General features: G+C 59.5%; 47 protein-coding genes and 1 tRNA gene (1 of these 48 running past the window's edge). 18 read left to right on the top strand and 30 right to left on the bottom strand.

Annotation, left to right across the window (positions count from 1 at the left end; genetic code table 11):
• The coding region (locus tag PMI32_RS28530; RefSeq protein ID WP_008023905.1) for a LysR family transcriptional regulator at window positions 1-700 on the bottom strand (700 nt) is incomplete at its 3' end.
• Between the two features lie 115 nt (window positions 701-815).
• On the opposite strand from PMI32_RS28530, the gene PMI32_RS28525 reads away from it, so the two are divergent.
• From PMI32_RS28525 to PMI32_RS28500, 6 genes are all read left to right on the top strand, one after another.
• A complete protein-coding gene (locus PMI32_RS28525; protein ID WP_008023906.1) occupies window positions 816-2,084 on the top strand; it encodes a serine hydrolase domain-containing protein in 1,269 nt (422 codons plus the stop codon).
• Between the two features lie 75 nt (window positions 2,085-2,159).
• Window positions 2,160-3,176 (top strand): zinc-dependent alcohol dehydrogenase family protein, encoded by a 1,017-nt coding sequence (locus tag PMI32_RS28520; protein ID WP_008023908.1) that lies wholly within the window; start codon window positions 2,160-2,162, stop codon window positions 3,174-3,176.
• Between the two features lie 91 nt (window positions 3,177-3,267).
• Window positions 3,268-4,716 (top strand): aldehyde dehydrogenase family protein, encoded by a 1,449-nt coding sequence (locus PMI32_RS28515; RefSeq protein WP_008023910.1) that lies wholly within the window; start codon window positions 3,268-3,270, stop codon window positions 4,714-4,716.
• Window positions 4,717-4,824: 108 nt separating this feature from the next.
• Window positions 4,825-6,486, top strand: coding sequence for a phytoene desaturase family protein (locus PMI32_RS28510; protein ID WP_162130725.1), 1,662 nt, complete (start codon window positions 4,825-4,827; stop codon window positions 6,484-6,486).
• Window positions 6,487-6,810: 324 nt separating this feature from the next.
• Window positions 6,811-7,260, top strand: a complete 450-nt coding sequence (locus PMI32_RS28505; protein WP_008023916.1) for a cyclic nucleotide-binding domain-containing protein — start codon at window positions 6,811-6,813, stop codon at window positions 7,258-7,260.
• Between the two features lie 17 nt (window positions 7,261-7,277).
• Window positions 7,278-7,910 (top strand): Rossmann-fold NAD(P)-binding domain-containing protein, encoded by a 633-nt coding sequence (locus PMI32_RS28500; RefSeq protein WP_008023917.1) that lies wholly within the window; start codon window positions 7,278-7,280, stop codon window positions 7,908-7,910.
• A gap of 34 nt (window positions 7,911-7,944) precedes the next feature.
• Here PMI32_RS28500 and PMI32_RS28495 read toward each other — a convergent pair whose 3' ends face one another.
• The 4 genes from PMI32_RS28495 to PMI32_RS28480 form a co-directional block, all read right to left on the bottom strand.
• Window positions 7,945-10,641: a helix-turn-helix transcriptional regulator gene (locus tag PMI32_RS28495; RefSeq protein WP_008023919.1), complete on the bottom strand. Its 2,697-nt coding sequence runs from the start codon at window positions 10,639-10,641 to the stop codon at window positions 7,945-7,947.
• Window positions 10,642-10,743: 102 nt separating this feature from the next.
• Window positions 10,744-11,664 carry a hypothetical protein gene (locus PMI32_RS28490; protein ID WP_008023921.1) on the bottom strand — a complete coding sequence of 307 codons (921 nt, stop codon included), beginning with the start codon at window positions 11,662-11,664 and terminating at the stop codon, window positions 10,744-10,746.
• A 134-nt stretch (window positions 11,665-11,798) separates the two neighbouring features.
• A complete protein-coding gene (locus PMI32_RS28485) occupies window positions 11,799-12,911 on the bottom strand; it encodes an S-methyl thiohydantoin desulfurase family protein (protein ID WP_008023923.1) in 1,113 nt (370 codons plus the stop codon).
• 35 nt (window positions 12,912-12,946) lie between these two features.
• The gene (locus tag PMI32_RS28480; protein ID WP_008023926.1) at window positions 12,947-14,485 is read right to left on the bottom strand and encodes a hydantoinase/oxoprolinase N-terminal domain-containing protein; all 1,539 of its coding nucleotides are present in this window, start codon (window positions 14,483-14,485) and stop codon (window positions 12,947-12,949) included.
• 660 nt (window positions 14,486-15,145) lie between these two features.
• Here PMI32_RS28480 and PMI32_RS28475 point away from each other — a divergent pair.
• Both PMI32_RS28475 and PMI32_RS28470 read left to right on the top strand, forming a co-directional pair.
• A complete protein-coding gene (locus PMI32_RS28475; protein WP_008023929.1) occupies window positions 15,146-16,450 on the top strand; it encodes a cytosine permease in 1,305 nt (434 codons plus the stop codon).
• 72 nt (window positions 16,451-16,522) lie between these two features.
• A complete protein-coding gene (locus tag PMI32_RS28470) occupies window positions 16,523-17,146 on the top strand; it encodes a YitT family protein (RefSeq protein WP_008023930.1) in 624 nt (207 codons plus the stop codon).
• Between the two features lie 71 nt (window positions 17,147-17,217).
• On the opposite strand, the gene PMI32_RS28465 is transcribed toward PMI32_RS28470, so the two are convergent.
• The 6 genes from PMI32_RS28465 to rpiB form a co-directional block, all read right to left on the bottom strand.
• Window positions 17,218-18,807 carry a methyl-accepting chemotaxis protein gene (locus PMI32_RS28465; protein ID WP_443216488.1) on the bottom strand — a complete coding sequence of 530 codons (1,590 nt, stop codon included), beginning with the start codon at window positions 18,805-18,807 and terminating at the stop codon, window positions 17,218-17,220.
• Window positions 18,731-18,910, bottom strand: coding sequence for a hypothetical protein (locus PMI32_RS30500; RefSeq protein ID WP_238541009.1), 180 nt, complete (start codon window positions 18,908-18,910; stop codon window positions 18,731-18,733). Before PMI32_RS30500 ends, PMI32_RS28465 begins: the two co-directional genes overlap by 77 nt.
• A 29-nt stretch (window positions 18,911-18,939) precedes the next feature.
• Window positions 18,940-20,700 (bottom strand): glucose-6-phosphate isomerase, encoded by a 1,761-nt coding sequence (gene pgi / locus PMI32_RS28460; protein ID WP_008023934.1) that lies wholly within the window; start codon window positions 20,698-20,700, stop codon window positions 18,940-18,942.
• Between the two features lie 2 nt (window positions 20,701-20,702).
• Window positions 20,703-22,721 (bottom strand): transketolase, encoded by a 2,019-nt coding sequence (gene tkt, locus PMI32_RS28455; protein WP_032828533.1) that lies wholly within the window; start codon window positions 22,719-22,721, stop codon window positions 20,703-20,705.
• 14 nt (window positions 22,722-22,735) lie between these two features.
• Entirely contained in the window at window positions 22,736-23,707 is a 972-nt protein-coding gene (gene tal, locus PMI32_RS28450) for a transaldolase (protein ID WP_008023939.1), read from the bottom strand.
• A gap of 77 nt (window positions 23,708-23,784) precedes the next feature.
• Window positions 23,785-24,264, bottom strand: coding sequence for a ribose 5-phosphate isomerase B (rpiB, locus tag PMI32_RS28445; protein ID WP_008023941.1), 480 nt, complete (start codon window positions 24,262-24,264; stop codon window positions 23,785-23,787).
• 271 nt (window positions 24,265-24,535) lie between these two features.
• Here rpiB and PMI32_RS28440 point away from each other — a divergent pair, with 271 nt between their 5' ends.
• From PMI32_RS28440 to dhaL, 6 genes are read left to right on the top strand one after another with little or no spacing between them, the layout of a single operon-like run.
• Window positions 24,536-26,023 (top strand): sugar ABC transporter ATP-binding protein, encoded by a 1,488-nt coding sequence (locus PMI32_RS28440; RefSeq protein WP_008023942.1) that lies wholly within the window; start codon window positions 24,536-24,538, stop codon window positions 26,021-26,023.
• Window positions 26,020-27,015, top strand: a complete 996-nt coding sequence (locus PMI32_RS28435) for an ABC transporter permease (protein WP_008023944.1) — start codon at window positions 26,020-26,022, stop codon at window positions 27,013-27,015. The genes PMI32_RS28440 and PMI32_RS28435 overlap by 4 nt, the downstream gene beginning before the upstream one ends.
• Window positions 27,016-27,060: 45 nt before the next feature.
• The gene (locus PMI32_RS28430; protein ID WP_008023945.1) at window positions 27,061-28,083 is read left to right on the top strand and encodes a substrate-binding domain-containing protein; all 1,023 of its coding nucleotides are present in this window, start codon (window positions 27,061-27,063) and stop codon (window positions 28,081-28,083) included.
• 57 nt (window positions 28,084-28,140) lie between these two features.
• Complete coding sequence (locus tag PMI32_RS28425) at window positions 28,141-28,899, top strand: SDR family oxidoreductase (RefSeq protein ID WP_008023947.1); 759 nt, start codon at window positions 28,141-28,143, stop codon at window positions 28,897-28,899.
• A gap of 35 nt (window positions 28,900-28,934) precedes the next feature.
• Window positions 28,935-29,936, top strand: coding sequence for a dihydroxyacetone kinase subunit DhaK (locus tag PMI32_RS28420; protein WP_008023949.1), 1,002 nt, complete (start codon window positions 28,935-28,937; stop codon window positions 29,934-29,936).
• Between the two features lie 3 nt (window positions 29,937-29,939).
• On the top strand, window positions 29,940-30,587 hold the full coding sequence (gene dhaL, locus PMI32_RS28415) for a dihydroxyacetone kinase subunit DhaL (protein WP_008023951.1): 648 nt from the start codon (window positions 29,940-29,942) through the stop codon (window positions 30,585-30,587).
• Window positions 30,588-30,641: 54 nt separating this feature from the next.
• On the opposite strand, the gene PMI32_RS28410 is transcribed toward dhaL, so the two are convergent.
• Together PMI32_RS28410 and PMI32_RS28405 are read right to left on the bottom strand one after the other, a co-directional pair.
• Window positions 30,642-31,619 (bottom strand): sugar-binding transcriptional regulator, encoded by a 978-nt coding sequence (locus tag PMI32_RS28410; protein ID WP_008023952.1) that lies wholly within the window; start codon window positions 31,617-31,619, stop codon window positions 30,642-30,644.
• Between the two features lie 75 nt (window positions 31,620-31,694).
• Window positions 31,695-32,624 (bottom strand): LysR family transcriptional regulator, encoded by a 930-nt coding sequence (locus tag PMI32_RS28405; RefSeq protein ID WP_008023954.1) that lies wholly within the window; start codon window positions 32,622-32,624, stop codon window positions 31,695-31,697.
• A 162-nt stretch (window positions 32,625-32,786) separates the two neighbouring features.
• Between PMI32_RS28405 and PMI32_RS28400 the strand changes: the two genes are divergently transcribed.
• On the top strand, window positions 32,787-34,028 hold the full coding sequence (locus tag PMI32_RS28400; RefSeq protein ID WP_008023956.1) for a cation:dicarboxylate symporter family transporter: 1,242 nt from the start codon (window positions 32,787-32,789) through the stop codon (window positions 34,026-34,028).
• 8 nt (window positions 34,029-34,036) lie between these two features.
• On the opposite strand, the gene PMI32_RS28395 is transcribed toward PMI32_RS28400, so the two are convergent.
• From PMI32_RS28395 to thrS, 14 genes are all read right to left on the bottom strand, one after another.
• The gene (locus PMI32_RS28395) at window positions 34,037-35,878 is read right to left on the bottom strand and encodes a hypothetical protein (RefSeq protein WP_008023958.1); all 1,842 of its coding nucleotides are present in this window, start codon (window positions 35,876-35,878) and stop codon (window positions 34,037-34,039) included.
• Window positions 35,879-35,949: 71 nt separating this feature from the next.
• Complete coding sequence (locus PMI32_RS28390; RefSeq protein ID WP_008023960.1) at window positions 35,950-37,470, bottom strand: argininosuccinate lyase; 1,521 nt, start codon at window positions 37,468-37,470, stop codon at window positions 35,950-35,952.
• Window positions 37,471-37,478: 8 nt separating this feature from the next.
• Window positions 37,479-42,617 carry a beta strand repeat-containing protein gene (locus PMI32_RS29340; protein ID WP_008023962.1) on the bottom strand — a complete coding sequence of 1,713 codons (5,139 nt, stop codon included), beginning with the start codon at window positions 42,615-42,617 and terminating at the stop codon, window positions 37,479-37,481.
• Between the two features lie 10 nt (window positions 42,618-42,627).
• Complete coding sequence (locus PMI32_RS28385) at window positions 42,628-45,666, bottom strand: porin (protein ID WP_008023964.1); 3,039 nt, start codon at window positions 45,664-45,666, stop codon at window positions 42,628-42,630.
• Window positions 45,667-45,754: 88 nt separating this feature from the next.
• On the bottom strand, window positions 45,755-46,837 hold the full coding sequence (locus tag PMI32_RS28380) for an alpha/beta fold hydrolase (protein ID WP_008023966.1): 1,083 nt from the start codon (window positions 46,835-46,837) through the stop codon (window positions 45,755-45,757).
• Between the two features lie 629 nt (window positions 46,838-47,466).
• Window positions 47,467-47,543, bottom strand: a tRNA-Pro gene (locus PMI32_RS28375).
• An 89-nt stretch (window positions 47,544-47,632) separates the two neighbouring features.
• Window positions 47,633-47,989: a MerR family transcriptional regulator gene (locus PMI32_RS28370; RefSeq protein WP_003179985.1), complete on the bottom strand. Its 357-nt coding sequence runs from the start codon at window positions 47,987-47,989 to the stop codon at window positions 47,633-47,635.
• The gene (gene ihfA / locus PMI32_RS28365) at window positions 47,970-48,272 is read right to left on the bottom strand and encodes an integration host factor subunit alpha (RefSeq protein ID WP_002553164.1); all 303 of its coding nucleotides are present in this window, start codon (window positions 48,270-48,272) and stop codon (window positions 47,970-47,972) included. Before ihfA ends, PMI32_RS28370 begins: the two co-directional genes overlap by 20 nt.
• A 3-nt stretch (window positions 48,273-48,275) precedes the next feature.
• A complete protein-coding gene (gene pheT / locus PMI32_RS28360) occupies window positions 48,276-50,657 on the bottom strand; it encodes a phenylalanine--tRNA ligase subunit beta (protein WP_008023968.1) in 2,382 nt (793 codons plus the stop codon).
• Window positions 50,658-50,683: 26 nt separating this feature from the next.
• Complete coding sequence (pheS, locus tag PMI32_RS28355; RefSeq protein WP_007905876.1) at window positions 50,684-51,700, bottom strand: phenylalanine--tRNA ligase subunit alpha; 1,017 nt, start codon at window positions 51,698-51,700, stop codon at window positions 50,684-50,686.
• 109 nt (window positions 51,701-51,809) lie between these two features.
• Window positions 51,810-52,166: a 50S ribosomal protein L20 gene (gene rplT / locus PMI32_RS28350; protein WP_007905879.1), complete on the bottom strand. Its 357-nt coding sequence runs from the start codon at window positions 52,164-52,166 to the stop codon at window positions 51,810-51,812.
• 28 nt (window positions 52,167-52,194) lie between these two features.
• Window positions 52,195-52,389: a 50S ribosomal protein L35 gene (rpmI, locus tag PMI32_RS28345; protein WP_002553160.1), complete on the bottom strand. Its 195-nt coding sequence runs from the start codon at window positions 52,387-52,389 to the stop codon at window positions 52,195-52,197.
• A 60-nt stretch (window positions 52,390-52,449) separates the two neighbouring features.
• Window positions 52,450-53,001, bottom strand: a complete 552-nt coding sequence (gene infC, locus PMI32_RS0128540; RefSeq protein WP_172435341.1) for a translation initiation factor IF-3 — start codon at window positions 52,999-53,001, stop codon at window positions 52,450-52,452.
• Window positions 53,001-54,923, bottom strand: coding sequence for a threonine--tRNA ligase (gene thrS, locus PMI32_RS28340; RefSeq protein WP_008023971.1), 1,923 nt, complete (start codon window positions 54,921-54,923; stop codon window positions 53,001-53,003). Before thrS ends, infC begins: the two co-directional genes overlap by 1 nt.
• Before the next feature lie 373 nt (window positions 54,924-55,296).
• Here thrS and PMI32_RS28335 point away from each other — a divergent pair, with 373 nt between their 5' ends.
• Together PMI32_RS28335 and PMI32_RS28330 are read left to right on the top strand one after the other, a co-directional pair.
• Window positions 55,297-55,599 carry a hypothetical protein gene (locus PMI32_RS28335; RefSeq protein WP_008023973.1) on the top strand — a complete coding sequence of 101 codons (303 nt, stop codon included), beginning with the start codon at window positions 55,297-55,299 and terminating at the stop codon, window positions 55,597-55,599.
• Window positions 55,600-55,891: 292 nt separating this feature from the next.
• Window positions 55,892-56,104, top strand: a complete 213-nt coding sequence (locus tag PMI32_RS28330; protein WP_003179963.1) for a cold-shock protein — start codon at window positions 55,892-55,894, stop codon at window positions 56,102-56,104.
• 72 nt (window positions 56,105-56,176) lie between these two features.
• On the opposite strand, the gene PMI32_RS28325 is transcribed toward PMI32_RS28330, so the two are convergent.
• Together PMI32_RS28325 and PMI32_RS28320 are read right to left on the bottom strand one after the other, a co-directional pair.
• A complete protein-coding gene (locus tag PMI32_RS28325) occupies window positions 56,177-56,497 on the bottom strand; it encodes an I78 family peptidase inhibitor (protein ID WP_008023975.1) in 321 nt (106 codons plus the stop codon).
• A gap of 165 nt (window positions 56,498-56,662) precedes the next feature.
• Window positions 56,663-56,968 carry a hypothetical protein gene (locus PMI32_RS28320; protein WP_008023976.1) on the bottom strand — a complete coding sequence of 102 codons (306 nt, stop codon included), beginning with the start codon at window positions 56,966-56,968 and terminating at the stop codon, window positions 56,663-56,665.
• Between the two features lie 131 nt (window positions 56,969-57,099).
• Between PMI32_RS28320 and PMI32_RS28315 the strand changes: the two genes are divergently transcribed.
• Complete coding sequence (locus PMI32_RS28315; RefSeq protein WP_008023978.1) at window positions 57,100-57,312, top strand: hypothetical protein; 213 nt, start codon at window positions 57,100-57,102, stop codon at window positions 57,310-57,312.
• A 31-nt stretch (window positions 57,313-57,343) separates the two neighbouring features.
• On the opposite strand, the gene PMI32_RS28310 is transcribed toward PMI32_RS28315, so the two are convergent.
• Window positions 57,344-57,671: the 3' portion of a nucleoside hydrolase gene (locus PMI32_RS28310; RefSeq protein ID WP_008023980.1), read on the bottom strand. Its footprint extends 701 nt past the window's final position; only the last 328 of its 1,029 coding nucleotides appear in the window; the start codon falls outside the window, past its right edge; its stop codon occupies window positions 57,344-57,346.

A 57,671-nucleotide genomic window follows, 5' to 3' on the forward strand; every position in this document is an offset into this window, starting at 1 on the left:
CGGCGGCCGCCGCTACCAGCGCATCGCCGTTGTTGGTGCGCAAGCTGCCTTTTACCGCCACACGCTTGTCGGCGTCTTTGCCGAATCGCCACTCGTCAGGACGCGACAGGCTCGACAAGGAAAAACTCAGGCAATTATGCGTGTGCAAATCAGCCCAGCGGTCGGGACGTCCATGCCGATTCCAGTAGTCCGGCGCGGCACAGACGACCATCGCGCTGTCGGCCAGTTTGCGCGATACCAGACGACTGTCTTTCAACGGTCCCACCCGAATCGTCAGGTCCCATCCCTCCTCCATCAGATCCACCACGCGATCATTCAACCCCAGATCAACGGTGACGCCCGGGTGCTTGCGATTGAATGCCGGCAGTAACGGCGCGACGAAGCGCACACCGAAAGACAGCGGTGTATTGAGCCGAAGCAACCCGCTCGCCTCCACACGCTGTGAGGCGATCATGGCTTCCACATCCTCCAGGTCCGGCAGTAACCGGCTGCACGCGTCCAGGTATTGCTGACCCGCTTCCGTCAGCGTGAGCTTGCGCGTGCTTCGATGAAACAGGCGCACCCCCAATCGCACCTCCAGTGCATCCACATGTTTTGTCGCCATCGCTGGCGACACCCCCATCTGCCGAGCGCTGGCCGAGAGGCTGCCCAGATGGGCGGCATGCGAAAAAATCTGCATTCCGGTAATGCGATCAAGCATTTTTATTTCTCACTCTCATTAAAAACTGAATCACCAGTTCGCTGGATTATCACCCCTGGAGTGAAGATATAGAGTGTGGCCCAAGTCGTCACCATGCTTGAGACAGGAATCAGTGATGGAGTCCACAACGCTTCAAAACGCGGCAGACACCAAAGAATTTTCCCGGCGCCAACTGCTCGTCACCGCATCGGTAGGCGGGCTGGGCGTAGCGCTCGCCGGTCCCCTCTCCAATGCCTTGGCGGCAGCCCCGACATGGAGTCGGGCCAAGGCGCTGGACGAGGTGATCTTCAACGCAGTGAACAGCGGCCAGATTGTCGGCGCGACCGTCATTGCCGCGAAAAACGGCGACATCGTCTACCAGCGTGCAGCGGGTTTTGCCGATCGGGAAAGCCGACGTCCCATGAACGAAGACGAAGTCTGTCGTTTGGCCTCGATGACCAAACCCATCGTGGGCGTGACGGCGCTGGCGCTGATCGACCGGGGCCAACTCGGTCTGGAAGATCCGCTGACCCGCTGGCTCCCGGACTTTCGTCCGAAGCTCGCGGACGGCCGCGAACCGGTCATCACCGTGCGCCATCTGCTGACCCATACGGCGGGTCTGTCCTACGGTTTTCTTGAGGCGCCTGATGGTGCTTACCATCGGCTCGGCGTCTCCGATGGGCTGGATGCGTCCGGCCTGACCCTGGATGAGAATCTGCGACGCATCGCCTCGGCACCGCTGCTTTTCGAGCCGGGCACCGGTTGGCACTACTCGGTGGCCATCGATGTGCTCGGCGCGGTCATCGCGCGGGTGACCGGCCTGACATTGCCCGAGGCGGTACGCACCCTCGTGACCGACCCTCTGGGCCTTTCCAGCCTCACATTCGTCGCTGAACCCAACACCGTTCTGGCCACGCCTTACGGCGATGCATCGCCTCACCCTGGACGCATGACCGATCCCTTTTCACTGCCCTTCGGCCCGAGCGCGATTGTTTATTCGCCCGCCCGCGCCTTCGACAGCAGCGCCTTCCCCTCGGGCGGCGTCGGCATGGTCGGTACCGCCAGGGATTATCTGCGATTCGTCGAAGCGATCCGCACGGGCGGTGCCGGGATCATTCACCCCGACACGGTGGCGGCCATAACCCGCAACGCCATCGGTGATCTGCCGGTCGCCGCAGCAGGCCCGGGGTTTGGCTGGGGGCTCGGAGTGGCGGTACTCAAAGATCCGCTGGCGGCGAAATTGCCACTGCGGGCCGGTAGTTGGAACTGGGCCGGGGTCTATGGCACGAACTTCTGGGTCGATCCCGCTGAAGGCCTGAGCGTCGTCGCGCTGACGAACACCGCGGTCGCCGGAATGAGCGGGGATTTTCCGACCGCGCTGCGCCGGGCCGCCTACGCAGACTGACCCGTAGCAATGGTTCGTGCTCCGCAAACCCCGGTTCTTTGAATCGATCACGTTACCTACGTCAAGGAAGTAAACATGAAGGCTTATCAAATCCTGGCCGGTACCGGCATCGCCGGACTCGAACCTGTCGAGCGTCCCAATCGAACGCCCGACGCCCACGAAATCAAAGTGCGCATCGATGCGACCTCACTCAACCACCGCGATCTAAGCTTCGCACGGGGGCAGTTTTATAACCCGCCGGGCTATCCGATCATCCCGCTGGTCGATGGCTGCGGGGAAATCATTGCGGTGGGCCGCGCGGTCAGCCGCTTCAAAGTCGGTGATCGGGTCATCACCAGTTATTACCCGCGCTGGGTGGATGGCGCGCTGTCGCTGGACAAAACCGCGGTTTCGTTCGGCGCTCAATTCGACGGCACCCTCGCCGAGGAAATCGTGGCGAGCGAGGAGTTTTTCGCGCGGGCTCCCGCCAGCCTGACAGCGGCTCAGGCTTCGACCTTGTCCTGTGCCGGGGTCACGGCCTGGAACGCGTTGTTCGTCGCCGGCGCGGTCAAGCCGGGTTCCAGCGTCCTCATTCTGGGCACCGGTGGCGTATCGCTGTGGGCACTGCAACTGGCCAAGGCGGCGGGTCTCTTTGTGATCGTGACCTCGTCGCAGGACGAAAAACTCGAACGGGTAAAAGCCCTCGGTGCCGATGCGACGATCAACTATCGCACCACGCCGCAATGGCAGGATGAAGTCCTGCGGCTGACCGCCGGTGCCGGCGTCGATCTGGTCGTCGAAGTCGGTGGCGAAGGCACGTTGGCCCGCTCACTCAAAGCCTCCGGTCCCGGTGCAACCGTCGTGGTCATTGGCCGGGTCAGTGGTGGCGGCGGCGTCTCGATCGAGCCCGGCATGCTCATCGGCGGTGCCAAACGGCTGGTTGGGGTCACCGCCGGTAGCCGGGCCATGCTCGAAGACCTCGTGCGCTTCGTCGACGTCAACCGGATTGTGCCGACTATCGACAAGGTCTTCCCGTTCGATGAAGCCGTCGCCGCTTACGAATATCTGCAATCGGGTCAGCATTTCGGCAAGATCGTGATCAAAACCCCATAAATACACAAATCCCACAATATTAGATTTGTGTTGAATAAACCCGTTGATATCAGCATTCTTTACCCCCCCTTATCACTTCAAAGGTCTTCACATGGGTCAGCTAGCAAAGCACTGGATCAATGGCGAGTGGATGGACAGCGGGCAACTGCGCGACAGCATCAACCCGGCCACCGGAGAGGCTTTCGCCTCGTTCTATGACGGGGGCGTGGCTGAGGCGAAAAAGGCTGTGGCCGCCGCCAGGCAAGTCTTTCTCGACAGCGACTGGAAAGTCGACGCGATGCGTCGGGCGACCGCACTCAGCCACCTCGCGGATGCCTACGAACAACGCTCGCAAGAAGTGATCGATTGCCTGACCACCGAGAACGGCAAGTTGAAAATCGAAGCCGGTTTCGAGGTCATGCAAATCGTCCGCGCCTTGCGCTTTGCCTCCGGCCTGGCGCTGCACACCTTCGGTCGCGTGGCCGAACCGCGCCCTGGCACACAATCCATGGCACTGCGTCAGGCCGTCGGTGTAGCGGGTCTGATCGTGCCGTGGAACTCACCCGCGTTTCTGCTGATTCGCGCACTGGCACCAGCGCTTGCCGCCGGGTGTACCGCGGTCATCAAGCTACCGGCACAAGCCGCTCAGGCAGCCCGGTTGTCCGCGCAGATACTGGCCAGCGTTCCGGAGCTCCCCAAGGGCGCGGTCAACATTTTTATCGAGAGCGGCGCCGACGGCGCTAAGTTCCTGGTCGACTCCCCCGACGTACCGGTGATCAGCTTTACCGGCAGCACCGCGACAGGCCGCATGATCGCCGTTGCTGGCGCTGCGCAGTTCAAGCGTATTGGCCTGGAACTGGGCGGCAAGACACCACATCTGGTCTTTGACGATGCCGACCTCGAGGCGGCAGTGCCCGCCATCGTTGCGTCATCGACAGTATTTGCAGGCCAGTTCTGTGTGACCGGCAGCCGAATTCTGGTGCAGCGTGGCATCGCGGAAAAACTGAAGGGGCTGCTCGGACAACGACTGTCGTCCGTGCAACCCGGGCCTGCGGCAGACCCCGCCAGCCAAATGGGCCCGCTGATCGACCGCCAGGCGGCCGAGCGTGTCGACCAGATGGTGAAAACAGCGCTCGACGATGGCGCGACAGCGATCGTCCGTGGCGGTCTGATCAGCGAAGGGCCACTGGCCGGTGGCGCGTTCTACCGCCCCGCGCTGCTGGAGGTTCCGGCCTCGGGGCTGGCGATTTCGCGTGAGGAGGTGTTTGGCCCGGTCCAGACGTTACAAGTGTTCGACACCGAGGATGAAGCGATCGCCATGGCGAACGACAGCGAATATGGGCTGAGTGCCTGTATCTGGAGTCGCGATGTCAACCGGCCGATCCGCGTCGCCCGGCAACTCGATGCCGGTCACATCTGCATCAATGACTGGGCGAGCATGCAGGTCGAGTTCGAAGAAGGCGGCTTCAAGAACAGCGGACAGGGTCGGCTCGGTGGCCTGGCCTGCCTGGATGACTTCCTGGAGTACAAACAGATTCTTCAGGTTTTCCGTCAAGGGTAAAGGCAGGTCGGCAATGGGCGGCGCACAAACAAGCCGCCGCCCATTCAACGCCAATGCTCACGAAGTTCCCCGTCACATCAGTGAAGACAGGAGCAGAAGATGCCGCCTATGGATCGTCGCGATTTTCTCAAAGCAGCGGCCGTTATTCCGGTCGCACTGTCAGGTCTTGCAGGCATGGTCCCTGCCGATGCCGCCGATACCGGACAGGCATTCGTAAAACGAGCTCAACCGCTGTCTGAGCATTTCGACTATGTGATTGCGGGCGCTGGCCATAACGGCCTGGTCTGCGCCGCTTATCTTGCCAAGGCGGGTTACCGGGTACTAGTACTTGAAGGTGATTCCGTCATCGGCGGTGGCTGCAAGACGACCGAGCCGCTGCTGCCAGGCTTCAAGGAGGATCTGTGTTCCAGCGCCCACGGCGCGATTCTCGCTAACCCGCTGATACGTGACCATGAACTGGACCTGGCGCAGTACGGCTATGAGCTCCTGTATCCAGACGTGGTGTTGCACTATCCATTCCTCGACGGCGCGTCGTTCACCGTCTTTCGCAATGATGTCGAGCGCACCGCCGCGACCATCGAACAGGTATCAAAAAAGGATGCACAGACTTTCAGGCGCATGGCAGCGGCGCGTGCAAACCTGTCCTTAATGACGCCCGAAACAGCGGCCACCACCCGTGACGGCCTCTACCTGCGACGACTGGGCGAGATGACGGGTTTCACGGCGGCCCAAGCGGTTTGGGAAAGCCCGCAAATGCGCGCGGCCGCCCTTTCCGGCGGACGGTTTTTTGGCCCACTGGGCAGCGACTATGGCACGGGGAAACAGGCGTTCTCGATGCTCGACCACCTGAAAGGCCGGCCCATTCCCAAGGGCGGTTCCGGGATGTTGAGTGTGGCGCTTGGGCGCTTTATCGAAGCGCACGACGGGGTGATTCTCACCCGCAAGCCGATTGTCCAACTGATCATCGAAAGTGGCGCGTGCAAGGGTGTCGAGTGCGCCGATGGCACGCAATACCGGGCCGACAAGGGCGTGATATCAAGCATCCACGTCAAGCACCTGATCGACATGGCGCCTCGCGAGCTGTTTGGTGATGCCGTTCTCGATGGGGTCAGCCTCATGCAACCGGAACTGGCCATGTTCCAGTTCCATTTTGCATTTACGCAAGAGCCCGAGTACCCGTTGGCCTCAGGCGCAAACCTTGCCAGCTGCGAAGCCTCGCTGATGGAAGACCCCGCGAGTATTTTCACGCTGGCCCCGGACGACGTGCGCGGCGAGCTGAACATTGCGGACTACCCGCTTCAGGTCTGTCACCCGTCGGTGTTCGACAAGTCCCGCGTGCCGGCAGGCCAGGGCCTGCTGAAAATCGAAGGGTGCATGCCCTACAACCTCAAGGGCGGGCCGCAACACTGGGATGCCATCAAGGCTCAGGTCGCCGACGCTGTTTTAACGCGTTACATGGGTTACACGACCAACCTGACCAAAGACAAGCTGCTCGCCAGCTACCTGTTAAGCCCTCTGGATATTGAACGGATGAACCCTTCGATGTGGCGAGGCAGCGCGCACCACTTCGACAATCGCGGCGGCAACTTCGCCCCCTGCCGCATGGGCATTCCCGGCCTCTATCAAACGGGCGCCTGCACGGCACCGGGCGGGTCAATCAGCGGTCTGCCGGGACGTAATACGGCACAAGCCGTGTTGCAGGATCAAGGACGCACCCTGAAAGAAGTGGTTGCTTCAAACGGACTCGGTCGTCGAGCCACGACAGCGTAGCGATTGCTGTTTCCGTGCTTTCTCCTGAGCCGGAACATTGCTGGACGTCGCCCGCGATTGTTGAGGTAAATGGAATTGTATAGTCAATTTTTGCGTCATTATCTTCGCCGAAAAACAGTCCATCATTCCTCGTTCTCTGCCCCACACCCAGGCGCGAGGCATGTCCGACCGCCCTCTTGCAGGACTGTGATGAATTTCAATTTGAGTAACAGCGCGGCACCGCTACGCAGGTGTCTGCAGATTGCAACCCTGGCGCTATTCACAACGATGGGGCTTGTGGCGTGTGGTGCTCAGCGTACGCCCGATGCCAGGCAGGAAATGACCATGAAACCTTCGATCACGTATTTGCATTTGCTGCGGCACACACCATTTTTCACATCGCTGTCGACAGAGCAATTGCGCTGGGTCATCGACCATTCCCGGGAATGGGAAACCGAGGCGGGTTCGGTCATCGCCAAGGTCGATCAGACCGGCGCATCGGCGACGGATTACTGGATCTTGCTGGACGGCGAATGGCGGGTTCACTACGACGGCAGCACCTTTCCCAGCAGACACGCAGCCCCGGGCAAGTGGTTCAACATTCGCGAAGCCCAAGGTGCGAACTGCGCGCTGATCACGACCGAACACAGCTATGTGATGCGCATTACCGAGGCCGACATGAACACCATGCTGGAGAAAGGCTTTGCGTTTGGCCACCACCTGGATGATGGCCGCCTTTATTACGGCTCGATGTTCCACAGCAATTCCCAGCCATTGGGGCCTTCGGGCCATTGAAGGAAGAGACAACGACAATGAAGGTATTGATTCTCGGCGCGACGGGACAGGTTGGGCGCAACGTACTTCAGCAAGCACTGAAAGATGAGCGTATCGGACAGGTTATCGCGCCCACCCGCCGTGCCCTCCCCGCACACCCCAAACTCAGTAATCCGGTGTCAGAGGATCTACGGCATGCCCTTCCGGATGTCGCCAAGCTGTCAATAGACGCCATGATCTGCGCGATGGGAACAACGATCGCGAAGGCGGGTTCAAAGCAAGCGTTCCGAGAGGTCGATTACGTGTTGCCGATCAAGTTTGCAGAACTGGCTTTGTCGCTGGGAGCCAAGGCTTGCGCAGTGATCTCTTCGCCCGGGGCCTCTTTATCCATACCGCTTTACTATTGCCGGATCAAAGGTGAGCTCGAGCGGGATATTCAGCGCATCGGGTTCCCCTCGATGACGATTATCCGACCAGGCATGATCGGTGGCAGTCGTGAGGAGTTTCGTCCTGCCGAGCGTTTGATACTTCCCTTGGCCGCCCTGCTTCGGCCGATATTGCCGCGAGGCCTGTGGATCAATCCCCCAGCCAATATTGCCAGGGTGATGATCGATGCGGTGCTGTCCAGGGCAGATGGCATTCACATGCTCACCTCCAGAGACCTTGTGTGAATACCCGGTCAACCTGACGAACAGCCCGCAGGATTTACCTGTCACTCACCGGGATGACATTGCCGATGACTGCGGCCGTCGCGGCACCTCGACTGCCGACGCCCAGCTTTGTGAAAATCGTCTTCAGATGCTGCTTGACCGTTTCCGGTGAAACGCCCAGTTCACGGCTGATCCGTTTGGTCGCCAGCCCCTGCACCAGCCAGTACATGACATCGCGTTCCCGGACGGTCAGTTGCACATTGCGCTCGATCCTTCGACGTATCGCGGCCAGTCGGCCATCACGAATCCGATGCTTCAATCCGATGATCGCCGTCGGCTCGTCGCCCCCCCGGGCTTCGAGCCAGGCGATGTCCACCAGCTCATCCACGAACGGTTGAGAGATGCAGCCCTCAGCGGCGATGGCAAGTGCCGATTGCCACATCCCCCGTGCCCCGCACTCATCACCGATGGCGATCAGAACACGCATGTACAACAACCTGGCGCCGATCACCGCAGGACGCTCCTCCATCTGCTCTGCCAGTATCTGGAGTCGATCGGCATAAAGGCTGGCGTACTTCAAATCACCGCGCGCCAACGCAAACCGGATGGCAGCACGCCCGACGGCTTCTACGTCGGCCCACGGCAACTTGCGGATACCGCGAGCGTCCTTCCATAGACCTTTGAGATTGATCTGCATCGCCAACACTTCCATTTCGTCGTTGCGCCCCTCGTCGGCCAGCCAGACCAGCCTGGTGCAGGCGGCCAACACGCCAAGATGCGGCAACGTTTCGGCGTCGGCGAGCCGTTGTGCAGCGTCCAGTTGAACCATCGCGGCCACCGTATCGCCAAGGGCGTACAAACAACGGGCGCGCTCGATGTAGACCGCGGCGGTCACCTCGAACAGAAGTCCGGCAGAATGCGCTTCGATTCCCCCAAGAATGGCCAGGGCTTTTTCCAGTTCGCCGCTCAGGTTCGCAACGCGCGCGCGCAAAGCGGCCACCATGTTGCGGAACGACGTTTGCTCGAAGCGGATGACCGCATGACTTGAATCGATCGCCTTGAGCAGAATGTCTTCGGCCTGATCCAGGTGTCCGGACCCCACACATTCGCGTGCCCGATTAAAACGCACCCACTGGATGTTGTAATCGCTGTTTTCGGAGCGGTACATCAATTCGATCCGGGCGATGTAGCGAGCCGCCCCCGACAAGGGGCCATAGCGGTGCAAAAAGAGTATTTGCAGGGGCAACAACAGACCGAGTATTCGCCAGTCATCGCAGAACTGGACCATCGCCAGGCGCGTGACCCGATCGAGTTGTGCCCAAGGTGAAATGATGAGTTCGTGCTCGGCCCGATTCAGCAGGACCAGGCAATCGACCAACGAGACTTCGAGCTGGAAATTTTCATCGGCAGCCAGCCGCGCGAATGGGCTGCCAGGCTCCGCCAGCTGCAGTTCGCGCTGCAATCGCTCCATGTCCCAGCACGCTTCGCGGGCGTTGTTTTCAGTCAGCAGATGCGCGATGTACAACAGGCGCAGCCTGGGATGGGCCTGCCTGACCGCCGATGGCAGGCGTGAAAGCAGGACCTGGGTTCTGCCGATGCCGGCATCGGCTATCAACCGTACGGCACCGTTGTGCTCGACAATTCGGGCCGCTGTTTCCGGCTCCCCGGCCTGTATGGCCTGGTCCACCGCCCGGATCAAATCCTGATGGGCCGCGTAGGCATTCGCCGCTCGCAAGTGCCGACGCGCAATTACGTCATCCCCGCTAAGGCGAGCGTGCCAGATCAGGGATTCGCGCAGCCAGGGGTTCACATGAATCGACGTCGCATCAGTCCGATGTTTGAGCAACGGAGCCAGCCCCGCGAACCAAGCGATATGATTTGCACTGTCAGAGCGTTCAAGCACTGCATTGGCAATGTCGACTGTCACCTCATCCAGTATCGATGTGTCCAGCAGGAAGCGGCGCTCCTCGTCGGGCAATGGCGCCAGGATCTGCGAAGCAACGTAATCATGGGACTCCACCAGTGCGGCGGCCATCGGATTGGAATTGACGAATGATACCTCCCTGTCCCCCGGTGATCTGAAGGCATGATGGTGCGCCATCAACTGCATCGCCGCGGGCCAGCCTTCACTGCGAGTCCAGGCCTGCGTCAATGCCTCGGTCGGCACACCGTCGGTGAACAGGCTCGCGGCCTCTTCGAACGTAAAGGCAAGATGCTCCGGACCGATCAGGCGGACGTAGCCTCCCAGTAGATACTGACTTAACCTCGCCTCTTGTCGACGCCGGCCGGCCAGGTAGCAACTCACGCCATCCGGCAGTTCTCTGGCCAATTCGATCAGTTGGGCATCTGCTTCCGTATCCAGCCATTCATCGTTATCAATGAATAATGCAAAGCGCCCGACACGCTCACTGACCTGGGCAAGCAGCTCGGTGATTCGCACGCAGGGTCGGAATCCGCAAAGCCCCGAATGATGCAGCGCCTCAGACAACACATCAGACAGGGATGACATCCGGTCCTGAGATTGAGCATTCATCCATATCGTTGTAATGCCCGACGCCTTTAATTGCCGCGAATACTGTGCGTAGAGCGTGGTTTTTCCAAAGCCGGCAGGCGCTCGAAGGATGGTCATTGACGCGCTGGCAACAGAGGTTCCATCCAGTTGCAGTAACAGTCGCTCACGCACTAACGCGGCATCGATTCGCACGTCCGGCATGAAGCGGGAAACGGCTTTGGATCGGACATTGGGTTCCACGCACTCTCTCCAATCAGAGGGGTTTGACGCCACCTTCCATGGCGGCAAAGCCAGCCCCGATTGACACGCTCAGGCCTGCCCGATTTTTACGCCTCGGCGGCCTCAGAAGGACTTTACCAACAAGAAATTCAAAGAAGTGGTACGCGGTACGCCTTGATGGTGGTAATCGAAATCAAGCGTTCCTCCCAAGTAGAAATTATCCTTGGCGAATCCTAGATAAGTGAAGGTCGGTCCAATCATCCCCTCCGAGGCGCGAGCATAATCCGAATCGCCAATGTTGTAGATATTGTAAGCATGGTGCAGCCCGACAATCAGGTCGTCCTTGACCTGATAACCCGCGGCGACATCCGCCAGGCTGACACTCAACGCGCCACGCATTTTCACGCTTTGCCCATCCCCCAGATCGGTCGAGTTACGGTTTTTAAACAGATACACCAGCGACACCGGCGCAAAGGTCGCGTGCCAGCGGCCATAAGCAACGTAGTTATTCACCGTGGTAGCAATCGACCATTGGTTACCACCCGCGCCAAACCCCGTGGTCTTGTCACTGCCATTCGGACCGTTGAACATCAGCTCGGGACTGACCCACCAGCTCCTGTACTCATCGCTGCCAAACGCTGCGCTGCCTGGCTGGACGACCTGATAGTAATACTCGAGCCCCAGTTCCGGCATCGTGACACCCCAACTCGAATCCCTGGAGCCTTCGGGTGTGTCCTGGTACCCGCCATAAAATCCCAGCCATGCCTCGAATTGGTCACGGGTGGTGCCGGTGAACCCCGTCTCGCTGTAGTAGGCCAGTTCCGAAAACATTTTCCCCGTGTTGGTATCAGGTTGTGAATGGGAAACCGAAGGCATCAGCAAGACACCGAAGGTGCCAGGTACACCCGGTTGAGCGAGGCCGATAAAGTTGCCCGCGCTGGACGTCGTCGCCCAGAGCAATGCGATGACAAAGACGGCAAACGAGCAAGCCACAGACTGGATAAACGCTCCAGGGCGAGCGACGGCCAAACGTGAATTTTTCATATCAATGTCCCATTAATTATTGTGGGTAGCTTGTAGGGGCAGAAATTGAGCAAAAGCCTGGAAAACCCCTTCTTTCGAAGGGGCGAAAAGTTCGTTCTTGTTTTGGGTTGCCGTGGGGAACCGACGCCGGCCAATCAGAGCGTTACGGTCGATCGAGTCCTTGTATGTGCAGCAGCCAGTTCTTCGAGCGATATGTAATTGCTGTCAAAACCAAAGTGGCGCGGCCCGGCGAGTTCCAGGCCTGCCGGTGTACGCCAGGCTGTGTGGCTGGGCAGGCCCATGAGGGTGACACGCAGCCCGTATCGCATGGCCTCACTGGTGATCGGCTCGCCGGACTGGGAGTCCAGGCAACAGATAAGGTCGGGGGTCATCGCGATCACCTGGTCGTCGACACTCGCGTAGAGAAATTCGTTCTGCAGATCGAGCCTTGCTGTGCTGTCGGCAAAGTCATCGAGGCCCTGGAGAGTGACGACACCCCGCTGCCATCCACCTTCCAGACGCCGGTCGACACCGACGACCTTGCCTTGGAACAACCTGAAACCACCCAACGCTTCGAGCAGACTTTGGACTGCGTCAGCGCCGCTGCGGCGGGCATCGAGCACCACCTGGCCAGCCCGTTGCAAGGCGCGAATCGATCCGCGAATCACGGCTTTTTTCGCTTGTGCACCAGTCATCGGGTACAAGGCACAGGCACACGAGCCGCCCATTTCCATCAGCGTACTGCGGGTGATTCGTTCGGCGAAGCTGTTGCCTCCCGACTGAATCATCAGCACGTTGAGACGATCATCAACCACCGCCATCGGCGTCGCCGTGATGTTGTTGAGGGTACAGGTGGTCATCTGCAACTCCGGAAATGCACGCCCCATGGTGTCCCCGTCAATCAGCGGAATGCCGAGACGGCTGGCGATCGAGAACGGGATAGTCGAGTTGTATCCTCCGGCCTCCAGACAGAGGGTGGCGTCAGCCTTTCTACCGAGGTGTTTTTCCAGCGCCTGCAACGCGACGATAAGGGGCTCTACGCTCGGCAACTTTTCCGTGAGAACCACGGGCGCTCCCGCGCCGGCAACAGGAATGACAAGGGCATCGTCGGATAGTGACAATACGTCGATCAGATTGACCGGGCCGGACTCTCGCAAGATGCGTTGGGCCAGCAGCTTGCCCAGATAGGGATCGCCACCACCACCGGTGCCATAGATGGCGCTACCCAAGGCAATCGCTTCCATTTGCTCGGCATCGATGTACGACATGTCATGTTCTCCGGAGGTTGTGCAAGGTGAGCCGTTCATAGCTGGAGGTCTCCAACCATCTTCACGCGGATGCGCGTGGCCTTTCCCGGCAAATAAGCCAAGGGGGTGTCTTCGATGTCGATGGTTTCAACCGTATCGGCCACGCCGCCTTCGTCGATGACCTTCTGCCGACAACGCGCAGTGGCATCGGCAATGGCCTCATCGCGACTGATGTCCGAAAAGCGGTAGACGTGGTCGATCTCTGCGCCAATCTGGGCGATGGCCGCACCGACCGCGTTGGCGACCTCGAACGAAGGTGGTCGAACAGTGGGCAAGCGATCGATGTCGCCAGAGAGCAGGACACTCCCGCCACCCACCACCAGCACCGGTATCGGCGCATCGGACACGCGCATGCGATCGACAGCGGTCGCCACCATGTCTTGCATGCGAGAAACTGCCCGGCGAACCGCCGAAGCATCCAGATGGGCAACGAGCGCTGCCTCACCGAACCCGGCGATGCCGGCGGCCACTGCAATATCACTGGCGGTCAGGACATCGCCCCCAAAGACCAGTGCTTTCTCGTAGAGCCGATAGCCGACACTGCGCGGGCCGAACGTGCCGGCATTGAGGTCGACGTGCGAGCCGCCACCCAAACCGATGCAATGCACATCAGGCATCCGGAAGTTAGTGCGCACACCGCCGACCTCGACCGTCACCCCCGACATTCTCGGGAAGCCCTTCTGCAACAACCCCACATCTGAGGTGGTGCCGCCGATATCCACGACGATCGCATCCTGGGTGCCAGACAGGAAAGCCGCGCCACGCATGGAGTTCGTAGGGCCGGAGGCGACCGTCAGGATCGGAAAGTCCGCGACCCGTTCTGCCGCAATCAAGGTGCCGTCGTTCTGCGTAAGAAAAAAGGGCGCGACGACCCCAGTGGTTCGCATCGCTTCGGCAAAGGAACGACTGATGCGCTTGCCCAGGTCAACCAGGGCGGCATTGAGAATGCTGGCATTCTCACGCTCGAGCAGCCCTAGATTCCCGAGAGAAGACGAAAGCGTGATGTGGGCATCCGGCAAGACCTTGCGAATGAGGTCGGCCGCCTCAAGTTCCTGGTCGGGCACCAGTGGAGAAAAGACGCCGGATATGGCGATGTAACGAATGCCGGCCTTCGCACACTCCTCGGCAAACCGGACAACGGACGAGGTGTCGATGCCAGAAATCTCCCGCCCATCGAACTCATACCCTCCAGCGCTCAACCGCACCAGAGGGTTGATGGCCTCTACAAGGTCCGCTGGCCAGCCCGACAACGGAGGTATATCGGAACTCGCAGGAAGCGCCAGGCGAAGTACTCCGACCCTGGACAGTTCACGCCGCTCGACGACGGCATTGGTGAAATGTGTCGTGCCGATCATGACGGCGCCAAGATCGGCGGGCGTCACCCCGGACTCACGCAACACCCGAGAAAGGGCTTCGAGTACACCACCCGTCACGTCATGAGTCGTTGCCGTTTTAGTACCGCAGATAACTTCACGACCTCGCATCATTACGGCATCGGTATTAGTACCGCCCACGTCAATTCCTACACGATACATATAATCCTCTTTTTATATAAATGAGGCGCTGGAGCATTAAAACTCCGAAAAATCGAAACCTGACACAGATATGAACTGCCAGGAATCAGATTCAACCACAGCACAACACAGGCAGGTCTTACAGACAGGGTTTGTTATATAAACCGCATACAGGAACCCATCTGCCACAAGCCCTTAGTAAAGTTCGCGTATCGACTGAACTCTTCCGGATTCTATGGACAGACTTCGTAAAATAGGAAGGCGCTTGATGGGGTAGCCTCATATGCATTTTGGGGGATAAGGCTCTAGTTCGGCCATCGACATGGCGTCACCTTAGCGATTCGCGTCATTCCAGGCACAACCCTACCCAATCTACCGATAACGGGACTGATGACCAGGGATCACACTCCAGAACCGTCAACTCGTGCCTCCCCCACATTGACGTATTCCCTCCCCCACATTAGTTGTGCAGGCACTATCTATATCGCCCTACGATCAGCTGCACGGTACTCGTAGCGCTATACCTAATTAATGCAACCTTTGAAATATCGCGCACTAACATCTGACAAGAAGTCACAACTTTATAAAAGAAACCTGGTAACACCCAGACGAGGCAAAACAATAAACACCCCAACCAACGTTGATAACAACACCTCATTTTTCTTCAGCAGGTATATGTACATGAGCCGTTTAAACAAGACCGCAAACCCTCAGGACTCGATGAAATATCGTCGGAGGAACGCCGCAGAAACACACCTCATCGGTGGTATCAGAATAGCTTTGGTCCTGCTCGGCGTAATGATCGCCCTGCCAGCGTTCATGATGGGGGCAAGCATCAGTCAAGCGCTGGGTGTAATGGGGGGGATTCAGGCCAGCCTGATCGGTGGGCTCGTTCTGGCCCTGGTCGCACTGCCGGCCGCGATCGCTGGCGCACAAAGTCGAAAAAACAGCTATCAACTGATTCAACAGGCCTTTGGTGAGCGAGGAGGATTGCTCGTCAATGTCGTCGTCGTGATCGCCATACTGGGCTGGTTCGGCGTCATCGCCATGATGTTCGGCCGGGCATTCCAACCGACGCTGCCGACAACGCTGGCAACGATCCCGGTGAATTGGCTGGCGTTTTTCGGCTGCACACTGATGACACTACTGACCATTTTCGGCTTTCGCGCACTCGACCTTCTCAGCGTGTTGGCATCCCCCTTCAAGATCGTTGTATTGCTCTGGACACTCATTGCAGCGCTGGCGAACGTCAAATGGTCAACGGTACTGGACACGGTCCCGACACACGATTTTTCCATGACCACCGGCATCTCAATGGTGGTGGGCGGCATCATGACCGGGGCCATGCTCGCGCCCGACATCTCACGTTTCGCACGAACCCCGAAACAAGCAGCCTTTGCCTGCGCACTCGCCTATGGCGTCGGCTTCCCTCTCGTACTGATCTTGTCTGGCATACCCAGTGTTGCGACCGGTCAGATGGACATCGTGACCATCATGCTTTCCCTCGGGTTGGGCATTCCGGCAATGATTGCGGTGCTCCTGATCGCCCTGACCACCAACGCCTACAACCTGTACGCGTCCACTCTGATCCTCTCGACCCTCACGCCTCTTCGCCCGAAATGGCAATTGGCTCTCGCAGCCGCGGGAGTCGGCACGACTGCCGGACTCATGGGCATCAGTGAGGGATTCGTCCCTTATCTGATCCTGCTGAGCATTTCTATTCCACCCATCGCCGGTGTCTACCTGACCAACTACTATCTGGGCGCCAGACTCGCGCTAACCGGCGAAGGCACGCAATGGCGAACAGAGGCTTTCCTGGCCTGGATCGCCGGTAGTGGATTCGCCTATGCGGCCAATCACATCCACTTTGTGGTCACGTCCATTCCTCCACTTGATTCACTGCTGGTGTCGAGCCTCACTTACGTGTGCCTTCGATACCTGATGGCACGTGCCCAAGTGGCAAGACTCGAACGGCAAGACTCCTGATTTCCCGATAACAACGATGCCCACGCTTGCGGCCAGCACCGTCGCCACACTCTCAATCGATGCGATATCCCCATGACCAACGCCAACCACCCCCAGGAACAAACGATTAGCCACACCCATCTGGAAGACATCATTGCGATGGTCATCGGCACCACGCTCATAGCCATGGGCTTGAACCTGTACAAGGATGCCGGGTTACTGAGTGGTGGCCTCGCCGGAGTGGCCTTCATCCTTCACTATGCGCTGAAGGTCCCGCTGGGACTTTCCTTCTTCCTGCTGAATATCCCTTTCTACCTCCTGGCGATAAAGCGCATGGGCATTGCGTTTACGCTGAAAACATTTAGCGCGGTCACCCTGCTTTCACTCATGACAACGCTGATCCCCATGACGGTCACTATCGGCTGGGTACACCCGGCGCACGCCAGTATCAACGGCGGGATTCTTTTGGGGATCGGTACATTGGTACTGTTTCGCCACCGGACCAGTCTTGGTGGCATTGGCATCGCCGTTCTCTACCTGCAAAACAAATTCGGCTGGCGCGCCGGAAACATCCAGATGTTGGCAGACAGCTCAATCGTGCTTTGCGCGCTTTTATTTATTGAACCCAGTCGTGTGATGTGGTCCGTACTGAGCGCCATCACACTCAATCTCATTCTTTCCATAAACCACAGAGAGGGTCGTTACCAGGGAGAATAACTGTCAGGGCGTGACGGTGACCGTGATATCGACCTGCGCAGAGTATTGCCGATCGATTTCCCGGCCCGCCTTTACAGCCTGAAACGCTCGACCAATCCATGGAGGCCAACGGCCAACTTCGACAGTTCTGCGCTGACAATGGACGTCTGATGCGACCCGGCAGCCGTTTGTGTCGACAGATCGCGGATGCTGATCAGGCTCCGATCGACCTCTCGGGCGACTTGCGCCTGCTCCTCGGCCGCCGTCGAGATCAGCAGGTTGCGCTCGTTGATCTGCGTGATCGACTCGGTGATCTCGGCCAAGGCCTGACCCGCCGCCTCCGCCAGGCGCAAGGTTTTTTCAGCCTGCACGGTGGTCTGGTCCATGGACGCCACGGCGTTGCCAGTCCCGGCCTGGATGTCGCTTATCATCTGTTCGATTTCCTGGGTCGAGACCTGAGTGCGATGGGCCAGCGCCCGCACCTCGTCCGCCACCACCGCAAACCCCCGCCCAGCCTCTCCGGCACGTGCGGCTTCGATCGCGGCGTTCAGGGCCAGCAGGTTGGTTTGCTCGGCGATGGCCCGGATCACATCCAGCACCTTGCTGATGTCCACGGCCATGACGGACAGTCGTTTGACGTCGCTGGAGGTGGACCGCACGCTTGTGACCATCAGACCGAGAGCGCCGAGGGTTTCATCGACGCGGCTACGACCGCTCATAGCCGTCGCGCTCGACTGGGTCGCCGCGTCAGAGGCCAGTGCCGCGTTACTGGCGACCCCATCGACCGCGGCACTCATCTCGGTGACCGCCGTGGCAGCCATTTCGATTTCATTGTTCTGACGGACCATCCCCCGGGCGGCATTCTCCGTCACCGCATACATTTGCTCAGCGGTCGTGGCCAACTGCGTCGACGACCCACCAATCTGGGCGATCGTCTCGCGAAGGTTAGTCTGCATGGTGGCCAGCGCCGCCAGCAACCTGGCCAGTTCATCGCAACCGTTGAGCACAATAGACTGGCTGAAATCGTTGTTGGCAATACGCCTGGCGATCGCCAGGGACTGGCCCAGAGGCACCGTGACGCTACGGGTGTACAGCCAGGCCAGCAGCACCGTCGCAAGCAATGACGTGACGATCAATACGCTGACCATGACTTGCGTCTGCAGATAGACAGCATCGGCTGCTTTACCGGCCTCCCCGGCTTTGATCTGACCCAGCTCGACCAGCGCCTGAATACCGGAGGACACCTTGTCGATCCCCGGTCGTACATCCGTCACGGTATATCTGTTGCCCCCGATCAAGTCGTTCGCCCTGATCAAGTCCAGGTACTGATCTTCGATAGCGTTAAATGCCTGGATGTCGGTGTGCAGCTGATCGAGCAGCGCCCTGTCCTTGGGCGTGAGCATCAGATCAGACAGACGTTTCATTTTTTCCTGGGCGCTGATCCGTAGCTCCGTTATCTCTGCCAGACCGCTCGCATTGACCTCTTCGGTTTCGAGCGGGTTACGCAAGTTGGCGTTGTCATTGCGCACAAGGACGAAGCTTTTATCGAGGTCTCCCAGAACCTGGATCGTGGGAACGACCGTCGTTTCGACGAAGTCTTCTGCGTCATTCAAAGCCGACGCTTGCCTCAATGCGAACAGCCCCATGCCAATAATCAACAGGCAGAAAAACCCGAAACACAGAACCGAGCGAGGCGCGAGATTCAGCTTTCTGAGAAGCATATGTCACCCCAAGTAAATAGTCAGGCACGAGCGCCAACCCCAGACAGGCAAACAACACATTCATGTTGTTCGCCTGTTTTTTCGCTGCCCGATTCAGCCGCGATGACGCCTGCGGAAGTAATCGATCAGGCCCTGAGTCGAACAGTCGTCGGCAGGCGGTGGGTCGAAACCGGTCAGGCAGCTATAGACGTTCGTTCCCAGCTCCTTCCCTAACTCAACCCCCCATTGATCGAACGAGTTGATCCCCCAAACCACGCCCTGCACAAACACCTTGTGCTCAAACAGCGCGATCAATGCGCCAAGACGTTGGGGATCGAGGGTTTCCATCACAAGGGTGTTGCTGGGTCGGTTGCCCGGGATCACTTTGTGGGGCGCCAGGCGCTGCACATTCGCTTTCGACAGGCCCTTGGCCCGCAACTCGACTTCGGCTTCCTTCAGGCTCTTGCCCCGCATCAGCGCCTGGCTTTGCGACAGGCAGTTGGCATACAGCCAGTGATGGTGGTCGGCCACGGGTTTGTGACTGACGACCGGAACGATAAAGTCCGCCGGTATCAGCGCCGTCCCTTGGTGCAGCAGTTGGTGATACGCATGTTGCCCGTTGCAGCCAACACCGCCCCAGATCACCGGCCCGGTCCCGCAGGACACTGGCGAACCGTCCTGGCGAATGCTCTTGCCGCTGGACTCCATGTCCATCTGCTGCAAGTGCTTTACGAAGTTTCGCAAGTAATGATCGTAGGGCAGGAACGCATGGGCCTGGGCATCCCAGAAGTTGCGGTACCAGATGCCAAGCATCGCCAGCAACACCGGCATATTGCTTTCGAGCGGTTCGTTGAGGAAATGGCCATCCATGGCATTGGCACCGGAGAGCAACTCTTTGAAGTTGGTCATGCCGATGGCCAGGGCAATTGGCAAACCGATCGCCGACCATAACGAATAGCGACCGCCGACCCAATCCCACATCGGGAAGATGTTTTTCTCGCGAATGCCGAAGTCGATGGCCGCCTGGTTGTTACTGGTGACGGCGATGAAATGTCGGTAGAGCTTTTGCTCATTGCCGCCGCTATTCAGGTACCAGGAGCGCGCGGCCTCGGCGTTCTTCAGGGTCTCCAGAGTTGCGAAAGTCTTGCTGGAGACGATGAACAGCGTGGTTTCGGCGTGCAGACGTGCAGTCAGCTCATGGAACTCACTGCCATCAATGTTCGCCAGGTAATGACAGCGCACACCGGACGGGTGGCTGTAGGGCAAGAGCGCCTCAGACACCAGTTCCGGTCCAAGGAAGGAACCACCAATACCGATGTTGACCACGTCGGTGATCGCTTTATCGCTGTAGCCGCGCCATAACCTGTTATGGATGCGGCCGACGATTTCGGTCATTTTCCCAAGGGCGTCGTGGACGTCGCGCATCAGGTTACGTCCATCGACGATCAAGCGATCACCCACCGGACGACGCAAGGCCGTATGCAAGGCGGGACGACGCTCCGAGGCGTTGACCAGCTCGCCGGCAAACATCGCCTGGATCGCCTCGCCGAGCCCCGATTCCCGAGCCAGCTGGATCAACAGATCACGGGTTTCTCCTGTGATCAGGTTCTTCGAGTAGTCCAGAAAAAGACCACAACTGGAAGCGCTGAACGCGCTGAAACGTCCGGCGTCAGCCTCGAATGCGTCGCGCATATTGAAGCGCTGCATGGCCAGACGGTGCTTTTGCAGAGCCCGCCAGGAAGGCAGGCTGGTTGCATCTAGCGGTTGCAGATAATGCTTGGTGGAAGGTTGCCGCTCAGAAGACGGCGGCACCGACTCCGGTGCAAGTGGCGTCGCCCTGGTACCCAGGGCTTCGCAATCGACATCTGCCCGCATGGTTATTCCCCCACCGGCGACGTGGCCAGCAGTGACCGCGCCGTTTCGAGCACGTTCTGAAGGGTAATACCAAAGTGCTCATACAACGCTGGCGCGGGCGCCGACTCGCCGTAGGTGGTCATGCCGATCACGCGGCCTTCCAGGCCCACGTACTTGTACCAATAGTCCGCGTGCGAGGCTTCGATGGCGATCCGGGCGCTGACCCGCAACGGCAGAACCGCTTGCTTGTAGCCGGCGTCCTGAGCATCGAACACGCTGGTGCAAGGCATCGAAACCACGCGCACCTTACGACCCTGTTCGGTCAGCTTGTCGTAGGTCTGAACCGCCAGACCCACTTCGGAACCGGTGGAGATCAGGATCAACTCAGGCTCGCCTGCACAATCCTTCAACACGTAACCGCCGCGGGCGATGTCGGCGATCTGCCGCGTGCTGCGCTCCTGATGTTGCAGGTTCTGACGCGAGAAAATCAGCGCCGAAGGACCATCCTTGCGCTCGATGGCCTTTTTCCAGCACACCGCCGACTCAACGGCATCGGCCGGACGCCAGGTGTCGAGGTTCGGCGTGCTGCGCAAGCTGGTCAGTTGCTCGATCGGCTGGTGAGTCGGACCGTCTTCGCCCAGACCGATGGAGTCGTGGGTGTAGACGAACACGACACGCTGTTTCATCAGCGAGGCCATGCGCACAGCGTTGCGCGCGTATTCCATGAACATCAGGAAGGTCGCGCCGTAAGGCACCAGGCCGCCGTGCAGGGCCACGCCGTTCATGATCGCGCTCATGCCGAATTCGCGAACGCCGTAGTACATGTAGTTGCCGCTGGCGTCTTCGGCGGTGACGCCTTCGCAACCTTTCCACAGGGTCAGGTTGGAACCGGCCAGGTCAGCGGAGCCGCCGAGGAATTCCGGCAACAACGGGCCGAAGGCGTTCAGGGCGTTCTGGCTGGCTTTACGGCTGGCGATGGTTTCGCCCCTGGCTGCCACTTCAGCGATATACGCCGAGGCATTTTCAGCGAAGTCTTCCGGCAGGTCGCCGCTCAGACGACGGATCAATTCGTTGGCCAGCGCCGGGAATTCAGCCGAGTAAGCCGCAAAACGCTGATCCCATTCGGCTTCGGCCGTGCGACCGGTTTCCTTGGCGTCCCACTCGGCGTAGATATCGGCCGGGATTTCGAACGGACCGTGGTTCCATTTCAGCGCAGCACGGGTCAGAGCGATTTCCGCGTCACCCAGTGGGGCGCCGTGGCAGTCTTCCTTGCCTTGCTTGTTCGGCGAACCGAAACCGATGGTGGTCTTGCAGCAGATCAGGGTTGGCCGATCGCTTTTGCGCGCAGTTTCGATCGCGATCTTGATTTCTTCAGGGTCGTGACCGTCAACGTTGCGGATCACCAGCCAGTTATAAGCTTCGAAACGCTTAGGCGTGTCGTCGGTGAACCAGCCTTCGACTTCGCCGTCGATGGAGATGCCGTTGTCATCGTAGAAGGCGATCAGTTTGCCCAGGCCCAAGGTACCGGCCAGCGAGCTGACTTCGTGGGAAATGCCTTCCATCATGCAGCCATCACCCAGGAACACGTAGGTGTGGTGGTCGACAACGTTGTGGCCCGGACGGTTGAACTGCGCCGCCAGGACTTTTTCTGCCAGGGCAAAACCAACGGCGTTGGCCAGGCCTTGGCCCAAAGGACCGGTGGTGGTTTCAACGCCCGGGGTGTAGCCGAATTCCGGGTGACCCGGAGTGCGGCTGTGCAGCTGGCGGAAGTTCTTCAGGTCATCGATTGACAGGTCATAGCCGGTCAGGTGCAGCAACGAGTAGATCAACATCGAGCCGTGACCGTTGGACAGCACGAAGCGGTCTCGGTCGGCGAACGATGGATTGCTCGGGTTGTGCTTCAGGTAGTCACGCCAAAGTACTTCGGCGATATCCGCCATACCCATAGGGGCACCGGGATGGCCGCTGTTGGCTTTTTGCACGGCATCCATGCTGAGGGCACGAATGGCGTTGGCACGCTCACGACGACTCGATTTCAACATCTGTTCAGGCATGTTCAAGCTACACCTCCGGTAAGTTTTTCGCGCAGCAACGCTTCGAGCTTCAATTGATCCGCCTCAAAACCACGGATGCCTTCGGCCAACTTCTCGGTTGCCATGGCATCCTCGTTCATTTGCCAACGGAATTCGGCTTCGCTCAGTCGCTTGGGCGCTGCACCATCGTGCCCGGCACCCTCGATCGGCACAGGCACCAGCCGGGCTTCACTGCTTTCAAGTGCTTCCAGTAACGCCGGGCTGATGGTCAAGCGGTCGCAACCGGCCAGCGCCTGAATCTCACCGACATTGCGAAAGCTCGCGCCCATGACCACAGTGGAATAGCGATGCTGGCGGAAGTACTGCAGGATGCGGCGCACCGATTGCACGCCCGGCTCTTCATCAGGCGCATAAACAACGCCTGGATTAGCCTTGATGTACCAATCGAGAATGCGCCCCACGAAAGGCGAGATCAGGTAGGCCCCGACTTCAGCGCAGGCCCGTGCCTGGACGAAGTTGAAGATCAGCGTCAGGTTGCACTGGACGCCGTTCGATTCCAGCACTTTGGCAGCACGCACGCCTTCCCAGGTGGCGGCCAATTTGATCAGGATGCGGTCCCGACCGATGCCGGCCTCTTCGTACAGCTCAACCAGGCGCCGGGCCTTGGCAATGCTCGCCACGCTATCGTAGGAGAGTCGGGCGCTCACTTCGGTCGACACGCGCCCCGGCACGAGCTCGAGAATCTGTTTGCCCATGGCAACCACCAAGCGGTCGCAGGCTTCGTCTATCGCGTCCTCGACGCTGACGCCCAGACCACGCACATCACTCAGGATCTGATCGACCAGAGCGTTGTACTGACCGGACTGAACCGCCTTCAAAATCAGCGAAGGGTTGGTAGTAGCGTCCTGAGGCGCGAAGCGGCGGATCGCGTCGAGATCGCCGGTATCGGCCACCACAACGCTGTGTTGTCTCAATTGTTCAAGCAGGTTGGACATTTTCTGGGCTCTTGTTGATTTGTGTTTCAGTCCCTGGCGCTTAACCTGACCAGACTCGGGGCACGGTATATCCCCTCTTATTTACCCGGCAGCTCCCTATCCGCCTTCTCGACAGCGGTGATCCGCTCGACCTTCGAACCGGAGCGTTCAGCTTCGAACTCGGACTCCAGAAAGATTTTGACAATGCTCTTGGCCAGTTCAGGACCGATCACCCGTGCCCCGATGGACAGAATCTGCGCGTCGTTGCTTTTGCGTGCGCGCTCGGCCGAATACGTGTCATGGGCCTGCGCCGCACGAACGCCTTTGATCTTGTTCGCAGAAATGGCCATGCCGATGCCGGTTCCGCAAATCAACACGCCCAAACGATGCTCGCCAGCACTGACAGCGGTCGCCACCGCCGCCGCGATATCCGGGTAAAGCACCGGGCTGGACGAGTAGCAGCCAAAGTCCTGAAGCCTGTAACCCAACGCTTCGATATGGAGCTTGAGCAGCTCCTTGAGCTCGTAGCCAGCCTCATCGCAACCGATGGCTACAGAGAACGATGTGTTTGCTTCCATAAATTTTCCTCCACTGCCATACACAGAAGTGCCGACAGCGATCAAATGATCACGCAATGAACTTATGCACAACCATTACCCAGCCACAAACACGCCTTTGTCAAGAATTATTTTGGCTCAAAACGGGAAAAAAACCACTAAAAGTCTAAAATAAAGTAAAAGACCGACGCATATCGTTGACAGGATGCAGCAATCTGATTTAAACATATGATCACTGGCCGATCAGATGATCAGCTAGACCTAACAAGAAAATCAGCAAGAGGACACACCGATGGCTACGCCATTACTGCTCCAGGCTGAACATGTCGCGAAAGCCTATGCAGGGGTCCCCGCCCTGCGTGACGGGCGCCTCTCCCTCCGTGCCGGCAGCGTGCACGCCCTGTGCGGCGGCAACGGTGCAGGCAAATCGACATTTCTCAGCATCCTCATGGGCATCACCCAGCGCGACGCGGGCAGCATTTTGCTTAACGGCAAACCGGTGCAGTTCGACCGCCCCAGTGACGCACTGGCCGCAGGAGTGGCCATGATCACCCAGGAGCTGGAGCCCATCCCCTACATGACGGTCGCCGAGAACATCTGGCTGGGTCGCGAACCACGGCGCGCCGGCTGCATCGTCGACAGCAAGGAGCTGAACCGGCGCACTCGCGAACTGCTGCAAAGCCTGGAGTTCGACGTGGACGCCACCAGCCCGATGCACCGCCTGAGCGTCGCGCAGATTCAGCTAGTAGAAATCGCCAAGGCGTTCAGCCATGACTGCCAGGTGATGATCATGGATGAGCCGACCTCGGCCATTGGCGAGCGCGAAGCGGAAACGCTGTTCAAAGCCATCCGCCGCCTGACTGCCCGCGGCGCAGGGATCATCTATGTGTCCCATCGCCTCAGTGAATTGGCGCAAATCGCCGACGACTACAGCATCTTTCGCGACGGCGCCTTCGTCGAAAGCGGACGCATGGCCGATATCGACCGCGCGCATCTGGTACGTGGCATCGTCGGTCAGGAACTGCAGCGCATCGACCATAAGGTGGGGCGCGAATGCGCCGCGCAAAACTGCCTGGACGTCACCGGCCTGAGTCGCGACGGCGAGTTCCAGGACATCAGCCTGCAACTGCGCCAAGGAGAAATTCTCGGCATCTACGGCCTGATGGGCTCGGGTCGCAGCGAATTCCTCAACTGCCTTTATGGCCTCACCGAACCCGACTCCGGAAGCGCCACGCTCCAAGGCCTGCCTCTGCCGATAGGAGTGCCCGCAGCCACTATTCGCGCCGGCATGTCACTGGTGACCGAGGACCGCAAAGAAAGCGGCCTGGTGCTCAGCGGCAGCATCATGGCCAACATCGCCCTCTCCGCTTACAAGCAATTGTCGAGCTGGTCAGTGATCAATGCGCGCAAGGAAAACGAACTGGCCCAGAGCATGGTCAAGCGCCTGCAAATCAAGATCTCTTCCCTCGACCTGCCAGTGGAGTCCATGAGTGGCGGCAACCAGCAGAAGGTCGTGCTTGCCAAGTGCCTGTCGACTCAGCCGATCTGCCTGCTCTGTGACGAGCCGACCCGCGGCATCGATGAAGGCGCCAAGCAGGAAATTTATCACCTGCTGGACGAATTCGTACGCGCCGGCGGCGCGGCCATCGTGGTCTCGTCCGAAGCTCCGGAACTGCTCCATCTAAGTGATCGTATCGCGGTATTCAAAGGCGGCCGACTGGTCACCGTCAGCACCGATACCGCCCTTTCCCAGGAAGCCTTGTTGAGTCTCGCCTCATGAACACCAAAATTCTTGCCACACCTGCCCCCTCCGCTGCCTCCTCAACCACCAGCCCACGCGCCCGCCTGCGCACAGCCCTGGACCGCTTTGGCCTGCCGCTGGTATTCATTCTGCTGTGTCTGGTGATGGCTTTCGCCAGCGAATACTTCATGACCTGGCGCAACTGGATGGACATCCTGCGCCAGACCTCGATCAACGGCATTCTTGCCGTCGGCATGACCTATGTGATTCTGACCAAGGGCATCGACCTGTCGGTAGGCTCGATCCTGGCCTTTGCCGGGTTATGCAGCGCGCTGGTGGCCACTCAAGGCTATGGCCTGCTGGCAGCGGTCAGTGCCGGGATGTTCGCCGGCGCAATGCTCGGCGTGGTCAACGGCTTCATGGTCGCCAACCTGGCGATCCCACCCTTTGTCGCCACCCTCGGCATGCTCAGCGTGGCCCGGGGCATGACCTTCATTCTCAACGACGGCAGCCCGGTCACCGACCTGCCGGAAAGCTACCTCGCCCTGGGCATCGGCAAGTTGGGCCCGATCGGCATCCCCATCATTATCTTTGCAGTGGTCGCCCTGATTTTCTGGATGGTCCTGCGCTACACCACTTATGGACGCTACATATATGCCGTGGGCGGCAACGAAAAAAGTGCCCGCACCTCCGGTATCGGCGTACGCAAAGTGACGTTCTCGGTCTACGTGATCTCGGGCCTGCTGGCGGGTCTCGCCGGTGTGGTACTCGCGGCCCGCACCACCTCGGCCCTGCCCCAGGCTGGTGGCTCTTATGAACTGGACGCCATCGCCGCCGTGGTGATCGGTGGCACCAGCCTCTCCGGCGGTACCGGCAGCATCGTCGGCACCCTGTTCGGCGCACTGCTGATCGGCGTGATCAATAACGGTTTGAACCTGCTCGGAGTGTCTTCGTATTACCAACAAGTCGCCAAGGGTTTGATCATCGTGCTCGCGGTGCTCATCGATGTCTGGCGCAAGAAAAAACGCTAAGCCTTTTCACTGAACCTTATGACTAAAACAATAAAGGAGTTCCCCATGAAAATGTCCACCAAGAAGATCGGTCAGACTCTCGCTGCCGTAGCGACTGTATCCCTGCTCTCCAGCAGCATCGCCTTCGCCGAAGGCAAGACCTACAAGATCGGCGCTGCGGTGTACGGCCTCAAGGGCCAGTACATGCAGAACTGGGTACGCGAAATCAAGGAGCACCCGGCGGTCAAGGACGGCACCGTACAACTGACCGTGTTCGACGGCAACTATGACGCCATGACCCAGAACAACCAGATCGAAACCATGGTCACCCAGCATTACGACGCGATCATTTTCGTGCCGATCGACACCAAGGCCGGTGTCGCTACCGTGACCCAGGCTCAGCTCAGTGGCGTCCCGGTGATCGCCTCCAACACCAGAGTCGCTGGCGCCAACATCCCTTTCATCGGTAACGATGACGTCGAAGGTGGTCGCCTCCAGGCCCAGGCCATGGTTGACAAGCTCAAGGGCAAAGGCAACGTGGCAATTATCCAGGGCCCGATCGGCCAGTCGGCGCAGATTGATCGGCAGAAAGGCGAGATGGAAGTCCTGCTGAAGAACCCGCAGATCAAAATCATCGAAATGAAAACCGCCAACTGGTCTCGCGCCGAAGCCCTGACGCTCACCGAAGACTGGCTGAACGCTCACCCTAACGGTGGCATCAACGGCATTATTGCGCAGAACGACGACATGGCCCTCGGTGCCTTGCAAGCTGTGAAATCTCGCGGCCTGTCGCCAGAAGAGGTAACGATAACCGCCATCGACGGCATGCCTGACGCCATTCAGGCCGCCAAAAAAGGCGAAATCACTACCTTCCTGCAAGATGCCCAAGCGCAATCCCAGGGCGCTCTCGACATTACGCTGCGCACCCTGGCAGGCAAAGACTACAAACCACAGTCGAAAATCTGGGAACGCTATGGCAAAGACGTAAAATGGGGCGAAGGCACGGCTAAGGAGTACATCGTGCCGTGGGTGCCGGTCACCAATAACAATGCCGACGCGTTGTACACGCAGGTTACCGGAACCAAGTAAGCGTTTTTGCCCAACCTGAGAACCCGGGCCGAATACGGCCCGCATGGAGTGTATGCAATGTCCAATTTCTGGAACCAGGCGTTCGACCTCAACGGCCGCTGCGCCGTGATCACCGGCGGTGCCGCCGGTATCGGTCTGGCCTGCGCCAGCCTGCTGGTGGAGCGCGGCGCCAGAGTCGCCCTGCTGGATCGCGATCCGGCAGTGGTCGAAGTGGCCGCCAGCCTCGGCGCCGGGCACGTGGGCCTGGCCGTCGACCTGCGTCAACTCGATCAGGTAAACGCTGCGGTCGACCAGGCCGCCGAACAGCTCGGTCGTCTTGATTTCCTGGTCAACAGCGCTGGCGTCGCCTTGCTGGACAAAGCGCTGGACGTCAGCGAAAGCGCGTGGGACACCACGTTGGACATTAACCTCAAGGCCAGTTTTTTCGTGGCCCAGGCCTGCGCCCGACACATGATCCAGCAAGGCAACGGTCGCATCGTCAACCTCGCCTCCCAGGCCGCCGTGATCGGTCTGGACCGGCACGTGGCCTATTGCGCGAGCAAGGCCGCCGTGGTCGGCATGACAAAGGTCCTGGCCATGGAGTGGGCGCCACACGGCATCAACGTCAACGCCGTCTCGCCGACCATCGTTGAAACCGCTCTGGGCAAGAAAGCCTGGGCCGGCGAACTGGGCGAACGGGCCAAATTGCAGATCCCGATCGGACGCTTCGCCCAACCCGAGGAAATCGCCGGGCTGGTGCTTTACCTGCTCAGCGACGCGGCCAAGATGATCACCGGCGAAAACGTGGTCATCGACGGCGGCTACAGCATTCAGTAATCAGGTTCCACATTACAAGAACAAGGAAACACTTCATGAATCGAGTCATAAACGATCCGGACCAGGTGGTTGAGGACATGCTCAAAGGCATCCTCGTGGCGCACCCGGAACTGACCCAATACGAAGCCAACCCGCGGGTCATTCGCAAGAGCAAAACCTCACCGGCAGGCCAGGTGGGCATCGTCACCGGTGGCGGCTCCGGCCATGAGCCGGCGTTTCTCGGTTACGTCGGCCCTGGTCTGGTGGACGCGGTGGCCGTTGGCGAAATTTTCTCCTCACCGACCGCCAAGAGCTTCTTCGACGCGTTCCGCGCGGCCGATCAGGGTGCAGGCGTCGCCTGCCTTTACGGCAACTACGCGGGCGACAACATGAACGTCAAGCTGGCGATGAAGATGGCCGCCAGCAAAGAGATGAACATTCGCACCGTCGTGGCCAACGACGATGTGGCCTCCGCTCCCCCACAAGACATTGCCAAGCGCCGTGGCGTCGCGGGTGAGATCTTCATGTGGAAAGTCGGCGGCGCGGCAGCCGCCCAAGGCTACGACCTGGACGGCGTGATTCGCGTTGCGCAGAAGGCCGTCGACCAGTGCCGCTCCATCGGTGTAGGCCTCACTTCGTGCATCATTCCGGCGGTTGGCAAGCCGAACTTTCAGATCGCCGATGGCATGATGGAACTGGGTATCGGTCACCATGGCGAGCCGGGGATCGAAGTCATCCCGATCGGATCCGCAGCGATCATGGCGGAACGCATGATCGCGCCGATTCTCGCCGACCGCGATTTCAGTCAAGATCAAAGCGTCGTGGTGCTGGTGTCCGGCCTTGGCGCCACACCGGTGATGGAGTTGTACATTTTCTACGCCGAAGTGGAACGTCAGCTCACGGCCAAAGGCTTGCGCGTTCACCGTTGCTACGTCGGCAACTACTTCACGTCGCTGGAGATGATGGGGGTGACCCTGACCCTGCTCGGGCTCGACGCTGAACTGACAACCTTGATCGATCAACCTTGCCGCTCCATCGGCATGTCCCAGTCGGAGTGAACCATGAGCCAGCATTTCTCGAGTAGCACCGGCAGCGCCATCGTGACCAACCTGGTCTCGATCATTGTCGCCAACCGCGAATACCTCAGCGAAGTGGACGGCGCCATCGGCGACGGCGACCACGGCATCAACATGGCCAAGGGGTTCTCCCGTTGCGGCAAAAGCCTTGAAGGTCGCCAGTTGTCCCTGGCCGAAGCGCTTGATGAGTTGACCCTGGCGCTCATGGAAGGCATTGGTGGCTCAATGGGCCCGCTCTATGGCAGCCTGTTCATCGGCATGGCCGAGGAAGTGCGCGGTTGCGAGGCAATCGATGCGGCGAGTTTCGCCAGACTGTTGCGTGGTGGCCTCACGTCGCTGCAAGACATCACCGATGCGGGCGTTGGCGACAAGTGCTTAATGGATACGCTGATTCCGGCAGTGGAAGCCTTTGAGCAAGCAGAGGCCGGTGGCGCCTGCTTCAGCGAAGCCTTGAGCCAGATGAAAAGCGCTGCGTCCCAGGGGCGGGATTCCACCCGGGACCTGGTCGCGAAAATCGGTCGCGCCAGCCGTCTGGGGGAGCGTTCCCTGGGGGTACTGGATGCCGGCGCGGTGTCTTGCTGCCTGATCCTCACCAATCTCGCCGAGTCGGTCGAAGCACAACTGCAGGGTTAATTGTGCGCCCTCCATCCGGCACGTAAGGCAACGACCGGATGGAGCCAACGACCTCTACTTGCGAGTAGCATCGTCCAGCGCGAGTATCGTGTAGGCATTCGACACCGTCGTCGCCAGCGTATTGATCACCCCCGAACGCAATGCACCCAAGGTCGCCGCCGCCTTGGTGTTCTCGCTAGCAATCGCCACCACATCGGGAATGCGCACCAACTCCTGCACCGTCAAACCGATCACCCGCCCTTGCATGGCGTTAACAGCCGGTCGGCCGTGAATGTCGATAAAGTCATACCCCATCATATCGCCGACGGTACCGGACAGACGCGCCTGGGCAATTTCCTGGGGCGAGAACCACCCCATGCGCACCATGTTGCTGTTCTCGCTCATGTCGCCGATACCGATCAACGCAATATCGGCGCGGCGGGCACGATCCAGGGTCGAACGTACGGTGTCGTTGTTGATCAGAATGCTGCGCAACTCCGGGTTTGCCACCAGGGCTGGTGCATAAAGCGTTTCGCTTTCCGCCCCGAAGCGCAAGGCCAGGCGACGGCAAATATGATCGGGATTCATGTATTCGCCAGCCTTCAGCGAACCGCCAATGGCGCAGACAAAGGTGCAGTTGCGCGTGACCGGCAAGAACACGTTTTCAGCCACGGCCCCCACATTGCGGCCCATGCCGACAGCGACGATCATGCCATCGCTCAGCGTCTTGTTCAGGTAGTTGGCCACCAGGCTGGCAACCGCCGAGCGCTGGGTGTCGGGGTCACCATGATCGACGGCGATCAGCGCGCGATCGAGCTGGAAGCGCTCGACCAACGCCTGCTCCAACTCAATGTTCATCGCAGGATGCTGCAGTACACGCACCTCGACCACGCCTTCATCACGCGCACGCTTGAGCAGCCGGCTCACCTTTACCCGGGACAGGTCAAAACGCTTGGCGATTGCCTCCTGAGTGATGTTGTCGAGGTAATAAAGCATGGCCACTTCAGTCATCAGATCGATGTCGCTGGCTGCACGCTGTGTACTGTCAGTCATGTGAGCTTCCATTTACGCAACAAAAAACCATTCTCCCTACTCAGTACAGGCTAAGTCCAGCGGCGAATCGCGAATTCAGCCCTGCGCGATACGTTTTGCCAGATTGATAAAGTTACCCAGGACCGGCCCCTGCTCTTCACGCCGGCAGATCAGGGTGATCGGTGCGACCAGTCGTGGTCGGGCGTTGATACGGCAATAGACCACCGACTCACGATGAAAGCCGTTCATCGACGCGGGCACCACGGAAACCCCCGCCCCGGCGGCCACCAGGCTGATGTTGGTCAACATGCGCTCGACTTCGAAAGCAATCTTGGGCGTGAAGCCGGCGTTTTCACAGGCATCGATCAGCTTCGAATACATCCCCGTGGCGCCACTGCGTCTAACCAGAATGAACGGCTCGTCGGCCAAATGCTTGATCGAGATCACAGGCATCGGCTCCTCAGCCTCAGCCTTCTTTTTACGCGTGCGTCCCAACAACGGATGCCCGACTGGAAGCACCAACAGCATGTCTTCCTCGAACAACTGATAGAAGGTCATTTCGTGGGGCTGGCTCACAGGCGCGCGAAGAATGCCGATGTCGAGCTTTCGCTGAGTCACATCGTCGGTCAGCTCCCGGGCACTGCCCTCGTTGAGCAACAGGCTTACACCCGGATATGTCTCGCGATAGGCGCGGATGATGCGGGGGATCAAGGGGTGCGCGGCGGCCGAACTGGTGAAGCCGATCGACAGCGTCCCCTCGTAGCCCTGCGCCGCCTTGGCCGAACGCCGTGCGGCGTCTTCGACACGGTTGAGAATGTCCCGCGCCTCCTGAAGGAAGATCACCCCGCCGGGGGTCAGGTCAACGCCTTTGGGGTGGCGCCGAAACAGATCGAATCCTAACTCGCTTTCCAGCGCTCGAATCTGTTGGCTCAGCGGCGGCTGCTGCATGTTCAAGCGAGCGGCGGCGCGAGTGAAGTGCTGCTCCTCGGCGACCATCAGGAAGTAACGCAGGTGTCGAAGTTCCATAGGGCCCTGAACAGAGAGGTGGGTCGAGGTGCGCAGTATAAGGGGGGCCGACACCAGGCGACAAAGCGACGCCCATGACGGTTGTAACTCGTTACACTGCACGCCATAAAAAAATCTGGCACCGGTCAACGGCGACCAGTGTGCGAGGAGCCGTAACCCCACATGCGTGGCCGTTTTTTCAACAGCAGTGTCATACAAATGCTGGTCGCCATGCTGTGCGGCCTGGCGCTGGGGTATGGGCAACCGCATCTGGCAGTGACCCTCAAGCCGATCGGCGACGGCTTCGTCAAACTCATCAGCATGAACATCTCGCTGGTGGTGTTTGTGCTGGTAGTGTCGGGGATCGCCAGCCTGCATGATCATCGCCAGTCTGCGCGTATCGGCGGCAAGGCCGTGGTCTATTTCGAAATTCTCGCCCTGCTCTCCCTGGTGGCCGGTATCGCCGCCGCGCTATTCCTGCGACCGGGTGCCGGTCTGGTGCTGATTGACCACGCAACAACGCAGCCCGTACCCGGCAATCTCCATGAATCGTTCGATGTCAGCCGTTTTGTGCTCGGCATCATTCCCAACTCTTTCGTCGATGCCTTCATGCAAGGCGGCAACACTTTGCAGGTGCTGTTTCTGGCCATTCTGTTCGGCGTGGCACTGGCCCGCAGCGGCCAGTATGGCGCGCCGCTGCGTCAGTCCATCGAGACCCTGGCGCAACTGATGCTCAACATCATGGCGATGATACTGAAACTGGCCCCGCTGGCCGCCTTCGCCACCCTCGCCTACACCATCGGCCGATACGGTCTGTCATCGATACTGCCACTGGCAAAACTGGTGCTGACCCTATACCTGACCAGCCTGCTGTTCATTGTGATCGTGTTCAGCGCCGTGACCCGGATCGCCGGGGTGCGCTTGTCGAGTCTGCTGCGCTACATCAAGGAAGAGCTGTTGGTGGTGTTGCTCACCACGTCATCGATCGCCGCGTTGCCCTCGCTGATCGTCAAGATGGAGCGTCTGGGCTGCGCGCAAAGCGTCGTGCGCCTGGTCCTGCCGGCCGGCAATTCTCTCAACCTCAACGGCACGAACATCTACCTCGCGGTGTGTGCACTGTTCATCGCGCAAACCGCACAGGTGGACATGAACACCGGGCAGCTCATCACCTTCCTGATGATCGCCATGCTGACATCCAAAGGCGCCAGTGCCGTGGCCGGTTCGTCATTCATCACCCTGGCGGTGACCCTCAGCGCGCTGCAGATCGTGCCCTTGGAAGGCCTCGCCCTGCTGCTGAGCATCGAGCGGCTGATGAAATGCCGCTCGCTGACCAATCTGATTGGCAATGCCGTGGCGTGCCTGGCCATTGCTCACTGGGAAAAAGCCATCGACCGGGAGCGCTTGCAGCACGAACTAGGCCGCTGAAAGAATCATCAGTGCAGTTCGTTCAGCAGCGCCTCGCTCAATGCATGGGGATGCCCGGAAAACAACGTGCGCAACGGTTCGTCGGTTGCCAGATGCCGGTACAACGCGGCACGTTCTCCATAATTGGCGGCCAGACGTACAGCCGCCTGAACATAGTCCTCCCGCGTCTGCGCGATGGTCCATTCCGGCAGCCCGACCCGCCGAAACAACCCCTCGTCGATGTGCTCGAACACCTGCGGACCGGTTTTGCACACCCCCGGTAGCCCGACCGTCAGCGCGTCGATGATGCCGTTGGTGTTACCGAACGGAAACGGGCTGAGGAACAGGTCGCAGCGGTTGAGAATCGCCATGTAGTCCTGATACGGCTGGTGCGGATACACCGTGGCATCGCGCACGTAGCGTTCGATCAGGCGCAACAATTGTGGGTATAGCAGTCCTTGGGCCTGGCCGACGAGAAAGTGAAAGTGCACCCGTTTTCCGGACTCATTCAGGGTGTGCGCGGCAATCGCCTGACAGGTGGCCAGAAAACCCGGATTGAGCTTCATGGTGGTCGCCGCCACGGCGATATGAACCAGCGGACCGTCTTCGCGCGCCACCCGCGGCAGGTTCACCGCGAGGGCCGAGGGACGGTAAGGCTGCCCGTCGGCGGGCAAGCGCAGCAGCCGCTCGGTGAAACAGCCAGGATCACCGACGAAATCATCCTCGACACTGATGCAATCGATATGGCGCGAGGCGGTAGTCGCCGGATGCCCCAACGCCGCGACTTGCAGCGGGGCAATCCGCAGATTGCTGGCGAACAGCGTGATCTGGAACATGCCGACGCTGGGCAAGTAGAACACTTGAGCCTGCCGCGCTTCAGCCAGCTCGCGTAACTGACGCAGGCAGGCGAACAGATCATCCGGTTCGGCGAACTCGACAAACTCGTCGAACACCTGGCGACCCAGGTCATCGACATTGGCTCCGTAGCCTATCCCCACCACGTGAAAGTCCCGTCGCGCCGCCTCCAGCGTGCGCGAGTGGGTGCGATAGATCGAGTGCCCGCCAGAAAACCATTCCACGAGCACCAGCATCAGCGGCTTGTTCGACCCACTGTCGACGGCGCCCCGCTTCTGCGGCAGGTGATGGATGCCGACGCTGTCCAGCTTTCGCTCGATCAGGCGATTGATCGATGCCTTGATCCGGTGCCGTTCCGACAGGTCGGCATAACTGCAGTGCATGTACACGTCATGCAGCACGCTGATGGGCAGCGCGTCGAGGCTGTCGAGCTGATCGAGGCGATCGGGTAGCCAGGCCAGCAACGCCTCACGCTTGGAATGCGCGGCGGGTGTACCGAGGAATCGCGGCGACAGCAACGCCATGAACAGCGCAGCGGCCAGCGTGGGGTTGCGCGCCCACAGCAACTCGACATCCAGCGGCAGTTCGGATTCCGGAGAATAGAGGATGCAGAACTTCACCAGGTCCTTTTCCGCGAGCCGATAGTCGCCGGCGTGATGCCCCAGCAGGTTCAACGAACGCAGGATGTGGTCGCAATTGACGAAAGCGCTGGCCGCGAACAGCGACGACAACCAGCGCTGCAGGTTGATCAGTTGGCCGAAACCGTCCGGGCTGATGCGAAAGCCAGGGTCGGAAAACAGCGCGGTGATGGCACTGGTGATGCGCGTCAACACGTGGGTTTCCAGCTCGCCCGAGGTAATGGCCGGTGATACGGACAGCGAGAACTGTTCGGACAATTTGCCGTAGTTGCGGTCGATCAATTGCAGCAGCCGGACCAGATCGCGGGCCGCCGCCTCATGGTCATGGGTGTAGCAACGGTACTCGAACTGCTCCAGGGAAAACACTTGATCGCTCATCGCAAACGCCAGATTGAGAATGGACTACGACAATCACGGGCCCGACCGATAACGGTCAGGCCCACGATCACTCAATGACCCAACGCGTAAAAGGTGCTGTCCAGTTGAATCCGAGCCTGCGCCAGTTTCTGACGCTGTTGGTTCAGCCACTCCTGATCAGCCTTGAGACGCAGTTTTTCCGCGCCCAGCATCCGCTCGACCTCGGCACGCTGTGGCCCACCCAACCCCTTGCTGGCACTGACCATGTTTTGTGCGGTCAGGGTTTCACGGAAGCGGGCTTCGGTCAGCGGGAACTGCCCGCCTTGCAGGTTAAACGCTTGCAGCGCCTTGCGATAGATGACGCGAACCTGATCGAACGGAATGTCCGCAGGTTTGATCTTGTTCTGCCGCCCGTAACTGACAAGGTCCGAAGCGAAGTGGTGACCTACGCGAAACGGTACATCCGATTCCCGTTGCAGCGTATCGGCCAGCTCGGTAGTGGTCGAGTAGTCCGCGTCGACTTCCTGCAACGCGCGGTTCTTGTCGATGATCAGGTTGCCCAGCATGTCGGTCAGCAGGTCGAAGGCCTGGGTGGTTTGGTCCAGGGTTTTCTCCACCTGGTCGCGCTTGTAGTCCGGCATGCCCGGCGACACGTTATGGCCTTCAAACTCGAACGTCACCGCTCCGCCCACAATGTCGCTGGCTTGCAGGCGCAGGCGGTTGAGCACATAGGGATTGCGCTTCTGCGGCATGATGCTGCTGGTGCCGGTCAAGTGGCCTTCCTGGATCAGGATCCACGGATACGGCTGGTGATACTGGATGTGCATGTCCTGCACCATCAGGCCGATGGTCTGTGCGGCGCTGCTGCACACACCGGTCAGTTCCATGCCGGTGTCGAGGGCGGCCAGTTGCGTTGCATCGTAAGAGTTTTCAACCGGCGCATCGAAACCCAGCAAATCCGACAAGCGTTTACGGTCCACCGGGAAACTTGAGGTGCCCAGCGCCGCGCTGCCCAGCGGGCTCAGGTTAAGGCGCGCATAGGCCTGTTGCAGCCGCGTGGTGTCGCGGTCGAACACCGAGGTGAAGCCCAGCAGATAGTGGGCGTACGTGGTGGGTTGCGCCTGCACACCGTTGGTGTAGGCCGGGACGATGGTGTCGATGTGGTTCTGTGCCAGATCGAGGAACGCGGCGCGCGACTGGTTCATCGACGCCAGCAGGTTCAGCGCACGCTCACGCTGCATCAACCGGCGCGTGGTGGACAGGATGTCCTGGCGGCTACGGCCCGAATGCATGCGCGAACCATCGGGACCGGCCAGTTTGAGAATCAGCGGCTCGTAGTCCAGATAGTCTGCCGGACGCTCTGCTCCCGGCTTGTCGCCGTCCTTGATCACCTGTTCGACCGCCGAAACGATCTTCTTGCCCAGGTCCTTGGGCACGATGTTGTTTTCGATGACCATCACCGTGGACGCCTTGTTCATTTCGCCCAGGTAGTAGAAGTAGTCGTGGACTTCTTTCTTCTCGGCCGCCTGGGCGTTGCCCAGGGAAATGCTCAGCGCCAGCGGTAACAGGGCGATGCGGATCGCCAGACGCAGCGGGGTTTGGGAATAGTTCATTGGGTTGGTTACTCTCGCTCGGTTTTGCTGGAAGGACGGGGCCCCGTCGTGTCGGCGGCAGCGAGGTCGCGCCATTGCGCAACCTCGATGTTCACCTGATCGGCAACGCTGCCCATGGCTGTGAGGTGGTAATCGGGGGTCAGCGGCTGGCTCCAGACGCTGCGAGCCATCTGCATTTGCAGGTACTGGGTGGTTGGTGCGGTGGCGGCGTCGAGCAGGCTGCTGTTGATCAGCCCGCCACGGGAAATCACCACGGCACCGCTGCCGTTGGCCGACAGGCTGGTGCTGTCGTCGGTGTGGGTGATGTAGCGGCCGGTCGGTGTGTCGACATCCACCATCAGCAGCCCATCGGCGACCTGCAGGCTGTTATTGCCGTCGTCGAAGCTCAAGGCTGCACCGCCGGCACTTCTGCCGATCAGGCTGAGGTTGCCGTCGCCGCCCGTGACCACGCTGTTGTAGCCGTTGGCGCTGGATGCACTGAAGGCAATCCCGTCGCCGCTGCCTTGCGCGGTGCCTGACAGCCGAATGTCGCCCGTGCTGGAAAGAATCTTCACGCCGTTGGCCGGCCCCGAGGCGCCGCTGCGAATGCTCAGGCCCGCCCCGGTGGACGTGGCCGCGCTGGTGCCGGTCAGGGACAGATCGCCACTGACGGTCGACAGCGTCAGCGAACTGCTACTGCCTGACGGGTAGATATTGATGCCGACACCGCCCTGGGATTGCCCCACGAGTGAGACTGAACCGCTGCCCGTCGCCTGGATCAGGTTCTGCCCGGTCAACAAGCCGATGCCATCGCCCGCGCCGCTGCTGCCGTGGATGCTCAAAGCACCATTTTCGACACTGAGTTGCGCCTTGCCATTGCCATAGACCTCAACCCCGCTGCCAAAATCGCTGGCATTACCGATCAGGGTCAGGTTGCCGTCAGCACGGGTTTGCAGGATGTTGTTGACGGCGAGGATGGCGATGCCGTGATCGAGTTCGCCACTGTTGGGCGAATGGAAGTTGCCGATCAGGGAGATGTCGCCGCCCTGGGAGGTAATCCGGTTGCTGGAAACGCCGTTGCCCGTGCTGCCGCCCAGGGCGATGGCATCCGAGGTGCCCACCGAATCGCCGCGCAAGGTGATGTTGCCGGAACCGCTGCTGACGTTGACGCCTTGGGAGTTGCCGGTGGAGTTGAAGAAAATCCCGTAGCCACCGAAGGGCGTCGTGCTGTTGCCGCTGATGTTGATGTCACCGCTGGTGGTCGACAGGTCGATGGAGGCATTGGCACCCGACGGCGCGATGTCGACGCCGCGCCCGGACACGCTGGTGCCGTCCAGGGTCAGGTCGCCACTGTTGGTCGAGATGCGGATCGCCGAGTAATCACCGCCGGCATCCAGCGACAAGGCCTTGAACGAGCCGCTCGACGTGCTCACCGTTTTGTGATTGGCCTTGAGCAGGACATCACCGCGACTGCTGTCGACGTTGATGCTCGCACCGGACGTTGACGCCGTGCCGTCGCCCGAGGCGATCAGCGCCAGGGCCGGTGTGGTGCCGTCCATCGTGGTGCCGGTCAGGGTGATGTTGCCGTCGGTAGCGAGGTTGATCGACGACGTCGCGCCGGTCGAGTTGAGAATGGTGCCGTAACTGCCCGTGCTGCTGCCGTCCAGAACGATGTCTCCGCCCTGTGCGGAACTCAGGTTGATCGCGCCGTCGCCCGATGCAGCCAGGTACACGCCCCTGCCCGTTCCGCCGAACCCATTGCCATTGCCCTGCATGGTCAGCGTGCCGGTGCCGACACTCAGGCTCTGTGCGGATGAGGCCGCCGTCGAACACACCAGCACGCCATAGCCTGAGACGGCATTGCCGCGCAGGGTCACATCACCGGAACCGCTGGCAGCGATGCTGTTGTTGGTGCCGAAGATTCGGGTCGCATTACCGCTGCCCAGGTTGGTGCTGTCGACCGTGATCGAACCGATGCCGGTGGTGAGCAGGCGGCTGCCACCGGTGAGGACGAATGCATCACCAATCCCGCCGATGCTCGCTTGCAGTGCCGTGATGTTGATGTTGCCGCCGCCGGCATCGATGCTGCTGCCACGGATGTTCACACCCGTTGCGGTGGACCCTGGCGCCAGGGTCGAGGACGTGGCACCCGTCAAGCTGACGTCACCGCCATGGGTGGCAATGAGCGTACCGCTGCCCAGGGAAATACCGCTGCCATTGCTGAGATTGGTGCTGGTTGAGGACGGACTCGGCTGAACCACGCCACTGATCGTGAGGTTGCCGCCCTGAGTCGTCAGCTGATTGCCGGCACTGCCGCCCAGAACGACCGCATCCGAGGCGCCCAATGAATTACCGCGTAAGGTGATATTGCCCGCGCCGCTGCTGACGTTGACGCCTTGGGCGCTGCCGGTGGCGTTGAAGAAAATCCCGTAGCCCGCCAGAGAGCCCGTGCTGTTGCCGTTGATGTTGATGTCGCCGCTAGTGGTCGCCAGGCTGATGGAGGCGTCGGTGCCCGAGGGCGCGATCTCGACACCGCGCCCCGACACGCTGCTGCCGTCCAGGGCCAGATCGCCACTCTGGGTCGCAATGCGGATCGTCGAGTAAGCACCGCCGGCGTCCAGCGACAGGCCCCGGAACGCGCCGCCTGCGGTGTTGACGGTGTTTTGATTGGCCTTGAGCCGCACGTCTCCACTGCTGCTGACAATGTTGATGCCCGCACCGGGTGTGGTCGCCGTACCGTTGCCCGACGTCACCAGCGCCAGGGCCGGCGTCGTGCCACCTGCCGCCAGGCCGGAGAGGGTGATATCGCCATCGGTGGTGAGGTTGATCGACGACGTCGCTCCCGTCGAGTTGAGAATCGTGCCGTAGCTGGCGGTGCTGCTGCCGTTCAGAACGATGTCACCGCCCTGCGCGGAAGTCAGATTGACCTGGCCATCGCCCGACGCGGCCAGGTACACACCCCTGCCCGTTCCGGCGAAAACATTGCCGTTGCCCTGCACGGTCAGCGTCCCCGTGCCGACGCTCAGGCTCTGTGAAGAGGACGCCGCCGTCGCGCAGACCAGCACGCCATAGCCTGAGGAAGCATTGCCGCGCAGCGTCACATCACCGGACCCGGTGGTGGCGATGCTGTTGTTGCCGCTGAAGATTCGGGTCGCATTGCCGCTGCCCAAATTGGTCCCGTCGACCGTGATCGAACCAATACCGGTGGTGAGCAGGCTGCTGCCGCCGGTCAGGACGAAAGCGTCACCGGTCCCGCTGGTGCTCGCCTGCAACGCCGTGATGCTGATGTTGCCGCCACCGGCATCGATGCTGCTGCCGCGAATGCTCACCGCCGTTGCGGTAGACCCTGCCGCCAGAGTCGAGGATGTGGCGCCGCGCAGGACGACGTTGCCACCGCTGGTGGTGATGCGGGTGCCGTTGCTCAGGGAAATACCGCTCCCATTGCTGACGTTGGTGCTGGCCCAGGACTGGTTCGGCTGCACCGCGCCGCTGACGGTGAGGTTGCCGCCGTTGGTGCTGATGGTGGCGTTGGTCAACGCCACCGAGCCGTTGCCGGTGTTGTTGTAGTTCGAGTACAGCGACACGTTGAGCGTCTTGCCGGTGCCGTTGCTGATACTGGTGTTGGTCATCACGATGTTGCGATGGGCCTGCAACGTCAGTGTGGCGTTGCCGACCCCGCGGACGTTGTCCAGCACGTTGATGTCGCCGGAGGTACCGCCCACCGAGGAGGTGCAGACCAGAATGTTCGCGCCTTCGGACAACGACGCGTTGAGGGTCGCTGAGCTGAGGTTGGAGCTGGCAGCGCCGCTTGATGTGAACGGGCTGGTGCTGGTGGCCCCCGAACTGGCACCCGCCGTGATGTTGATGTTGAACGGGTCAATCAGCCAGGTGCCGCCCTGACCCGACACCGCACTGAGGTCGACAATTCCGGTGACTTCCAGGGCATGGCCGGAGGTTTCCACCAACCCGCCACGGCCCTGGTTGCCGGCGCCTTTGACGCTGATGCCGCCATGGAATTGTGTGCTGTCCAGGGACCAGAGAATGACTTTGCCGCCATTGCCGTTACTCAGCGCATCGGCACTGATGCGCGCATCGCTGTCCATGTAGGTGGCGGTCGCCTGGTGGACGCCGCCGCTGCCCTGATAGTCGCCACCCAGCAACACGGTTCCGCCCGCCACATCGCCATCGGCGTTGATCCGGCCGCTGTCGAACAGGCCGACGTATTCACCGGTCAGACTGACGTCGCCGCCACGCTCGCCGCTGTTACGCCCGGACGCGTCCAGGGTGCCGCTGTTGACCACCACGCCGTTATTGCCGCCGTCGAGCACAATTCGGCCGTTGCGTTGCTGCAGACTGCGGGCCTCGATCACCCCTTCATTGTTCACCACGTTGCTGAGCATGGCCTGGGAATCCCGGGCGCTGAGGGCCACCAACCCGCCGTTGGCCCGCAGCAGCCCCCGGTTGACGACACTGGCGCCGATCGCCGGGTCGTTGACTTCCAGGTTGATCAAGCCATCGCCCTTGAGGTCCAGGGTGATTTTCTCACCGCCGCCCAGCACCACCGAGCCCAACCGGGCAACCACCGTGCCTTCGTTGCGCACCTGGGCACCGAGCAGCGCGACGCTGCCGCCGTCACCCGCCGTGATCACGCCCTGGTTGATCACCGCGCCCTGGCTTTTGCCGGAAAACACAGTGCGCCCGGCGAGGAAATCGCTGTTGGAAATGTCCAGTGAACTGGCCACCAGACCGCCGACGCTAACCATCGAACCGGCACCGAACAGCACGCCGGACGGGTTGATCAGAAACACCTGACCATTGGCGTTCAATTGGCCGAGGATTTGCGAACCATCGCTGCCGGTCACGCGGTTCAGCGCCACCGACGAGGTGCCCGGCTGTTGAAAATTGACCTGGGCACCGCTGCCGACATTGAAGGTGTTCCAGGTGGCGATCATGCGGTCGCTGCCCTGGTTCACGGTCATCACATTGCCGTTGCTGCTGATGCTGGCGCTGCCGGCGACGACCTGGCCGTTGGTGGGCAGAGCGTTACTGTCCAGCGCCAGGGCCGGCAACGGTGCCAGACTGTAAAGCGCGCACAGCACGGCATGGCTGAGGGGTTTGAGGCGCGGAAGCGTCTCGCGACTATTGCGCTTTGATCGAACGTTGCTCACAGCCTTCTCCTCAGAACGAATAGTTGATACCGGTGCCGATGGCGCTGATGGTGGTGCCTGTGCCTGGCGAATAACCGGTGGCGGCGTAAACCCCGGTCAATGCAAAGTTGTAGTTGGCCAGGGACTGGTTTTTCAGCACCACGTACTGGCCAAACAGATCGGTGTTCTTGGTCAGCTTGTAGGTAGCACCCACCGCGTATTGGCTCGCGCCCATGCCGTGGGTGTCGCAGTCGATATCGGTGGCGGCGATCATCGAGCACTGGCCCGGCAACGCCTTGGCGTAACTGGCCCGCAACTGCCAGGCGCCCATGGTGTGAGAGATGCCGAACAGGTAGGCGCGGCGGCGATAGCGGGACAGATCGCTGGAGGTGGTGCTGTTGTTGATCACACCGTCTTCGGAGTAGGACAAGTCGTCGGCAATGGCCGACAGCTTGGTGTCGCCAAAGTCATAGGCCAGGCCATAACGCACACTGAAGTCGTCCGAAGAGGTGCCATCGGTGACATGAGTGCTGCTGCCGACACCCCGGGCATTGCGTCCCAGCGAGGCGATGCCGAAATAATCGACATGCCGTTCGGCGGCGACAATCGCGGTAAAGCCGCCATGGGTGTAGGTCAGGCTGCCGCCATAGATATAACCCTTGCTGACATCGTCGGCGGCACGGGTGCCGTTGTTGGAGTACGCCAACTTCAGTTGCAGGCCATACCACTCGGGCGTCCAGTACTGCACGACTCCGGCCTGGCGACGATTGAACGCGGCGTCATCGTTGTTCGATTCATCGGCGGTGCCGGACGGCCCGTTGACGTTGGTGGCCAGGCTAGTGCCGAAACCGGGAGAGCCGATGATGTTGTAATACGCAGCACTGGTCTTGCCGTAGAACGGATCCAGACTGGTGGTGCTTTCTTTCAACGGCATGTCCCAGATGCCGTACAGCAACGTACCGAACTGATCATTGTTGAACGCCGCGCCGGAGTTGCGCAGCTTGGCACTCGGTGACGCCGACTGCACCACCGAGGGATCGTCGCTGGCGGTGTAGTTGAGGGAGATGCCGTACTCCAGTTGCCACAGCAGATTCCAGTCGTCGGTCAGCGCATAACCGCTGTGTACTCCGACGTTGGAAACGTTGTCACGCGCGCGCCAGAAACTGGCCATGTTGCGTCCGTTGGGGGTGGCCAGCCGACTCTGGTCGGCTGGGGCGGCCGGCGTCGCGCCGTAACGGTCTACGTATTCGGGGACAATACCCAGCGAGCCGTAAAACACGGTTTGGGTTTCGGCCACTTCGAAATCCTCGCCCTTGGAGCCCAGGTCACTGGCGAACCCGGCGAAGGCCTGAGGTGAGCCGGAAATCGAGAACCACAGGCGTCGCGCCGCGCGATCGTCGCTGGTCGGATTGTCGCCCGGTGAAAACGCCAGACTGGCGTTCATTACCAGATCCCGGTGATACAGGTTCACGCCCACGCCATAGCCATAGCGGGTCAGCTCGTTCTCGCTGTTGTCCCAGGGGTTCTTGTTGACGCGGACCTTGCCCCCGTCGGCGAACAACGCGCCCTCGGCAATCGCGCCGTGGACCGTCCCCAGGTATTTACGCAACTCCACACGCCCCAATACCCCCTCGTCCCCTGCGGCTTCGCCGACCGGATAGGCCCGCACGCCATTGGGTCCGCCCAGGCTGAGTTTTTCCGAAGAATCGAGGTTCTTGTCGGCCCACTGCCCCGAGACAGAGCCATACAGCGAATAGCCGTAACCCAACGCTTGCAGGCGGCTGAACGACGCGTTGGTCTTTTTGTAAGTGCCCGCGGCTTTTGCCGTGTAGGCGTCCAGCGCCGCGTCGGCGGCGGTGTTCTTGTCCAGATCACCGACGCCGAAGGCAAGGCTCCCCAGGTTGTTGCCCCGCCAGCCATCGTTCCAGTTGCCATAGAGCGCGGCGCTGCGAAAGACCGCCGACTTGTTCACGGAAAAACCGTCCGCCGAATCCTCGAAATGACGATGTTCTTCAGCCAGGTTGAAACTGATGTTGGCATCCCGTGAACGCAGCAGCGAGCTGTTGAGAAACACCGAAGACACCTTGGCGGTGCCGTCGGCATCGATGTCCTTGAGGTTCTTGCCGATCGAGTAGTCCAGCTCGGCGTAATTGGCGCCGATGGACACGCCACTGGCCCCCAGCGGTTGCTGGAAACCCACGCCCTTGATCTCCAGCCCTTCGAACGAGTTCTGCGAATTGACCGTGAAGGTTTCACCGAGGCCGAAAGCGTCGTTGAGGCTGACGCTGGACGTCAGCCGATTGGAACCGGTGAAATAGTTGCCGTAGTTGTCGATGGCCGCGCGAGCGGTGAAGGCGGTCATCTCACTGAGTTCAAGCACGATGTCCGCCGCGCCCGGCTGTTGCGACGGGCGCAAAATGGCGTGCACGGAAACACCGGCAATATCCGACAGGCGCAGCAGTACCCGTTCCAAGTCCTGCTCGCGAATGATCGTGCCCGGTTCCAAGGCATCGACAAAGCGTTGCTGCATGCCTGGGCGCAAACGCACGTTCGGCCCTGGCAAGGCGACGACCGTGCCGATCACCCCTTCCTGAATACCGAGGGTGACCTGGCCGTTCTGGATTTCCTGGGCCGGCAGATACGCCCGGGCCACCAGATAACCCCGGGCACGATACAGCGCGGTAACCTGCCCCGCCGCTTCCCGCAGGCCATTGAGGTCCAGCACGCGCTGGGTATAGGGTTTGACCTGAGCCTGCAAGTCGGCGTCGCTGACTTCACGATTGCCGGTGAAGGTGAATCCCTTGACCTCCAGTTTCATCGATGACGCCGCGCCCGAGTTGGCATGGCTGTCAGGTTCAGCGTCCTGGCTGTCGATGCGCACGCTACCCGGGGTGGCGGGCTGGGCGCTGTCGGTCGGCCGCAGGGCTTCGCGGTTGGTTTCGAACAGTCTCCCGGAAGACGGCAGCGTATCGGCCTGGGCCTGCACGGCGATCAAGGCCGCCGCCAAGAGGGTCAGACGGCCGGGCCTGAAGGCCTGAGATACCCTGATGAACAGATCGTTTTTGCTCATACATCACTCTTATTATTTTTATCGAGGACGTGCTTGCCCGGCCCGCACAGCCGTGACGAGTCAGTGTGGAATCAATAAAACGGCGTGCTCAGGGAAAGATGATTCGGGCGACCTTTTCGTCGCGAAACAATTGCGGCGCGCTATGCCCCAGGCCCGGGATCGAATGTTGTGGATGGTTAATGGGGGTTTGCCATTTCTTGGCCAGGAAACGTTCGTAGGCGATGTAAATGAGCTGGCGTTCGACCCGTGTCTGGCCCTGGTAATTGGCGCCGCAGGAACTGTCCATCACCCGGCTGTTGGGGTTGTTGTCCTTCGCTCCGACCAGGTAGGTCACGTCGCGAGCCGCGTAACGGGCGAACAGTTGCTGATCCGACAATTGCTGTGACTGTACGTACGCCGGGGCACCGTCCAGACCGTAACGATAGCGGCCATAGCTGGGGCATATCACCGTGACCACCGGGGCAAATCCACCGACCTGCAAGCGATTGTCATCGAAGTACAGATAGCTCGACGGGCTGGCAATGATGTAACGGATGCGGATGCCACGGGCCTTGAGTCCGGCGTCCAGATTGTTGACCACCGCGTAGCGCTGCATCAGCTGCGCGCCGGCCGAGTGGCTGACCATGACAATTTCTTTCAGCGCCGGAAAATGTTGGCGGTCGGACAAGTAGCCAACCAGGTCGTCCAGCACTTGGAAGCCCGAAATACCGGTATGACCCGACTGCGATTCGATGCCATGCATCCATTTGTCACGAGGCCACAGGGGCATGTCATCACCGACGCCCGGATCGGTCGGGGTCAGGAAGTTGGGGGCCAGCAACAGCGTCTGATCTGCTGAAAGACCGGCATTGTTCAGCAGCTTGCGGCCGGTCTCGAAGTACTTGTCGGCATCGCGCTGCACACCGTGCAGGATCACCACCGCACGCTCGATACCCTTCGGAGGTTGATACAGATCGGCGTTGGCGTAGACCCGGAAGGGATAGGCATCGCTATCGCGGCCCAGGCGCAACGTCTGAAAAGATTCGTCAACACGCTTGCCCGCGACTTCGCCTTGGGCTTCAGAGATAGAAGAGGATGTGATCGCCCCGACCAGAGTCACCGTGCCAAGCACTGAGGCCAAAGATTTGGTAAAGGTGAAGGATGATTGCAGGCTTTTGAACATACAGAACATGGCACCCTCTGCGCTAATACACCGAACGGTGCGGCATCGGCTCGATGCGGCTATCCCTTCGTTGTGCGGCTGTTCGGAAACAGGATGGGCATGTGTTCGCGTCGGAGCGTTGCCACCTATATGGAGGGGCCGCCAAGTCGCGAAGCCAGGCACTTCTCTTGTTTTTTGCGAATCCTAACAGCGGGGCTGGTCGATGAAAAATACGCAAAAAAACGATCTCAATACTTTAAAAATATCGAGTTGTCGTAGCAGCCGTCACGAACAAAACAGGGTGTTGCGTTCGGGTATATAGAGACTGTTATCCGGGGCACGCTGCACAGGTTGCTGGCTGAACATCTGACCCGTACGGAGCGCTTGTTGGCAGACCAGATGCCCGGCTACGTCAAGCAACTGCTGGATGAAGAGGGCTCGGTGTCCTGCGCATCGACATGGGCCCCAGTGACAGATGCCCCCTACTGCCCTAGCGTTTCCCAGCGGTAGGCTATCCGTGTGCCAATAAGTTCACAAACACCGAAATCGCCCTCTCAGGCTTTCCGATTTCCACTGAGAGCCGACCGTTTTGCGGGGGTAAAAATGACAAAAAATAAAAAGGGGTCGCGAGATAAAATCTCACAACCCCTTGAATTATATGGTCGGGACGGAGTGATTCGAACACTCGACCCCTAGCACCCCATGCTAGTGCGCTACCGGACTGCGCTACGCCCCGACTAGGCGTGAAACTCGTCCTTCATCTCGAAGAACGCTCAAGAATATATCGCAAGCTTTTGAAAACTGGAAGTATTCAAACGCAGGAATTTATTTCTTGAGGACCACCAGCACATCTTCCAATTCGGCAATCATCTGCCTAATCATCTGTTTGTATTGAGTGGTGTCGTCTTTGGCTTCATCGCCGGACAAACGCAAGCGTGCGCCGCCGATGGTGAACCCTTGATCGTAAAGAAGCGCGCGGATCTGCCGGATCATCAGCACGTCTTGTCGCTGATAATACCGGCGGTTTCCGCGCCGTTTGACGGGGTTGAGTTGAGGAAACTCCTGCTCCCAATAGCGCAGCACGTGCGGTTTTACCGCACACAGCTCGCTGACTTCACCAATGGTGAAGTAGCGTTTGCCTGGGATGACGGGTAGCTCGTCGTTATGACTTGGTTCCAGCATAAGCCTCAACTCGGGCCTTCAACTTCTGCCCTGGACGAAAGGTGACCACACGGCGAGCCGTGATCGGGATTTCTTCACCCGTTTTCGGATTGCGGCCAGGCCGCTGGCGTTTGTCCCGAAGGTCGAAATTGCCGAAACCGGACAATTTGACTTGTTCGTTGTCTTCAAGAGCGTGCCTGATTTCTTCAAAAAACAGTTCGACCAATTCCTTGGCCTCCCGTTTATTCAGGCCCAGCTCTTCATACAGACGTTCCGCCATTTCAGCTTTCGTCAGAGCCCCCATACGTCACTTCCTTAACGTGGCGTTCAACCTTTGTTCGAGCGAGGTGAGGATGTTTTGCGTCGTGGTATTCACCTCATCGTCATTAAGAGTGCGCGATGGATGCTGCCAGGTCAAGCCGACTGCAAGGCTTTTTCTATCAGGATCAATACCTTTACCCTGATACACGTCAAATAGCCTGAGGTCCGTCAGCCATTCCCCTGCATTTTCACGGATTACGTCCAGTACAGCGCTGGCTGCGACGTCTTTTTCGGCGATCAGCGCAAGGTCACGACGCACTTCAGGAAAGCGCGACAACTCCTGGAATTTAGGCATTTTACCCAACGCCACTTCGGCCAGAACCAGCTCGAAAACGAAGACCGGACGATCGAGACCGAGGGTTTTCGACAATTCAGGGTGGATTGCGCCAACGAAACCTACCAAACGACCTTCGCGCTCGATGCGTGCGGTTTGACCCGGGTGCAACGCTGGGTGTTTGCCCGGCACGAACGTGAACGAATCCAGTGCACCGGCGAAGCCCAGAACCGCTTCCACGTCAGCTTTCACGTCGAAGAAATCCACGACGTCGCGGCCTTGCGCCCAGCCTTCCGGAAGACGAGTACCGCAAACGACACCCGCCAGCATCGGCTCTTGCTTCAAGCCTTCCAGCTGACCGACAAAACGCAGACCGCTTTCGAACAGACGCACGCGATCCTGTTGACGGTTCAGGTTGTGCTGAAGCGCCTTGACCAGACCAGGCCACAGGGACGAGCGCATGGCCGCCATGTCGTTGGAAATCGGGTTAGCCAGCAGCAGCGGCTCGACACCCGGATTAAACAACTCGAATTGTTTCGGATCGATGAAGCTGTAGGTGATCGCTTCCTGATAACCACGAGCCACCAGCAGGCGACGCAGTTCAGGCAGATCACTACGCGCTTCGGCCTTGGCTTGCGGCGCCAGACGGGCTTGCGGGTAACGAACCGGCAGACGGTTGTAACCGTACAGACGGGCCAGCTCTTCGATCAGGTCGACCTCGAGGCTGATGTCGAAGCGATGGCTTGGCACTTCAACGCGCCACTGCCCTGCCCCATCGGCAGAAATCTTCAGACCCAGGCCGCTGAGCAGTCGCTCGACTTCGGCCGAATCCATTTCCATACCCAGCATCTGAGTGATGCGTTGCGCACGCAGAGTAACCGGCGCAATCGAAGGCAGGTGCTGTTCGCTGACGGTCTCGATGATCGGACCGGCTTCGCCGCCAGTGATGTCCAGCAGCAGGCCAGTGGCGCGCTCCATGGCTTCACGGGCCAGTTGCCAGTCCACGCCACGCTCGTAACGGTGCGAAGCGTCGGTGTGCAGGCCGTAAGAACGAGCCTTGCCAGCCACGGCGATCTGATCGAAGAACGCACTTTCAAGGAAAATGTCACGAGTGGTCGCGGTGTTGACGCCGCTGTGCTCGCCACCCATTACGCCGGCGATTGCCAAGGCGCGGGTGTGGTCGGCAATCACCAGCGTATCGCTACGCAGGCTGACTTCCTGACCGTCGAGCAGCACCAGCTTCTCGCCTTCTTCGGCCATACGTACGCGGATGCCGCCATTGATTTCGGCGAGATCGAACGCGTGCAGCGGTTGACCCAGTTCCAGCATCACGTAGTTAGTGATGTCGACGGCCGCATCAATGCTGCGCACATCGGCGCGACGCAGACGCTCGACCATCCACAGCGGCGTAGGCTTGGACAGGTCGACGTTGCGGATCACTCGACCCAGGTAACGCGGGCAAGCGGCTGGTGCCAGCACCTCAACCGAACGCACTTCATCGTGCACGGCTGGAACGGTCGCCACGACCGGGCGGGTGACTTCAGCGGCGTACAACGCGCCGACTTCACGGGCCAGACCGGCCAGGGACAGGCAGTCGCCGCGGTTCGGGGTCAGGTCGACCTCGATGCTGGCGTCGTCCAGGTTCAGGTATTCACGAATGTCCTGACCGACCGGTGCATCGACCGGCAACTCCATCAGGCCATCGTTGCCTTCGCCCACTTGCAGTTCGGCTTGCGAGCACAGCATGCCGTTGGACTCAACGCCACGCAGCTTGGCTTTCTTGATTTTGAAGTCGCCCGGCAGTTCGGCACCGATCATGGCGAACGGGATCTTCAGGCCAGGACGTACGTTTGGCGCACCGCACACGACCTGAAAAGTCTCCGAGCCATTGCTGACCTGGCAAACACGCAACTTGTCAGCGTCCGGGTGCTGCTCGGTGCTCAGCACCTCGCCCACCACCACACCGCTGAATTCACCGGCGGCCGGCGTAACGCTATCGACCTCGAGACCGGCCATCGACAGACGGGCAACCAGCTCGTCGCGACTTACCTGCGGGCTAACCCAGCCACGCAGCCATTGTTCACTGAATTTCATCCTGCTCTCCTAAGAATTCGTTACGACTAGCGAAATTGCGCGAGGAACCGCAAGTCGTTGTCGAAGAACAGACGCAAGTCGTTCACGCCGTAACGCAGCATGGCCAGACGCTCAACGCCCATGCCGAAGGCAAAGCCCGAAAACTCTTCCGGGTCGATCCCGGACATGCGCAGCACGTTCGGGTGAACCATGCCGCAGCCCATCACTTCCAGCCAGCCAGTCTGTTTGCAGACACGGCAGCCTTTACCGCTGCACATCACGCATTCCATGTCGACTTCAGCGGATGGCTCGGTGAACGGGAAGTACGAAGGACGGAAACGCACGGCCAGTTCTTTTTCGAAGAACACGCGCAGGAATTCTTCGATGGTCCCTTTCAGGTCGGCGAAGTTGATATCGCGATCGACCAGCAGGCCTTCGACCTGGTGGAACATCGGCGAGTGAGTGATATCGGAGTCGCTACGATACACACGGCCTGGGCAGACGATGCGGATCGGTGGCTGTTTCGATTCCATGGTGCGGACCTGTACCGGCGAGGTATGGGTGCGCAACAACATGTTGGCATTGAAATAGAAGGTGTCATGCATCGACCGGGCCGGGTGATGGCCTGGGATGTTGAGCGCTTCGAAGTTGTGGTAATCGTCTTCAACCTCAGGGCCTTCGGCGATGCCATAGCCGATGTGGGTGAAGAACTGTTCGATACGTTCCAGAGTGCGAGTAACCGGATGCAGACCTCCCGAGGTCTGGCCACGGCCAGGCAGGGTCACGTCAATGGACTCGGCAGACAGTTTGGCGGCCAGGTCGGCCTCTTCAAACAGTGCCTTGCGAGCATTGAGAACCTCTGTGACACGCTCCTTGGCAACGTTGATCAGGGCGCCGACTTGCGGACGCTCTTCTGCCGGCAAATTCCCCAGGGTCTTCATCACCTGAGTCAATTCACCCTTTTTGCCAAGGTAGTGAACCCGGATTTGCTCCAGGGCATTGATATCTTCAGCGCTTTGCACAGCCTCTAGTGCTTGAGAGACGAGCGCATCCAGGTTTTCCATGTACAGACTCCAGATACAAAATAGGGGAAGAGCTTGAAGGCTCTTCCCCTATTTATGACGTTTAACACCTGGCCCCACAGAGGTGAGGCCGGGTGACTGTCGGGGGTACTTAAGCCAAGGTGGCTTTAGCTTTCTCGACAATCGCAGCAAACGCCGCTTTTTCGTTCACTGCCAGATCAGCCAGAACCTTACGGTCGATCTCGATGGACGCTTTTTTCAGGCCGGCGATGAAACGGCTGTAGGACAGACCGTTGATACGTGCACCAGCGTTGATACGAGCGATCCACAGAGCGCGGAACTGACGTTTTTTCTGACGACGGTCACGGTAGGCGTATTGGCCTGCCTTGATTACCGCTTGCTTGGCAACACGGAATACGCGCGAGCGAGCGCCGTAGTAGCCTTTAGCAAGTTTCAGAATTTTTTTGTGACGTTTACGGGCAATGACGCCACGCTTTACACGAGCCATGAGTTACTTCCTCTATTCTTGACTAAAATTAACGAAGGCGCAGCATGCGCTCGACTTTTGCCACGTCAGACGGATGCAGCAAGCTGCTACCGCGCAGTTGACGCTTACGCTTGGTCGACATTTTAGTCAGGATGTGGCTCTTGAAAGCGTGCTTGTGCTTGATACCGTTAGCAGTTTTCAGAAACCGCTTAGCAGCACCACTTTTCGTTTTCATTTTTGGCATGTTCGGATACTCCGCATTCAGTTGATAAACATAATCAGAAGGCCTGCCGTGCCCTGTTGATTACTTCTTCTTTTTCGGGGCGATGACCATGATCAGCTGGCGTCCTTCCATCTTAGGATGCTGTTCGACCGAACCGTACTCGAGCAAGTCACCTTCAACTCGCTTGAGGAGTTCCATCCCCAGCTCCTGGTGGGCCATCTCACGGCCGCGGAATCGCAAGGATACCTTGGCCCTGTCCCCATCACTCAGGAAACGTACCAGGTTGCGCAGTTTTACCTGGTAATCCCCTTCCTCCGTCCCTGGACGAAACTTGATTTCTTTAACCTGAATCTGCTTCTGGTTTTTCTTGGCCGCGGCAATCTGCTTCTTCTTCTCGAAGATCGATTTGCCGTAGTCCATCAGTTTGCAAACAGGGGGTACTGCATCGGCGGAAATCTCCACCAAATCCAGCTTGGCCTCTTCAGCCTTAAGAAGCGCGTCTTCAATTGACACAATCCCAAGCTGTTCACCTTCAGCCCCAATTAACCGAACCTCGCGTGCCGAGATATTCTCGTTGATCGGGGCTTTCGGTGCAGCTCGTTTATCTTGTCTCATTTCACGCTTAATAATAATTACTCCGAATCTGGGCGACCACGCCGGGAAACCGCTTGCGCGAGAAACTCAGCGAACTGGGCGACGGGCATCGAGCCCAGGTCAGCACCTTCACGAGTACGCACAGCGACAGTCTGCATCTCGACTTCCCGATCTCCGATAACCAAGAGATAGGGAACCTTGAGCAAAGTATGCTCGCGGATTTTAAAGCCGATCTTTTCATTTCTCAAGTCAGACTTGGCACGAAATCCGCTTTCGTTGAGAGTTTTTTCAACCTCGGCGGCAAAATCGGCCTGTTTGTCAGTGATGTTCATGATCACTGCCTGGGTCGGAGCCAGCCACGCAGGGAACGCACCCTCGTAGTGCTCGATCAGGATTCCGACGAAACGTTCGAAGGATCCAAGGATCGCCCGGTGCAACATCACCGGATGCTTGCGACTGTTGTCTTCGGAGACGTATTCGGCTCCCAGACGGACAGGCAGGTTAAAATCGAGCTGCAGGGTACCACACTGCCAGACGCGACCAAGGCAATCTTTCAGCGAGAACTCGATCTTCGGACCGTAGAACGCACCCTCGCCCGGTTGCAGATCGTACGGCAGGCCAGCGCTATCAAGGGCTGCAGCCAATGCAGCTTCGGCGCGGTCCCACAACTCGTCGGAACCGACGCGTTTTTCCGGACGAGTGGACAGCTTCATCTCGACGTCTTTGAAGCCGAAGTCGGCGTAGACGTCCATGGTCAGCTTGATGAACGCAGCGGATTCGGCCTGCATCTGCTCTTCGGTGCAGAAGATGTGGGCGTCGTCCTGAGTGAACGCACGCACACGCATGATGCCGTGCAGCGCACCCGATGGCTCGTTACGGTGGCAGGCACCGAACTCGGCCAGGCGCATCGGCAACTCGCGGTAGCTTTTCAGGCCCTGGTTGAACACTTGCACGTGGCAAGGGCAGTTCATTGGCTTGATGGCGTAGTCGCGGTTTTCCGACTGAGTGGTGAACATGTTGTCGGCGTAGTTGGCCCAGTGCCCGGATTTCTCCCACAGGCTGCGGTCAACGACTTGTGGAGTCTTGATCTCCAGGTAGCCGTTGTCGCGCTGAACTTTGCGCATGTACTGCTCGAGTACCTGATACAGCGTCCAGCCGTTCGGGTGCCAGAACACCATGCCCGGCGACTCTTCCTGGGTGTGGAACAGGCCCAGGCGCTTGCCGATCTTGCGGTGATCGCGCTTTTCAGCTTCTTCGATGCGCTGGATGTAAGCCGCCAGCTGCTTCTTGTCCGCCCATGCGGTGCCGTAGACGCGCTGCAATTGCTCGTTCTTGGCATCGCCACGCCAGTAGGCGCCGGACAACTTGGTCAGCTTGAAGGATTTCAGGAAGCGGGTGTTCGGCACGTGCGGACCGCGGCACATGTCGACGTATTCTTCGTGATAGTACAGGCCCATGGCCTGTTCGTTCGGCATGTCCTCGACCAGGCGCAGCTTGTAGTCTTCGCCACGGGCCTTGAACACTTCGATCACTTCGGCGCGCGGAGTGACTTTCTTGATCACGTCGTAATCTTTCTCGATCAGCTGTTGCATGCGCTGTTCGATGGCGGCCAGGTCGTCCGGAGTGAAAGGACGCTCGAAGGCGATGTCGTAATAGAAGCCTTCGTCGATGACCGGGCCGATGACCATTTTGGCGGTCGGATACAGCTGCTTGACCGCATGGCCAACCAGGTGGGCGCAAGAGTGGCGAATGATCTCCAGCCCCTCTTCATCCTTAGGCGTAATGATTTGCAGCGTAGCGTCGGCGCTGATGATGTCGCTGGCGTCGACCAGCTTGCCATCGACCTTGCCGGCCACGGTGGCCTTGGCCAGACCTGCACCAATGGATGCGGCGACCTCGGCTACGGAAACCGGGTGATCGAATGAACGTTGACTGCCGTCGGGAAGAGTAATAGTTGGCATGGCGCCTCCTCTCCTAGTGGTGACCCCTACCAAAGGTCACGTGGGTTGGGATGAGCCAGTACAAGATCCGGTCCAGGCCATTCAATGACGAACGCCTGCCTTACAGCGGCAGGAGCCTTGCGGCCAACCGGAAAACCGAACCAGAGTGACTGGGATTCAAATCAGGGTTATTCGAACATCTGCCGCCACCGTGACTGAAGGTCTGCGGAGCTTGCAAATACCCGAGCGAGGCATGCTAGCACAGATGAACGGTCGTCGCGGTGCCGAGGTTTTCTGCTGGGGCAAATCAGTCCTTTTTATGCCAGAGTGCTGAACTTGAACCCCGCTTTACCCCTCAGATAACAAGACATTGACCCACAAGGAGCATCCCAGCATGCGTCTGAATCGTTTGTTCGCAGTAGTCGCCCCCATCGTCCTGTTGCTGCCGTTGGCCGCCCATGCCGATTGGCCGAAGGGCGAGCGCGAGAAATACATGGCTCAGTGCACTCAAGCGGCAACCCCTCAGATCGGCGCGGCTGCTGCAAAAGCCCACTGCGCTTGTGGCGCCGACGCAATCAAATCATACCCGGCCAAGGACCTTCAGTCCTTGATGGACAACCAAGCCAGTGACGCCCTGAAACAACAGGCCCTGACCCAGATTTCCAAATGCAAGGCCAGTAATCCGCCGAAAAAATAAGCCCTGCATGGCGTCAAAAAAGGGTTTGGCGCCGGCAAAAGGCATCTGAAAACCGCCTTTTTCGACAATTTATGCAGGTTTTACAGCTTTTTTTATCGTCTTTACTTTCGGCTGAAAGCCTTTTAAATCGGGGCTTTCAGCCACATCAGGCAACAAAGAAAGCGCGACTGCAGGGCAAACAGCACGTCCGGGGGGCTCCCAAAGCGAACATTTCGACTATGATACTCCGGTGTGCCCAGTTGGCCTGAGCAGCACAGTACTACTGAAAATATATGTTTCTTGGAGATACACCATGTCTAATCGCCAAACCGGCACCGTTAAATGGTTCAACGATGAAAAAGGCTTCGGCTTCATCACTCCTCAAGGTGGCGGTGACGACCTGTTCGTACACTTCAAAGCTATCGAAAGCGACGGTTTCAAAAGCCTGAAAGAAGGCCAGACTGTTTCCTTCGTGGCTGAGAAAGGCCAAAAGGGTATGCAAGCTGCTCAAGTTCGCCCAGAGTAATTTCTTGGCGCACTAAAAAAACCCCGTCCATGTGACGGGGTTTTTTATGGATGAAGCAAAAGCCGGACGCTATCAGCCGCAGTTGATGCGCGTGATCACCAGGTTGGCATCGGTGTTCAGGTTCAAGCGGTCGGAGCGGTACTCCAGCGTCACCATATCGTCAGGCTTGAGGATACGGGCATTCTGCGCGCCTGCGCGAACACGCGCCTGTTCCAGCAGCGCGAGCGAAGCCTTTTTGCCAATGGTGAATTCGGCAGCCTTTGCTTCGCAACGACTGTGGCCGGTATCCGTCGTCGTGACAGGGTCTGTTGCCGATTCGGTAGACGTGCTGCTGCAACCTGCCAGCAGACTAGCGGCCAACAAAGTACCCAATGACGCGAGCTTCCAAGGCATGAAGCCTCCTTTTTTCAATAGTTAAGCTGAGATCGTGCGACCGCCAATCTGGCGTTTGGTTTCACAGGCAGCGCCTGCGCCCTGCCCTCGACCCGGACAAGCGGCGAGTTTGCCTGAGCACTCCCGGTCATTCACCCCGCAATCGTGACTGAATATGACCTGCGCTCAATAAATATCGATGTAATCGAATGGTGGTGATGGCCAGTTCTCTTTTAGCGCATTGAAGATCTGCATGACCCACACCTCGTCACTGGCCGCGACCAATCCCACATACCCCGAGCCCTTGGCCCACGTCTCCAGACGAAACAGCAGCCCGCCGATGTCAGTGCCGCCCACGACACCCGATGAAATGTAAGCGATGCCGCCCTTGGTCACCCGCAATTGGGTGTGCTCATCATCACTGGCAGACGCCAGCAGCTGGCGCACTGCCTCAAGGGTCAAGCCGTCAGGAGAGTTCAAATCAATCTGCACAGCACGGTCCTTGAAAAATCATCAAAAACCAAGTGTCGCATAGCCCTTCCCTCATGCCTAAGTCGGAGTGCCAAACACTCTGCAAAATGCTTAACTCACACCCAGACTTTCCCGAATTCACGAGCGCCAACATGACCACCGTAAGCATCGACGCCGACATCAAAGCCAAGTGGCCACAAGGCCACAGCTCTTACAGCCCAGGCAGTCCGGAAGAGCTGGCAATCATTGGTATCGATCTATTGGTCAAGGAACTGGGGACTGAAGCGGCGCAAACCTTCATCGCACAGGTATTCGAGAAGTACCCGGCCGACTACAAGGGCGCTGAATACAACGAAAGGGAGTAACCCCGCAGGCTGGCACCTGCGGGTGTACAACTTACTTCAGACGAGCCAGACGCTGGGTCAGTAGGTCGAAGAAACCCTGGGCATCGCCACTCTCAACCCAGAACGCATTTTTCGGCGCTTTCAGGCCGTCATACCAGTCGACGATGGTTTGACCGAAGGTCGGGCCTTCGCGGCTATCAACCACCACATTGACCGAACGACCGGTGAACAGCTCCGGCTTGAGCAGGTAGGCAATGACTGTCGCGTCATGCACCGGGCCGCCCGGAAGACCGTAGTGCTCCATGTCACCTTTGACGTATTCATTGAGAATATCGCCCACCAACTTGCTGGCGTTGTTGTTCAGTGCGGCGATCTGCTTC

The sequence above is a fragment of the Pseudomonas sp. GM60 genome (genome assembly GCF_000282415.1).
Classification (GTDB): Bacteria; Pseudomonadota; Gammaproteobacteria; order Pseudomonadales; family Pseudomonadaceae; genus Aquipseudomonas; species Aquipseudomonas migulae.

Excerpts from the sequence above, each read along its gene's own strand:
- PMI32_RS28510 (WP_162130725.1), top strand. The coding sequence starts at position 4,825 with ATGGATCGTCGCGATTTTCTCAAAGCAGCGGCCGTTATTCCGGTCGCA.
- PMI32_RS30500 (WP_238541009.1), bottom strand. The coding sequence starts at position 18,910 with ATGAATGTGTTGTTTGCCTGTCTGGGGTTGGCGCTCGTGCCTGACTAT.
- PMI32_RS28410 (WP_008023952.1), bottom strand. The coding sequence starts at position 31,619 with ATGACTGACAGTACACAGCGTGCAGCCAGCGACATCGATCTGATGACT.
- PMI32_RS28400 (WP_008023956.1), top strand. The coding sequence starts at position 32,787 with ATGCGTGGCCGTTTTTTCAACAGCAGTGTCATACAAATGCTGGTCGCC.
- PMI32_RS28380 (WP_008023966.1), bottom strand. The coding sequence starts at position 46,837 with ATGTTCTGTATGTTCAAAAGCCTGCAATCATCCTTCACCTTTACCAAA.
- PMI32_RS28385 (WP_008023964.1), bottom strand. The coding sequence starts at position 45,666 with ATGAGCAAAAACGATCTGTTCATCAGGGTATCTCAGGCCTTCAGGCCC.
- rpiB (WP_008023941.1), bottom strand. The coding sequence starts at position 24,264 with ATGGAAGCAAACACATCGTTCTCTGTAGCCATCGGTTGCGATGAGGCT.
- PMI32_RS28525 (WP_008023906.1), top strand. The coding sequence starts at position 816 with ATGGAGTCCACAACGCTTCAAAACGCGGCAGACACCAAAGAATTTTCC.
- PMI32_RS28315 (WP_008023978.1), top strand. The coding sequence starts at position 57,100 with ATGACCACCGTAAGCATCGACGCCGACATCAAAGCCAAGTGGCCACAA.
- PMI32_RS28515 (WP_008023910.1), top strand. The coding sequence starts at position 3,268 with ATGGGTCAGCTAGCAAAGCACTGGATCAATGGCGAGTGGATGGACAGC.
- PMI32_RS28490 (WP_008023921.1), bottom strand. The coding sequence starts at position 11,664 with ATGAAAAATTCACGTTTGGCCGTCGCTCGCCCTGGAGCGTTTATCCAG.
- PMI32_RS28325 (WP_008023975.1), bottom strand. The coding sequence starts at position 56,497 with ATGCCTTGGAAGCTCGCGTCATTGGGTACTTTGTTGGCCGCTAGTCTG.
- PMI32_RS28370 (WP_003179985.1), bottom strand. The coding sequence starts at position 47,989 with ATGCTGGAACCAAGTCATAACGACGAGCTACCCGTCATCCCAGGCAAA.
- ihfA (WP_002553164.1), bottom strand. The coding sequence starts at position 48,272 with ATGGGGGCTCTGACGAAAGCTGAAATGGCGGAACGTCTGTATGAAGAG.
- PMI32_RS28480 (WP_008023926.1), bottom strand. The coding sequence starts at position 14,485 with ATGTATCGTGTAGGAATTGACGTGGGCGGTACTAATACCGATGCCGTA.
- PMI32_RS28330 (WP_003179963.1), top strand. The coding sequence starts at position 55,892 with ATGTCTAATCGCCAAACCGGCACCGTTAAATGGTTCAACGATGAAAAA.
- PMI32_RS28335 (WP_008023973.1), top strand. The coding sequence starts at position 55,297 with ATGCGTCTGAATCGTTTGTTCGCAGTAGTCGCCCCCATCGTCCTGTTG.
- PMI32_RS28430 (WP_008023945.1), top strand. The coding sequence starts at position 27,061 with ATGAAAATGTCCACCAAGAAGATCGGTCAGACTCTCGCTGCCGTAGCG.
- thrS (WP_008023971.1), bottom strand. The coding sequence starts at position 54,923 with ATGCCAACTATTACTCTTCCCGACGGCAGTCAACGTTCATTCGATCAC.
- tal (WP_008023939.1), bottom strand. The coding sequence starts at position 23,707 with ATGTCCAACCTGCTTGAACAATTGAGACAACACAGCGTTGTGGTGGCC.
- PMI32_RS28405 (WP_008023954.1), bottom strand. The coding sequence starts at position 32,624 with ATGGAACTTCGACACCTGCGTTACTTCCTGATGGTCGCCGAGGAGCAG.
- rplT (WP_007905879.1), bottom strand. The coding sequence starts at position 52,166 with ATGGCTCGTGTAAAGCGTGGCGTCATTGCCCGTAAACGTCACAAAAAA.
- tkt (WP_032828533.1), bottom strand. The coding sequence starts at position 22,721 with ATGTTGAAATCGAGTCGTCGTGAGCGTGCCAACGCCATTCGTGCCCTC.
- PMI32_RS28395 (WP_008023958.1), bottom strand. The coding sequence starts at position 35,878 with ATGAGCGATCAAGTGTTTTCCCTGGAGCAGTTCGAGTACCGTTGCTAC.
- PMI32_RS28505 (WP_008023916.1), top strand. The coding sequence starts at position 6,811 with ATGAAACCTTCGATCACGTATTTGCATTTGCTGCGGCACACACCATTT.
- PMI32_RS28420 (WP_008023949.1), top strand. The coding sequence starts at position 28,935 with ATGAATCGAGTCATAAACGATCCGGACCAGGTGGTTGAGGACATGCTC.
- PMI32_RS28440 (WP_008023942.1), top strand. The coding sequence starts at position 24,536 with ATGGCTACGCCATTACTGCTCCAGGCTGAACATGTCGCGAAAGCCTAT.
- PMI32_RS28425 (WP_008023947.1), top strand. The coding sequence starts at position 28,141 with ATGTCCAATTTCTGGAACCAGGCGTTCGACCTCAACGGCCGCTGCGCC.
- dhaL (WP_008023951.1), top strand. The coding sequence starts at position 29,940 with ATGAGCCAGCATTTCTCGAGTAGCACCGGCAGCGCCATCGTGACCAAC.
- PMI32_RS28485 (WP_008023923.1), bottom strand. The coding sequence starts at position 12,911 with ATGTCGTACATCGATGCCGAGCAAATGGAAGCGATTGCCTTGGGTAGC.
- rpmI (WP_002553160.1), bottom strand. The coding sequence starts at position 52,389 with ATGCCAAAAATGAAAACGAAAAGTGGTGCTGCTAAGCGGTTTCTGAAA.
- pheS (WP_007905876.1), bottom strand. The coding sequence starts at position 51,700 with ATGGAAAACCTGGATGCGCTCGTCTCTCAAGCACTAGAGGCTGTGCAA.
- PMI32_RS28475 (WP_008023929.1), top strand. The coding sequence starts at position 15,146 with ATGAGCCGTTTAAACAAGACCGCAAACCCTCAGGACTCGATGAAATAT.
- PMI32_RS28470 (WP_008023930.1), top strand. The coding sequence starts at position 16,523 with ATGACCAACGCCAACCACCCCCAGGAACAAACGATTAGCCACACCCAT.
- pgi (WP_008023934.1), bottom strand. The coding sequence starts at position 20,700 with ATGCGGGCAGATGTCGATTGCGAAGCCCTGGGTACCAGGGCGACGCCA.
- PMI32_RS28500 (WP_008023917.1), top strand. The coding sequence starts at position 7,278 with ATGAAGGTATTGATTCTCGGCGCGACGGGACAGGTTGGGCGCAACGTA.
- PMI32_RS28520 (WP_008023908.1), top strand. The coding sequence starts at position 2,160 with ATGAAGGCTTATCAAATCCTGGCCGGTACCGGCATCGCCGGACTCGAA.
- pheT (WP_008023968.1), bottom strand. The coding sequence starts at position 50,657 with ATGAAATTCAGTGAACAATGGCTGCGTGGCTGGGTTAGCCCGCAGGTA.
- PMI32_RS28390 (WP_008023960.1), bottom strand. The coding sequence starts at position 37,470 with ATGAACTATTCCCAAACCCCGCTGCGTCTGGCGATCCGCATCGCCCTG.
- PMI32_RS28435 (WP_008023944.1), top strand. The coding sequence starts at position 26,020 with ATGAACACCAAAATTCTTGCCACACCTGCCCCCTCCGCTGCCTCCTCA.